Source organism: Streptomyces sp. HB132 (genome assembly GCF_016909575.1).
GTDB lineage: Bacteria > Actinomycetota > Actinomycetes > Streptomycetales > Streptomycetaceae > Streptomyces.
Map to the genome: position 1 here is coordinate 400,042 of NZ_JAFBGA010000002.1, position 55,851 is coordinate 455,892.

General features: G+C 69.4%; 53 protein-coding genes and 2 tRNA genes (1 of these 55 only partly in view). 25 read left to right on the forward strand and 30 right to left on the reverse strand.

Translation table 11 applies throughout. The features are described 5' to 3' along the window. Together JOC24_RS06075 and pdhA (JOC24_RS06080) are read right to left on the reverse strand one after the other, a co-directional pair. Positions 1 to 812: the 5' portion of an alpha-ketoacid dehydrogenase subunit beta gene (locus tag JOC24_RS06075; protein ID WP_205019070.1), read on the reverse strand. It extends 169 nt beyond the left edge of the window; the window shows 812 of its 981 coding nt (coding positions 1–812); its start codon is at positions 810 to 812; the stop codon falls past the left edge of the window. A 2-nt stretch (positions 813 to 814) separates the two neighbouring features. Continuing rightward, a complete protein-coding gene (gene pdhA, locus JOC24_RS06080; RefSeq protein WP_205019071.1) occupies positions 815 to 1,975 on the reverse strand; it encodes a pyruvate dehydrogenase (acetyl-transferring) E1 component subunit alpha in 1,161 nt (386 codons plus the stop codon). A gap of 347 nt (positions 1,976 to 2,322) precedes the next feature. Here pdhA (JOC24_RS06080) and JOC24_RS06085 point away from each other — a divergent pair, with 347 nt between their 5' ends. The 3 genes from JOC24_RS06085 (at position 2,323) to JOC24_RS06095 (ending at position 4,672) form a co-directional block, all read left to right on the forward strand. Continuing rightward, on the forward strand, positions 2,323 to 2,982 hold the full coding sequence (locus JOC24_RS06085; protein WP_205019072.1) for a response regulator: 660 nt from the start codon (positions 2,323 to 2,325) through the stop codon (positions 2,980 to 2,982). A 114-nt stretch (positions 2,983 to 3,096) separates the two neighbouring features. Next, positions 3,097 to 3,591 carry a pyridoxamine 5'-phosphate oxidase family protein gene (locus JOC24_RS06090; RefSeq protein WP_205019073.1) on the forward strand — a complete coding sequence of 165 codons (495 nt, stop codon included), beginning with the start codon at positions 3,097 to 3,099 and terminating at the stop codon, positions 3,589 to 3,591. 82 nt (positions 3,592 to 3,673) lie between these two features. Then, on the forward strand, positions 3,674 to 4,672 hold the full coding sequence (locus JOC24_RS06095; protein ID WP_205019333.1) for a phosphotransferase: 999 nt from the start codon (positions 3,674 to 3,676) through the stop codon (positions 4,670 to 4,672). 59 nt (positions 4,673 to 4,731) lie between these two features. On the opposite strand, the gene JOC24_RS06100 is transcribed toward JOC24_RS06095, so the two are convergent. Then, a complete protein-coding gene (locus JOC24_RS06100; protein WP_205019074.1) occupies positions 4,732 to 6,336 on the reverse strand; it encodes a protein kinase domain-containing protein in 1,605 nt (534 codons plus the stop codon). 293 nt (positions 6,337 to 6,629) lie between these two features. Here JOC24_RS06100 and JOC24_RS06105 point away from each other — a divergent pair, with 293 nt between their 5' ends. The 3 genes from JOC24_RS06105 (at position 6,630) to JOC24_RS06115 (ending at position 9,736) form a co-directional block, all read left to right on the forward strand. Then, positions 6,630 to 8,252 (forward strand): protein kinase domain-containing protein, encoded by a 1,623-nt coding sequence (locus JOC24_RS06105; RefSeq protein WP_205019075.1) that lies wholly within the window; start codon positions 6,630 to 6,632, stop codon positions 8,250 to 8,252. 299 nt (positions 8,253 to 8,551) lie between these two features. After that, positions 8,552 to 9,022, forward strand: coding sequence for a hypothetical protein (locus JOC24_RS33075; RefSeq protein WP_307792641.1), 471 nt, complete (start codon positions 8,552 to 8,554; stop codon positions 9,020 to 9,022). Positions 9,023 to 9,187: 165 nt separating this feature from the next. Next, entirely contained in the window at positions 9,188 to 9,736 is a 549-nt protein-coding gene (locus JOC24_RS06115) for a bacterial proteasome activator family protein (protein ID WP_078850494.1), read from the forward strand. A gap of 266 nt (positions 9,737 to 10,002) precedes the next feature. Here the strand turns inward: JOC24_RS06115 and JOC24_RS06120 are convergent, their stop codons facing one another. The 7 genes from JOC24_RS06120 to pdhA (JOC24_RS06150) form a co-directional block, all read right to left on the reverse strand. Beyond that, positions 10,003 to 10,989, reverse strand: coding sequence for an NAD(P)H-quinone oxidoreductase (locus JOC24_RS06120; protein WP_205019076.1), 987 nt, complete (start codon positions 10,987 to 10,989; stop codon positions 10,003 to 10,005). Positions 10,990 to 11,078: 89 nt separating this feature from the next. Continuing rightward, positions 11,079 to 12,221 (reverse strand): potassium channel family protein, encoded by a 1,143-nt coding sequence (locus JOC24_RS06125; RefSeq protein ID WP_307792642.1) that lies wholly within the window; start codon positions 12,219 to 12,221, stop codon positions 11,079 to 11,081. Beyond that, complete coding sequence (locus JOC24_RS06130; RefSeq protein WP_239579790.1) at positions 12,179 to 13,816, reverse strand: molybdopterin molybdotransferase MoeA; 1,638 nt, start codon at positions 13,814 to 13,816, stop codon at positions 12,179 to 12,181. The genes JOC24_RS06125 and JOC24_RS06130 overlap by 43 nt, the downstream gene beginning before the upstream one ends. Next, the gene (locus JOC24_RS06135) at positions 13,813 to 14,688 is read right to left on the reverse strand and encodes an NTP transferase domain-containing protein (RefSeq protein WP_205019078.1); all 876 of its coding nucleotides are present in this window, start codon (positions 14,686 to 14,688) and stop codon (positions 13,813 to 13,815) included. Before JOC24_RS06135 ends, JOC24_RS06130 begins: the two co-directional genes overlap by 4 nt. Positions 14,689 to 14,780: 92 nt before the next feature. Next, positions 14,781 to 16,238: a dihydrolipoamide acetyltransferase family protein gene (locus JOC24_RS06140; RefSeq protein WP_205019079.1), complete on the reverse strand. Its 1,458-nt coding sequence runs from the start codon at positions 16,236 to 16,238 to the stop codon at positions 14,781 to 14,783. Continuing rightward, the gene (locus tag JOC24_RS06145) at positions 16,238 to 17,269 is read right to left on the reverse strand and encodes an alpha-ketoacid dehydrogenase subunit beta (RefSeq protein ID WP_205019080.1); all 1,032 of its coding nucleotides are present in this window, start codon (positions 17,267 to 17,269) and stop codon (positions 16,238 to 16,240) included. Before JOC24_RS06145 ends, JOC24_RS06140 begins: the two co-directional genes overlap by 1 nt. After that, positions 17,266 to 18,429, reverse strand: coding sequence for a pyruvate dehydrogenase (acetyl-transferring) E1 component subunit alpha (gene pdhA, locus JOC24_RS06150; RefSeq protein WP_205019081.1), 1,164 nt, complete (start codon positions 18,427 to 18,429; stop codon positions 17,266 to 17,268). Before pdhA (JOC24_RS06150) ends, JOC24_RS06145 begins: the two co-directional genes overlap by 4 nt. Before the next feature lie 210 nt (positions 18,430 to 18,639). On the opposite strand from pdhA (JOC24_RS06150), the gene JOC24_RS06155 reads away from it, so the two are divergent. Beyond that, positions 18,640 to 19,161, forward strand: a complete 522-nt coding sequence (locus JOC24_RS06155; RefSeq protein ID WP_205019082.1) for an Lrp/AsnC family transcriptional regulator — start codon at positions 18,640 to 18,642, stop codon at positions 19,159 to 19,161. Between the two features lie 25 nt (positions 19,162 to 19,186). Here JOC24_RS06155 and JOC24_RS06160 read toward each other — a convergent pair whose 3' ends face one another. Next, on the reverse strand, positions 19,187 to 19,777 hold the full coding sequence (locus tag JOC24_RS06160; protein WP_205019083.1) for a TetR/AcrR family transcriptional regulator: 591 nt from the start codon (positions 19,775 to 19,777) through the stop codon (positions 19,187 to 19,189). A gap of 122 nt (positions 19,778 to 19,899) precedes the next feature. Here JOC24_RS06160 and paaN point away from each other — a divergent pair, with 122 nt between their 5' ends. Further along, positions 19,900 to 21,600 carry a phenylacetic acid degradation protein PaaN gene (paaN, locus tag JOC24_RS06165; protein ID WP_205019084.1) on the forward strand — a complete coding sequence of 567 codons (1,701 nt, stop codon included), beginning with the start codon at positions 19,900 to 19,902 and terminating at the stop codon, positions 21,598 to 21,600. Between the two features lie 73 nt (positions 21,601 to 21,673). Here the strand turns inward: paaN and JOC24_RS06170 are convergent, their stop codons facing one another. Genes JOC24_RS06170 through JOC24_RS06180 form a run of 3 tightly spaced genes read right to left on the reverse strand, consistent with a single transcriptional unit; the run spans position 21,674 to position 24,521 of the window. Continuing rightward, positions 21,674 to 22,384, reverse strand: a complete 711-nt coding sequence (locus JOC24_RS06170) for a TrmH family RNA methyltransferase (protein WP_205019085.1) — start codon at positions 22,382 to 22,384, stop codon at positions 21,674 to 21,676. After that, positions 22,381 to 23,652, reverse strand: a complete 1,272-nt coding sequence (locus tag JOC24_RS06175; RefSeq protein ID WP_205019086.1) for an HTTM domain-containing protein — start codon at positions 23,650 to 23,652, stop codon at positions 22,381 to 22,383. Before JOC24_RS06175 ends, JOC24_RS06170 begins: the two co-directional genes overlap by 4 nt. Continuing rightward, positions 23,649 to 24,521 (reverse strand): DUF5819 family protein, encoded by an 873-nt coding sequence (locus tag JOC24_RS06180; protein WP_239579930.1) that lies wholly within the window; start codon positions 24,519 to 24,521, stop codon positions 23,649 to 23,651. Before JOC24_RS06180 ends, JOC24_RS06175 begins: the two co-directional genes overlap by 4 nt. Before the next feature lie 115 nt (positions 24,522 to 24,636). On the opposite strand from JOC24_RS06180, the gene paaA reads away from it, so the two are divergent. Genes paaA through JOC24_RS06205 form a run of 5 tightly spaced genes read left to right on the forward strand, consistent with a single transcriptional unit; the run spans position 24,637 to position 28,206 of the window. Continuing rightward, positions 24,637 to 25,665, forward strand: coding sequence for a 1,2-phenylacetyl-CoA epoxidase subunit PaaA (gene paaA, locus JOC24_RS06185; protein WP_205019088.1), 1,029 nt, complete (start codon positions 24,637 to 24,639; stop codon positions 25,663 to 25,665). Next, the gene (paaB, locus tag JOC24_RS06190) at positions 25,662 to 25,952 is read left to right on the forward strand and encodes a 1,2-phenylacetyl-CoA epoxidase subunit PaaB (protein WP_055553366.1); all 291 of its coding nucleotides are present in this window, start codon (positions 25,662 to 25,664) and stop codon (positions 25,950 to 25,952) included. The genes paaA and paaB overlap by 4 nt, the downstream gene beginning before the upstream one ends. Beyond that, positions 25,949 to 26,650, forward strand: a complete 702-nt coding sequence (paaC, locus tag JOC24_RS06195) for a 1,2-phenylacetyl-CoA epoxidase subunit PaaC (RefSeq protein WP_205019089.1) — start codon at positions 25,949 to 25,951, stop codon at positions 26,648 to 26,650. Before paaB ends, paaC begins: the two co-directional genes overlap by 4 nt. Beyond that, entirely contained in the window at positions 26,644 to 27,144 is a 501-nt protein-coding gene (paaD, locus tag JOC24_RS06200) for a 1,2-phenylacetyl-CoA epoxidase subunit PaaD (RefSeq protein WP_239579794.1), read from the forward strand. Before paaC ends, paaD begins: the two co-directional genes overlap by 7 nt. Beyond that, positions 27,145 to 28,206: a 2Fe-2S iron-sulfur cluster-binding protein gene (locus JOC24_RS06205; protein ID WP_205019090.1), complete on the forward strand. Its 1,062-nt coding sequence runs from the start codon at positions 27,145 to 27,147 to the stop codon at positions 28,204 to 28,206. Between the two features lie 342 nt (positions 28,207 to 28,548). Here the strand turns inward: JOC24_RS06205 and JOC24_RS06210 are convergent, their stop codons facing one another. From JOC24_RS06210 to JOC24_RS06225, 4 genes are all read right to left on the reverse strand, one after another. Continuing rightward, positions 28,549 to 28,893, reverse strand: a complete 345-nt coding sequence (locus JOC24_RS06210) for a rhodanese-like domain-containing protein (RefSeq protein WP_205019091.1) — start codon at positions 28,891 to 28,893, stop codon at positions 28,549 to 28,551. Between the two features lie 45 nt (positions 28,894 to 28,938). Continuing rightward, positions 28,939 to 29,946: a J domain-containing protein gene (locus JOC24_RS06215; protein WP_205019092.1), complete on the reverse strand. Its 1,008-nt coding sequence runs from the start codon at positions 29,944 to 29,946 to the stop codon at positions 28,939 to 28,941. Between the two features lie 59 nt (positions 29,947 to 30,005). Further along, the gene (locus JOC24_RS06220) at positions 30,006 to 31,472 is read right to left on the reverse strand and encodes a DUF2252 domain-containing protein (protein ID WP_205019337.1); all 1,467 of its coding nucleotides are present in this window, start codon (positions 31,470 to 31,472) and stop codon (positions 30,006 to 30,008) included. Positions 31,473 to 31,845: 373 nt separating this feature from the next. Continuing rightward, positions 31,846 to 32,919: an ABC-2 transporter permease gene (locus tag JOC24_RS06225; RefSeq protein ID WP_205019093.1), complete on the reverse strand. Its 1,074-nt coding sequence runs from the start codon at positions 32,917 to 32,919 to the stop codon at positions 31,846 to 31,848. Positions 32,920 to 32,999: 80 nt separating this feature from the next. Here JOC24_RS06225 and JOC24_RS06230 point away from each other — a divergent pair, with 80 nt between their 5' ends. Next, entirely contained in the window at positions 33,000 to 33,452 is a 453-nt protein-coding gene (locus tag JOC24_RS06230; RefSeq protein ID WP_205019094.1) for a MarR family winged helix-turn-helix transcriptional regulator, read from the forward strand. Positions 33,453 to 33,537: 85 nt separating this feature from the next. Here the strand turns inward: JOC24_RS06230 and JOC24_RS06235 are convergent, their stop codons facing one another. Continuing rightward, positions 33,538 to 33,882: a winged helix-turn-helix transcriptional regulator gene (locus tag JOC24_RS06235; protein ID WP_205019095.1), complete on the reverse strand. Its 345-nt coding sequence runs from the start codon at positions 33,880 to 33,882 to the stop codon at positions 33,538 to 33,540. Between the two features lie 161 nt (positions 33,883 to 34,043). Between JOC24_RS06235 and JOC24_RS06240 the strand changes: the two genes are divergently transcribed. Next, on the forward strand, positions 34,044 to 34,655 hold the full coding sequence (locus JOC24_RS06240) for an FMN-dependent NADH-azoreductase (RefSeq protein WP_205019096.1): 612 nt from the start codon (positions 34,044 to 34,046) through the stop codon (positions 34,653 to 34,655). Positions 34,656 to 35,012: 357 nt separating this feature from the next. Here JOC24_RS06240 and JOC24_RS06245 read toward each other — a convergent pair. Beyond that, positions 35,013 to 35,095 (reverse strand) — tRNA-Leu (locus tag JOC24_RS06245). A gap of 315 nt (positions 35,096 to 35,410) precedes the next feature. Between JOC24_RS06245 and JOC24_RS06250 the strand changes: the two genes are divergently transcribed. The 6 genes from JOC24_RS06250 (at position 35,411) to pknB (ending at position 43,450) form a co-directional block, all read left to right on the forward strand. Next, the gene (locus JOC24_RS06250) at positions 35,411 to 36,259 is read left to right on the forward strand and encodes an FhaA domain-containing protein (RefSeq protein ID WP_205019097.1); all 849 of its coding nucleotides are present in this window, start codon (positions 35,411 to 35,413) and stop codon (positions 36,257 to 36,259) included. A gap of 10 nt (positions 36,260 to 36,269) precedes the next feature. Further along, positions 36,270 to 36,785, forward strand: a complete 516-nt coding sequence (locus JOC24_RS06255) for an FHA domain-containing protein FhaB/FipA (RefSeq protein WP_205019098.1) — start codon at positions 36,270 to 36,272, stop codon at positions 36,783 to 36,785. 129 nt (positions 36,786 to 36,914) lie between these two features. Then, positions 36,915 to 38,420, forward strand: coding sequence for a Stp1/IreP family PP2C-type Ser/Thr phosphatase (locus JOC24_RS06260; RefSeq protein WP_205019099.1), 1,506 nt, complete (start codon positions 36,915 to 36,917; stop codon positions 38,418 to 38,420). Between the two features lie 21 nt (positions 38,421 to 38,441). Continuing rightward, complete coding sequence (locus JOC24_RS06265) at positions 38,442 to 39,842, forward strand: FtsW/RodA/SpoVE family cell cycle protein (protein ID WP_205019100.1); 1,401 nt, start codon at positions 38,442 to 38,444, stop codon at positions 39,840 to 39,842. After that, positions 39,839 to 41,293: a peptidoglycan D,D-transpeptidase FtsI family protein gene (locus tag JOC24_RS06270; RefSeq protein WP_205019101.1), complete on the forward strand. Its 1,455-nt coding sequence runs from the start codon at positions 39,839 to 39,841 to the stop codon at positions 41,291 to 41,293. Before JOC24_RS06265 ends, JOC24_RS06270 begins: the two co-directional genes overlap by 4 nt. A 171-nt stretch (positions 41,294 to 41,464) precedes the next feature. Continuing rightward, positions 41,465 to 43,450, forward strand: coding sequence for a Stk1 family PASTA domain-containing Ser/Thr kinase (pknB, locus tag JOC24_RS06275; RefSeq protein WP_205019102.1), 1,986 nt, complete (start codon positions 41,465 to 41,467; stop codon positions 43,448 to 43,450). Positions 43,451 to 43,528: 78 nt separating this feature from the next. On the opposite strand, the gene JOC24_RS06280 is transcribed toward pknB, so the two are convergent. From JOC24_RS06280 to JOC24_RS06300, 5 genes are all read right to left on the reverse strand, one after another. Further along, positions 43,529 to 44,257 carry a class E sortase gene (locus JOC24_RS06280; RefSeq protein ID WP_205019103.1) on the reverse strand — a complete coding sequence of 243 codons (729 nt, stop codon included), beginning with the start codon at positions 44,255 to 44,257 and terminating at the stop codon, positions 43,529 to 43,531. A 27-nt stretch (positions 44,258 to 44,284) separates the two neighbouring features. Beyond that, a complete protein-coding gene (locus tag JOC24_RS06285) occupies positions 44,285 to 45,640 on the reverse strand; it encodes a class E sortase (protein WP_205019104.1) in 1,356 nt (451 codons plus the stop codon). Continuing rightward, positions 45,637 to 46,275, reverse strand: a complete 639-nt coding sequence (locus tag JOC24_RS06290) for an aminodeoxychorismate/anthranilate synthase component II (protein WP_205019105.1) — start codon at positions 46,273 to 46,275, stop codon at positions 45,637 to 45,639. The genes JOC24_RS06285 and JOC24_RS06290 overlap by 4 nt, the downstream gene beginning before the upstream one ends. Next, on the reverse strand, positions 46,272 to 46,460 hold the full coding sequence (locus JOC24_RS06295) for a hypothetical protein (protein ID WP_205019106.1): 189 nt from the start codon (positions 46,458 to 46,460) through the stop codon (positions 46,272 to 46,274). The genes JOC24_RS06290 and JOC24_RS06295 overlap by 4 nt, the downstream gene beginning before the upstream one ends. A gap of 141 nt (positions 46,461 to 46,601) precedes the next feature. Next, positions 46,602 to 47,327: a DUF881 domain-containing protein gene (locus tag JOC24_RS06300; RefSeq protein ID WP_205019107.1), complete on the reverse strand. Its 726-nt coding sequence runs from the start codon at positions 47,325 to 47,327 to the stop codon at positions 46,602 to 46,604. Between the two features lie 178 nt (positions 47,328 to 47,505). Between JOC24_RS06300 and crgA the strand changes: the two genes are divergently transcribed. After that, the gene (gene crgA, locus JOC24_RS06305; RefSeq protein ID WP_031090433.1) at positions 47,506 to 47,760 is read left to right on the forward strand and encodes a cell division protein CrgA; all 255 of its coding nucleotides are present in this window, start codon (positions 47,506 to 47,508) and stop codon (positions 47,758 to 47,760) included. A gap of 243 nt (positions 47,761 to 48,003) precedes the next feature. On the opposite strand, the gene JOC24_RS06310 is transcribed toward crgA, so the two are convergent. After that, the gene (locus tag JOC24_RS06310) at positions 48,004 to 48,930 is read right to left on the reverse strand and encodes a rhomboid family intramembrane serine protease (RefSeq protein WP_205019108.1); all 927 of its coding nucleotides are present in this window, start codon (positions 48,928 to 48,930) and stop codon (positions 48,004 to 48,006) included. A gap of 229 nt (positions 48,931 to 49,159) precedes the next feature. Continuing rightward, on the reverse strand, positions 49,160 to 49,687 hold the full coding sequence (locus tag JOC24_RS06315; protein WP_205019109.1) for a peptidylprolyl isomerase: 528 nt from the start codon (positions 49,685 to 49,687) through the stop codon (positions 49,160 to 49,162). A 348-nt stretch (positions 49,688 to 50,035) separates the two neighbouring features. Here JOC24_RS06315 and JOC24_RS06320 point away from each other — a divergent pair, with 348 nt between their 5' ends. After that, positions 50,036 to 50,758: a DUF5324 family protein gene (locus tag JOC24_RS06320; RefSeq protein ID WP_205019110.1), complete on the forward strand. Its 723-nt coding sequence runs from the start codon at positions 50,036 to 50,038 to the stop codon at positions 50,756 to 50,758. A gap of 146 nt (positions 50,759 to 50,904) precedes the next feature. On the opposite strand, the gene bla is transcribed toward JOC24_RS06320, so the two are convergent. Beyond that, positions 50,905 to 51,852: a class A beta-lactamase gene (gene bla, locus JOC24_RS06325; protein WP_205019111.1), complete on the reverse strand. Its 948-nt coding sequence runs from the start codon at positions 51,850 to 51,852 to the stop codon at positions 50,905 to 50,907. Positions 51,853 to 51,906: 54 nt separating this feature from the next. Then, entirely contained in the window at positions 51,907 to 53,505 is a 1,599-nt protein-coding gene (locus JOC24_RS06330; RefSeq protein WP_205019112.1) for a penicillin-binding transpeptidase domain-containing protein, read from the reverse strand. A 277-nt stretch (positions 53,506 to 53,782) separates the two neighbouring features. On the opposite strand from JOC24_RS06330, the gene JOC24_RS06335 reads away from it, so the two are divergent. Continuing rightward, the gene (locus JOC24_RS06335; protein ID WP_205019113.1) at positions 53,783 to 54,655 is read left to right on the forward strand and encodes a LysR family transcriptional regulator; all 873 of its coding nucleotides are present in this window, start codon (positions 53,783 to 53,785) and stop codon (positions 54,653 to 54,655) included. After that, complete coding sequence (locus JOC24_RS06340; protein WP_307792643.1) at positions 54,652 to 55,566, forward strand: serine hydrolase; 915 nt, start codon at positions 54,652 to 54,654, stop codon at positions 55,564 to 55,566. Before JOC24_RS06335 ends, JOC24_RS06340 begins: the two co-directional genes overlap by 4 nt. Positions 55,567 to 55,667: 101 nt before the next feature. Here the strand turns inward: JOC24_RS06340 and JOC24_RS06345 are convergent. Further along, positions 55,668 to 55,740: transfer RNA gene (locus tag JOC24_RS06345), tRNA-Ala, on the reverse strand. Positions 55,741 to 55,851: the final 111 nt, after the last annotated feature.

A 55,851-nucleotide genomic window follows, 5' to 3' on the forward strand; every position in this document is an offset into this window, starting at 1 on the left:
CCCGAGCCGTAGAACACGGGCGCCTCGTGGACCACCACGAGCCGGCCCGTCTTCTCGACCGACGCCTGCACGGCGTCGAAGTCGATCGGGGACATCGACCGCAGGTCCAGGACCTCGATCGACTTGCCCTCCTCCTGCGCCGCGGCGGCGGCCTCCAGACAGACCTTCACCATCGGGCCGTACGCGACCAGCGTGAGGTCGCCGCCCTCACGGGCCACGGCGGCCTTGTGGAGCGGGCCGGGGATGGACTCGGTGTCGAGCTCCCCCTTGTCCCAGTAACGCCGCTTGGGCTCGAAGAAGATGATCGGATCGTCGCTCTGGACGGCCTGCTGCATCATCCAGTAGGCATCGCTCGCGTTGGACGGCGAGACGACCTTCAGGCCGGCCACGTGCGCGAACAGCGCCTCGGGCGACTCGCTGTGGTGCTCGACGGCACCGATGCCGCCGCCGTACGGGATCCGGACGACGACCGGCAGTTTGATCTTGCCGAGCGAACGGGCGTGCATCTTGGCGAGCTGCGTGACGATCTGGTCGTACGCGGGGAAGACGAAGCCGTCGAACTGGATCTCGACCACCGGGCGGTAGCCGCGCAGGGCGAGGCCGATCGCCGTGCCGACGATGCCGGACTCGGCGAGCGGGGTGTCGATGACCCGGTCCTCGCCGAAGTCCTTCTGCAGCCCGTCCGTGATCCGGAAGACCCCGCCGAGCTTGCCGACGTCCTCACCCATGATCAGGACCTTGGGGTCGGTCTCCAGAGCCTTGCGCAGCGACTCGTTGAGCGCCTTCGCGATGGACATCTTCTCAGCGGCCATGGCTAGTTGCCCTCCTCGGCGAACGATGCCTGGTAGGCGGCGAACTGGGCGCGCTCCTCGTCGACGAGCGGATTGCCGTCGGCGTAGGCGTGGTCGAAGATCGCCAGCCGGTCCGGTTCGGGCATGGCCCGCACGACTTCACGCACCCGCTTGCCGAGGGTCTCGCTCTCCTCCTCCAGCGCGGTGAAGTACGCCGCGTCGGCGAGGCCCTGCTTCTCCAGATAGGCGCGCAGCCGCAGGATCGGGTCCTTGGCCTCCCAGGCGGCCCGCTCCTCGTCGGCCCGGTACTTGGTCGGGTCGTCCGAGGTGGTGTGGGCACCCATCCGGTACGTGAACGCCTCGACGAGGGTGGGCCCCTCGCCCCGGCGCGCACGCTCCAGTGCCGACCTGGTGACGGCCAGGCAGGCAAGTACGTCGTTGCCGTCGACCCTGACGCCTGGGAAACCGAAGCCCTGTGCGCGCTGGTAGAGCGGCACACGCGTCTGCTTCTCGGTCGGCTCGGAGATCGCCCACTGGTTGTTCTGGCAGAAGAAGACGACGGGGGCGTTGTAGACGGCGGAGAAGGTGAACGCCTCGGCGACATCGCCCTGGCTGGAGGCACCGTCACCGAAGTACGCGATCACGGCGGAGTCCGCGCCGTCCTTGGCGACGCCCATGGCGTAGCCGGTGGCGTGCAGCGTCTGCGATCCGATGACGATCGTGTACAGGTGGAAGTTGTTGGTGTTCGGGTCCCAGCCACCGTGGTTCACACCGCGGAACATCCCGAGCAGATTGGTCGGGTCGACACCCCGGCACCAGGCGACGCCGTGCTCCCGGTAGGTCGGGAAGACGTAGTCGTCGTCGCGCAGCGCCCGGCCGGAGCCGATCTGCGCGGCCTCCTGGCCCAGCAGCGAGGCCCAGAGGCCCAGCTCGCCCTGGCGCTGCAGCGCCGTGGCCTCGGCGTCGAAGCGCCGGGTCAGGACCATGTCCCGGTAGAGGCCGCGGAGCTCGTCCGGGCTCAGGTCGATCTCGAAGTCCGGGTGCTCGACGCGCTCGCCCTCGGGCGTCAGCAGCTGTACCAGCTCGGGGCCGGAACCCTCCTGCGTCTTCGCGGGCGTCTTCGCGGCGCTGGTCCGCTTGCTGCTGCGTCGCGGTTTGCGCGCGGCAGTGCTCTCCACGGTCACGTGCGTGCTCCTCCGTCGGTCCGGCCCCCGGGATGGCCGGGAAGCCAGTGCGGCTCGCCTGTGTCCGGACCCGTGCACGGGGTGGGTGCCGCTCGGCCGGGAACAGGCGTGACAGGTGCCCCGGCGAGCGTCCTGTCATAAGCACGTTACCCAGTGCATCGCACAACTGCGAAACACCTTGTGACCTGCAATTTTGCTTGGATTTCCAAGTAAATCGCGAAAAACGCGAACTCCCGCTGGTCACAGCACTGGTAACAGCCTGGCAGGCGGCCGGAACAACGGCACGTTATCCCGGCCGGCAGCCGCAGGGAAGGGCAGAGGACCAGGGAGTGTGTGAGACTGCGAATGTGCGCGAAGAAGGAAAAATCACGGTATTCCTACTCGATGATCACGAAGTCGTCCGGCGTGGGGTTCACGAACTGCTGGCCGCGGAGGAGGGCATCGAGGTCGTCGGCGAGGCCGGCACCGCCGCGGACGCGCTCGCACGGATCCCGGCGACCAGGCCCGACGTCGCCGTCCTTGACGTGCGGCTGCCGGACGGCAGCGGGGTGGAGGTCTGCCGCGAGGTCCGTTCCCGGGACGAGAGCATCAAGTGCCTGATGCTCACTTCGTACGCCGATGACGAGGCCCTCTTCGACGCGATCATGGCGGGCGCCTCGGGCTACGTACTGAAGGCCATCCGCGGCAACGAGCTGCTCAGCGCGGTGCGCGACGTGGCGGCCGGCAAATCCCTGCTGGACCCCGCAGCCACCGCCCGCGTGCTGGAACGGCTGCGCGAGGGCAAGGACGGCAAGTCCGACGACCGGCTCTCGGGGCTGACCGACCAGGAGCGCAGGATCCTCGATCTGATCGGCGAGGGGCTGACCAACCGGGTGATCGGTGAGCGGCTGCACCTCGCCGAGAAGACCATCAAGAACTACGTCTCCAGCCTGCTCTCCAAGCTGGGCATGGAACGGCGCTCCCAGGCGGCCGCGTACGTGGCGAGACTCCAGGCCGAGAAGCGCTGAGCGGGCGGGGCGGGCCCCGGGTCCGCCCGACGGCGGCCCCGGGGGACTTAGGTCCTGACCCGCCGGGGGCTGCGGACCCTTACACCGCCCCTACCCGTGCCGGAGAGTGGTGGCATGTTTTCTTCCCGCCCCTCCGACACCGGAACCGCGACGGGGTCCGGCTCCTCCGGCCCTTCGGGTCCTGCGGGTTCTCCCGGTTCCGTCACGGACAGGCTCCGCGCCGTCGAGCTGCTCGGCAGCGTCCGGTACGGCCGCATGGCCATGAGCATGCGAGCCCTGCCGTTCCTGGCGGTGGCCCGGCACCTGGTGATCGAGGGCCGGGTCGTCCTGCGGATGCACAGGGGGCTCGGCTTCCACGAGTCCTGCGACGGGAGCGTCGTCGCCTACGGGGCGGACAACTTCAGCACCCCCGCGTCAGGGGGCGTGGAAGACCTCTGGTCGGTGCAGTTCACCGGTCCGGTCGAGATCGTGCATCCGGCCCCCGACCACCGGGAACGCTTCGGAACCGGCCCGGCTGAGGTGAACGGCGAACACTTCGACCCCGTGTATCTGAGGCTCGATCCACGCATCGCCCATATGCACACTCTGGCCTTCGACGCAAGCCCGTAAGGGCAGACACGTAGCGTCACCTAACATGTGGCGAGTGCTGCGCTCATCTGTGACCCTCCCACCTGTCCCTCCGGTCGGCGAGGTGCTGCGCCGCTACCCTGACGCCGGTGTGCCCCTAGCCTGCGAACCGCTCAACAAGGGCCTGCTCAACCACGGTTATCGCGTGTCGACCACCCGCGGTTCGTACTTCCTCAAGCACCACCTCGACAAGCACCACCTCGACGATGCCAGCGGCGACCACGCCACGATCGTCCGGCAGCACCGGGCGACCCAGCAGTTGCACTCGCTCGGTGTGCCGGTCGCCCCTCCCCTCGCGGACACACAGGGTGACACGGTCACGGTGATCGACGGGCAGCACTACGCCCTGCACCGCTGGGTGGACGGCCTCCATCGGGACGGCGCCCAGCTGACGACCGCCCAGTCGCGTCGGCTCGGCGCCCTCCTCGGTACCGTGCACATGGGTCTGGAGCAGGTGATGGAGTCGGATCCGCCGCCTCCGGTCCGAGGCCGGAGCCCGGATCCCGCCGATACGTTCACGCTGATCGACGAGTTGCTGACGGAGGCCCGGCGGCTGGGCCCGCGCGACGCGTTCGACGAGCTCGCCGTGCACCGTCTCGTCGAGCGCCGCGCCCTGCTGGAACAGCACGCGCACCGCCGTCCGCCCACGCCCGAGGGCTCGGCGAGAGGATGGGTGCACGGCGACTTCCACCCGCTCAATCTGCTCTACCGGGGCGCCGACCCTGTCGCGATCGTGGACTGGGACAGGCTCGGCGTGCAGCCGCGCGCGGAGGAGGCCGTACGGGCCGCGGCGATCTTCTTCGTCCGGCCGGACGGGGAGCTGGCGCTGGAGAAGGTGCGGGCGTACGCCCGCGCCTACCGCCGGTCGGCGGGCGCCGGGGCGGCCGAGCTGGCGGCGGCGGTGCACCGGGTCTGGTGGGAGCGCCTCAACGACTTCTGGATACTGCGCTGGCGCTACCGCCTGCACGACCGCAGGGCCGACCCGCAGTTCCCTGCGGTGTCGGCCCTGGCGGTGTGGTGGACGCGCCGTTACGAGGCGGTCGGCGAGGCCTTCACGGGGTGAGGCCCTCGCCCGCACCGCCGTAGTGACGCCGAGCGTCCCACGGGAGTGGTCCGGCGTACCTAGCCGGCGGTGGTGCCCGTCGCTCCCGCGGCGGCGCCCGCCGCGGTGCCTGCGGGGGTGCCGCCGGCCGTGGTGCCGTCCGTCGTCCCTCCCGAGTCTTCACCGGTGGTGCCCTCGTCGGTGGCTCCGTCGGTGGTTCCACCGTCGGCACCGGTTCCGCCGTCCGTCGTCGTACCGCCGTCGGACGTTCCTCCCGTGGCCGGGTCCGTCGACGAGGGCGTCTCCGAGGGTTCCTTCGTCGGCTCGGTCGGGTCGTCCGACGGCGTGTACGTGGGCTCGTCGGTGGGCCACGTCTGGCCGCCCGTGGAATCGCCCGGGTCCTCCGTCTCCTCCGTCTCCTCGTCCGTCGGCTCCGAAGTGGACGGGGTCGACGACGGGGAGGAGGAGGTGGAGGGCTTGGCCGGGGGCTTCTTGGTCTCGTCGCCGCCCGACGCCTGGATGGCGAAGGCGACGCCCACCCCGATCGCGATCAGAGCGAGCAGGACGAACAGCCACATCTTGCCGCGGCCGCCGCCGTTGTGATGACCGCCGGCGTACGCGCCGTCGTCCGGGTTCATGGGCGGCAGGATCGGGCCCTGCGAAGTGTCCCCGTGCATGGGGCGCCCCATGGCAGCCGTACTGCCGCCGACGTTCATCGCCGCCGTGCCGCCGTCGTGCGCGTCGACCGGGCCGGTGTTCCACGTACCCGTGTGACCGCCCTGGACCTGCAGCATCTGAAGGCTGTACTGGACGAGGCCGCGCATCTCCTCGGCGCTCTGGAACCGGTCGTCCGGATCCTTCGCGAGGGAGCGCATGACGAGCCCGTCCAGCTCCGGCGGGACACCGCCGGAGGTCTGGGAGGGCGGGACCGGCATGTCCTGGACGTGCTGGTAGACGACGGAGAGGGGGGTCTCTCCCGTGAACGGAGGCCGCAGGGCGAGCAGCTCGTAGAGCAGACAGCCGGTGGCGTACAGGTCGGAGCGGTGGTCGACCGCCTTCCCGAGCGCCTGCTCGGGGGAGAGGTACTGCGGCGTCCCCATGACCATGCCGGTCTGGGTCATCGTCGACTGGGCGCCGTGCAGCGCGCGGGCGATACCGAAGTCCATCACCTTCACCGCGCCGGAGTGCGTGATGATCACGTTCGCCGGCTTGATGTCGCGGTGCACGATGCCGTGCTGGTGGGAGTACGCCAGGGCTTCCAGGACCCCCGAGACGATGATGAGCGCCTGCTCGGGCGGCGGGGCCTCGGCCTCGAGCAGCAGGTCACGGATGGTGTTGCCCTCGACGAGCTCCATGACGATGTAGGGCACGGTGGCGCCGCCCACGACGTCCTCGCCCGAGTCGTACACGGCGACGATCGCGTGGTGGTTGAGCCCTGCGACCGACTGCGCCTCACGCGTGAAGCGGGCCTTGGAGACCGGGTCCTCGGCAAGATCGGAACGGAGCAGCTTCACTGCCACCGTGCGTCCCAGACGGACGTCCTCCGCGGCGTAGACCTCGGCCATGCCGCCGCGGCCGAGCCGGTGGGTCATGCGGTAACGGCCGTCTCCGACCACACCGCCGACACCCCAGGAGTCGGTGCCATCCGAGACTCCGCCGCCGTTTGCTTCGGAATCGGGTGCCATCAGTCCTCGCCGTCGTTTCTGTCCGCGCGTCCGCGGGTTCTCACGGTGCTTTGCTGCATTGCCACGTCACGCTACAGCCTCTGTGGGACACACCGGTTTTCAGAGTGACGGGCCATCCAATCGGCTCGCGCGCCGTACACGCAAATTGCATGCGCTTCCTGTAACGCTTCCGAGACGCTTCTTGTGCGTAGGGTCACGGAACGGGCACCTGGCTTGACGTGTCGTACCCCTCGGGCAGACTGGCCGATAACAGGGATGATCGCGTCCGTCGGGCGCCGAGGGGGATGCAAGTCATGAGCCACGACGGCGCACAGGGGCGCTACGCGGGCGGTTCCGTGGCCGGCGGCCGCTACCAGCTGCGCGACCTGCTCGGCGAAGGCGGCATGGCGTCCGTCTACCTCGCGTACGACTCCGCCCTGGACCGGCAGGTCGCCATCAAGACGCTGCACACGGAGCTGGGGCGTGAGCAGTCCTTCCGCGAGCGGTTCCGGCGCGAGGCACAGGCCGTCGCCAAGCTGCAGCACACCAACATCGTCTCGGTGTTCGACACGGGCGAGGACGAGCTCGGCGGCGCGCTGATGCCGTACATCGTCATGGAGTACGTCGAGGGGCAGCCGCTCGGCTCCGTGCTCCAGTCGGACATCCAGCAGCACGGCGCGATGCCGGCGGACAAGGCACTCAAGGTGACGGCCGATGTGCTGGCCGCCCTGGAGACCAGCCACGAGATGGGCCTGGTCCACCGCGACATCAAGCCCGGCAACGTGATGATGACCAAGCGCGGCGTCGTCAAGGTGATGGACTTCGGCATCGCCCGGGCCATGCAGTCGGGCGTGACGTCGATGACGCAGACCGGCATGGTCGTCGGCACCCCGCAGTACCTCTCCCCCGAGCAGGCGCTCGGCCGCGGCGTCGACGCGCGCTCCGACCTGTACTCGGTCGGCATCATGCTCTTCCAGCTGCTCACGGGCCGCATCCCGTTCGATGCGGACTCGCCGCTCGCCATCGCGTACGCGCATGTGCAGGAGGAGCCTGTCGCCCCGTCGAGCATCAACCGCTCGGTCACGCCCGCGATGGACGCCCTGGTCGCCCGGGCGCTGAAGAAGAACCCGAACGAGCGCTTCCCGAGCGCCGCAGCGATGCAGGACGAGATCGCGCGCGTGCTGAGCGCGAACGGCCCCGCAGGCGCTCCCGTGATCATCGGCGGCGGCACTCCGGCGAACAGCGGCTCGGGCGTCGGCTCGGCGGTCTTCCCGCCCGTCGACCAGGCCACCGCGCCACCGCACAGCGTGCAGACGCCGTACCAGCCGCAGCACCACCAGCCGGGCCCCTACGGCGCCCCGGCCCCGACTCCCACGCCGGGCTACGGCTACCCGCAGGCCTCTCAGCCGTACGGGACTCCTGCGCACCTGGGGCAGCAGTCCCCCCAGCCGTACACGATGTCCCCGCAGACGGCGGCCGGCTCCGGTGGCAACGGCGGCTCCAAGCGCAACATGCCGGTCGTCGTGGGGTCGATCGTGGTCGCCCTGGTCGCGATCGGTGGTCTGGTCGCCTTCCTGAACATGGACGGCAACTCGGAGAACGGCAAGGGCGGCGACCCGGGCTCCAGCGAGTCCTCCGCCGCCGACGAGCACAAGCCCCCGGAGCGGAACCGGACGATGGACGAGGACGAGTGCACCGATCCCACGGAGGACTCGAACGACCCGGCCAAGGTCCAGGCCCCGAACTTCGTCTACAAGGACATCATCTCCGCAAAGTCCTGTGCGGACGCGGCAGGCTGGACGGTCAAGGTCATCGAGGTGGAGGGCAACACCTACGCCGAGGACCAGGTCATCGATCAGTTCCCGACCACGGGCACAGCCGTGCCCGAGCGGGGCGCCCACTTCGAACTGCGGATCGCGACGGGGGACCCGGCCTGATCGGCCGCTCCTTCAGCTGTCCGCTTGCGGTGTCCGCTTCCGTCGTTCGATCGCGTCGTTCGCTTCCATGGTTCGCTTTCGCTTTCGCTTGCGGTGTCCGCTTCCATGGTTCGCTTTCGCTTGCGTTGTCCGCGTCTGCTGTTTTCGACAGGACTGATCCGGCACACGGATGAGATACGGCTCGCGAGCGCCTTCGGGATGCCGGACATATCTGGGCGTGTGACGCTGATCTCATGCCTCCAGGACTCCTGGCTCCACGGTCGTCACGGTGCGTCGCCTGCCTGGTGATGGTGGTCGGCGTGGCATTCGGACCCACCACGTGGGCACACGGAGACGGCGGAGCGACGACGTCCGCCCAGCCGGGCCACCTCGTAGCAGCGGAACCCGCGGGCTCTCCCACCCCCACCGCGAGCTCGTCCTCCGAGGAGTCGCCCCTGGCCGGGCGGCAGGCCGGGGAGGGCAGGGCGCGGCCCGGACGGTCGCTCGCCCCGCTGAAGGTCTCCGACTCCGAAACGGCGGGAGCCGACACCGCGGCGGACGAGACCGCGGCGGACCAGATGCCGCCGGATCCGGATCCTGTCGAGGTACCCGCGTTCACACCGCCACCCGAGGCGTTTCCGGAGCCGGGTGAGGCGGCACGGCAACGGCAGCGGCAGGCGCTTGACGAGCCCGCTCTGCGGCATGTGCGAGACGCTTCGCTGGGCAGCGGCATCGCCCTGGTCGGGCTGGGGCTGGCGTTTCTGGCGTTCCGCATGCGCCGGGCGCACTGACCTGGCCGACTTCGCGTCCCCTGGTGGCCGGTGCCCTCGGTGCTCGGCCCTCGGTGCCGCGTCCTCGGTGCCGCGCCCTGACATCCCGGCGCTCGGGACGGGGGTGATCATCCTTTTCCGGGGGCACCACCATGTGGTGAGGGCTGTGTGCGAGACAATGGCGTCATGGAGATGCCGAGGAATGAACGGTCGCAGGAGCACCCCCAAGTCCTCGTGGTGGGGCAGGACGGAATGGCCATCGGCGGTGGTGGCGGTGACGACGAGTCGCGCGAGGTCCCGGTGACGGAGATGGTCGAGCAGCCCGCGAAGGTCATGCGCATCGGCAGCATGATCAAACAGCTTCTGGAAGAGGTCAGGGCGGCTCCTCTCGACGAGGCGAGCCGGGTCAGGCTGAAGGAGATCCACGCGAGCTCGGTGAAGGAGCTCGAGGACGGTCTGGCGCCGGAACTCGTGGAGGAGCTGGAGCGACTCTCGCTGCCCTTCACCGAGGAGTCCGTCCCCTCCGAAGCTGAGCTGCGGATCGCGCAGGCCCAGCTGGTCGGCTGGCTGGAGGGCCTCTTCCACGGCATTCAGACGGCGCTGTTCGCGCAGCAGATGGCGGCCCGTGCGCAGCTCGAGTCCATGCGCCGCGCCCTTCCTCCGGGCGTCGGCCATGAGGACGAGGAAGGTGGCGTCGATCCGCACGGCCCGGCGCGTTCCGGCCCGTATCTGTAGCACCCGTCCTCCACCGACCGCGGTACGCACCGGGGCCCGGCACACGCGATGTCGCGATGTGTGCCGGGCCCGCAGCGTTTGTCCGTGGTCGTTGAACGCGGCCCACGCCTCAGGCCGTCTCGACGTGGCGCCGACTCGTGTCTGCCCGCCGACGCGCGGCGCCTGCTCGCGTCAGGCCTGCTCCGACGTGTGACACGTACTCGAGACAGCCCTGCCGGCGTGCGGCGCCGGCTCGCATCGCTGCTCGACGTGCGGCGCCGGCAACGTCAGCCCGTCTGCGCCGCCAGGAGGATCTTGCCGATGTGGCTGCTGGACTCCATCAGCCGGTGGGCCTCGGCCGCCTCCGCCATCGGCATCGTTCGGTCCACGACGGGCCGGACGACGCCGTCGGCGAGCAGCGGCCACACGTGCTCACGCACCGCCGCGATGATCGCGGCCTTCTCCGCGAGTGGCCGCGCGCGCAGCGAGGTCGCCGTGACTGCGGCCCGCTTGCTCAGCAGGGCACCCAGGTTCAGCTCTCCCTTGGCTCCGCCCTGGAGGCCGATGATGGCGAGACGGCCGTTCACCGCCAGTGCCCGTACGTTCCGGTCCAGGTACTTCGCCCCGACGATGTCGAGGATCACGTCCGCCCCCGCACCGTCCGTCGCCTTGCGGAGCTCTTCGACGAAGTCCTGCTCGCGGTAGTCGATGAGGAAGTCGGCGCCGAGTTCCTGACAACGCGCCAGCTTCTCGGGGCCTCCCGCGGTCACCGCGACGCGCGCGCCGACGGCCTTGGCGAGCTGGATCGCCATCGTGCCGATCCCGCTGGACCCGCCGTGGACCAGAAGGGTCTCACCGGGGCGCAGGTGGGCAACCATGAAGACGTTGGACCAGACCGTCGCGGTCACTTCGGGCAGCGCTGCGGCCTGCGTCAGGTCCACGCCGTCGGGCACGGGCAGCAACTGCCCGGCCGGCACAGCGACCTTCTCGGCGTATCCGCCGCCCGCGAGCAGTCCGCACACCTCGTCGCCCACGGACCACCCGGTCACCCCGGGGCCGAGTGCCGCGACGCGGCCGGCGCACTCCAGACCGGGGTAGGGGGAGGCACCGGGGGGAGGGTTGTAGAAGCCCTGCCGCTGGAGGACATCGGCCCTGTTGACAGCGCTGGACACGACCTCGACGAGAACTTCGCCCTCGCCTGGTACGGGATCGGGGACCTCGGCCCATACGAGCGCTTCGGGGCCGCCGGGTTCGGGGATCGTGATCGCATACATGGCCGCGAGGCTACTCCGTACACCGTCCCGGACGCGGGCTGACCTGGCTGCGCCGCGCCCGGTTGCTGCGCTGAGCCCTGGTCCTGTCCTCAGGACCGCTGGTTGGGCTGCTGGGGATGGCTCGTCGGCGAGGTGTGCAGCGGTGAGGCCCGCACGATCGTGATCACCCGGTCAGTCAGTTGCAGGGGACTGGCCGCCGGATCGTCGTAACCGAGGAGCCGGTGGCCACGCAGAACACTGACCACCAGGTCGTCGGTCTCCCGGACGTTCCTGCCCACCTCGGCCTTTATCACCGGCCGTTCGACCAGGTCGAGTCCGCTGCCCTGCTGGATCAGGTCCTCCATCACCGTGCCGGCACTGGGACTGAGGACGGACAGCCCGAGCAGACGGCCCGCAGCGCTCGCACTGGTGATCACGGCATCGGCGCCGGACTGCCGCAGCAGTGGCGCGTTCTCCTCCTCGCGCACGGCCGCCACGATCTTCGCGCCCCGATTGAGCTGACGCGCGGTCAAGGCGACAAGTACGGCGGTGTCATCGCGCTGGGTGGCGATGATGATCTGACGAGCCTTCTGAAGTTCGGCTCGCAACAGCACATCGCTGCGCGTCGCGTCACCCAGCACACCGACGAATCCTTCGGCGTTGGCGGCTTCGATCACCTTGCCGGCCGGGTCGACGATGACGATCTGGTCCTTCTTCAGGCCGGTGGCACAGAGCGTCTGGATCGCCGATCGGCCCTTCGTGCCGAACCCGACGACCACGGTGTGTTCACGCAAGTTGCTTCTCCAACGGTTCAGCCGAAAGTCCTCCCGGGTCCGTTCCGTCAGGACCTCAAGGGTGGTACCGACCAGGATGATCAGGAAGAGCACGCGCAGCGGGGTCACCAGCACCACGTTCACGAGCCGGGCAGGGTCGCTGTACGGGACGATGTCGCCGTAGCCGGTCGTCGACAGCGTGACTGTGGCGTAGTAGACGGCGTCGAGGAAGTCGACCTTGTTGTCGGCGTTGTCGTGGTACCCGCTCCGGTCGGCCCAGACGATGAACACCGTGGCGGCCAGCACCGTGAGAGCCATCGCCAATCGCTTGGCGACCTGACGCAGCGGCCTGTCGACCACCCGACGGGGCAGAAGTACCCGGGTCGGGACGACATGTTCGTCCGCACGCCTGGCCATTGCGTCGTGGCCGGGAAGTTTCACGTGAAACACCCTTCCGTCCACGGCGATGCCGAGGCCCACGGTAGATCGAGGATCTCCACCTCGGTGCCGGACCGTACCCCGCCGGGCGGCACCACGGCCAGCCCGTCCGCGGCGGCCATCCCCCGGAGCATGGCGGGGCCGTTGTAATGGAGGGGCACGACGCCTTCCTCGCGATGGACCACGGGGATCAGCCGGGTGTCATGCGGGTGCCCGTGCACCTCTTCGTGGACGGGTGCGCCGTAGCGGTCCTGGGCGGGCCTGCCTGCGAGTCCCCGCAGCAGGGGCTCGGCCAGCGTCAGCAGCCCGGACACCGCAGCGAGGGGGTTGCCGGGCAGGCCCACGAGGCAAGGGCCACCCGCGGCGAGTCGCGCCAGCAGCATCGGATGACCGGGACGCACAGCCACCCCGTCGACCAGCAGCTCGGCTCCGATGCCGGCGAGGACCGGGTGGACATGGTCCACCGGGCCGGATGCCGTCCCACCCGTGGTGAGGATGAGATCGGCATCGGACGAGATGAGAGCTTGACGGAGCGCCTCGGCGTCATCGCCGAGGCGCCTGGGCTCGGCGACCTCAGCCCCCAGAGCGCGGAGCCAAGGGGCCAGCATGGGGCCGAGCGCGTCCCTGATCAGCCCTTCCCGTGGGAGCCCCGCGGTGAGGAGCTCGTCACCGAGGACGAAGACGTCCACGCGGGGGCGCGGTGCGGCCACGAGGGCGTCGTAACCCGCGGCAGCCGCCAGTCCGAGAACGGGCGGAGTCACCACGGTTCCCACGGGGAGGAGTTCGTCACCGGACCGGCATTCCTGGCCCCGGGGCCGAATGTCCTGGCCGGGGAGGACTTCACGGGTGGCGTGCAGCAGACCCTTGGCCTCGTCGTAGCGTGCGTGCTCGCTGCGGATGACGGCGGTGGCATCCGCCGGTAGGCGTGCGCCGGTTGCGATCCGGAGGGCTTGACCGTCCGGCAGCGGTTCCGACGCACCGCGCCCGGCGAGCAGCCCTTCGCCCTCCCGCACTGCCCAGGGGCCCGGCCCCGCGACAGCCCAGCCGTCCATCGCCGAGGTGTCGAACGGCGGCAGATCGGTGAGCGCGACAACGGCCTCGACCAGGACATGCCCGAGAGCCCGGTCCAGAGGGAGCCGGTGGGCGCCCAGCGGAGCAGCACGACCGAGACGCTCGGCCAGGGCATGTGCGTCCGCCCAGGCGGTGGCCCTTACCCGGTGGGCGCCCGAAGAGGAGGGGTCACGTCGAGCCGACGAGGCACCGTGTCGGCTGGAAGGGCCCGCAGGTGCCGGGCCGCCCGGCCCACCCGAGGCCGGGTCAGGGGAACCCGGTGGCGGGGAGCCTGGAGTGCGGGAGCCGGGGGTGGGGAAACCCGATGGCGGGGAGCCTGGAGTGCGGGAGCCGGGGGTGGGGGTGGTGTGCGTGTCCGGCTCTGTCGGCGTCGGCGAGGAAGCCGAAGTCGCCATGCCGGACGGATCCCGCGGGGCATGCCCCGCCGGCGGCTGACGTCCGACGAGGGCCAGTGCCTGTTCGACGGCCCGTTCCTCCTCGGCCGCCCGTTCCTCCTCGGCCGCCCGCGCCTCTTCGGCCGCCCGTTTCTCTTCGGCCGCCCGCGCTTCGCCTCGGGGCGCGGTCATGGCGCACCGGGACCGCTGCCCGCCTCCGTTTCCTCCTCCCACCGGAGCGCGAGGGCAGTGGCCTTGCGAGAGACTTCGGCCACCGCCTCAGCCGCGGCCTCCGGGCTCTTGCCGCTGCTGGCCATCGCCGCCGCGTACCCCACCAGGAAGGTGGTCAGCGGCGCGGCCGGCCGGGCGACACCGTGCGCGGCATCACGGGCGAGGTCGAGCAGGACGTCGGTGTCGACGTCGAGTTCGATGCCCAGTTCGTTCTTGACTGCGGTGATCCATTCGTCCAGCACGGTCCCATGCTCCCTGATCCGCGTCCTGGCGGCAGCAATGTCTTCCCAGGTGTCGCAGTCGAACGAGGCGAGCGGACCGGCCTGCACGCGTGCAAGATCCAGCTCGGCCGTCAGCAACCGCAGCGGGAGACCGGCGAGGCTGCCGTACTCGGTGGCGAGAAGGGCGAGCTCACGGCGCAGGGGCTCGGCACGGTAGACGGCGACCAGCGGCTGGTCCCGGCCGTCCGGATCCGTACACAGAGCGCCCTCGCGGGCGTCCGAATCCGCTGCGGCGAGCAACGCGCGCACGGTCTCCTCCCCCAGGAACGGCAGATCCGCTGAGAGCACCAGGACGCTCTCCGCATCCGTGTGACGTACGCCCGCCCCGAGCGCGGCCAAGGGGCCTCCGCCCGCAGGCACTTCCCGCGCCCAGGTGACGGGGCGCACGGTGGGTCTGCGCCCGCCCACCACCACGGTGTGCCCGGCTTCGGCGCAGACGGCGAGCACCCTGTCGAGCAGTGCACGGCCGCCCACGCGAAGCCCTGGCTTGTCGGCTCCCCCGAGGCGTTTCGCAGCCCCTCCGGCAAGAACGATGGCGTCATACGCGGTCATGCCCCCGAGTATGCGGGCCACCCGCCCAGGACGGTCCCCCGGGGACCGAAGTCACGAGAACCACGGGACGGGGCCGATCCAGGACGATCCCACTACAGCGTGCGCAGCAGCATCACCGGCTGTTCCACACAGTCGGCCACGAACCTCAGGAAGCCTCCCGCCGTGCCGCCGTCGCAGACCCGGTGATCGAAGGTGAGCGAGAGCTGTACGACGTGGCGGACCGCCAGCTCACCCTCGTGCACCCAGGGCTTGGGCATGATCCGTCCGACTCCGAGCATGGCCGCTTCCGGATGGTTGATGATCGGAGTCGACCCGTCGACACCGAACACGCCGTAGTTGTTCAGGGTGAACGTCCCCCCGGTGAGCTGCGCCGGGGTCAGCTTCCCGTCGCGGGCCGCCTCCGTCAGCCGGGCGATCTCCGCCCCGATCGACTCCGCGTTCCGCGTATGGGCGTCCCGGACCACCGGAACGACCAGGCCACGCTCCGTCTGTGCGGCGAAGCCCAGGTGGACTCCGGGCAGCCGAACGATCTCCCGCGCGTCGGCGTCCACGGTCGAGTTGAGCTCGGGGAACCGCGCCAGAGCCGCCGTGCAGATTCGAGCCAGCAGGGCGAGCACCGACACCTTCGGCCCCGCGGCAGGACCGCCGGCCGCGTTCATCGCGGACCGCGCCGCCATCAGCTCGGTGGCGTCGGCATCGACCCAGCAGGTGGCATCCGGGATCTCACGCCGACTGCGCGACAGCTTCTCGGCGACCGCGCCCCGGACCCCGCGCAGCGGGATCCGCTCGGCAGACGGGACGGGCTCCGGCCCGGCCTGCGGGACTGCGTCCGCGGGCGCCTCGTCCGCGGCCTTGATCGCGTACTCCACATCGGTACGCAGGATCAGTCCGTCCCGCCCTGTACCGACGACGTGCCGGAGGTCCAGCCCGTGCTGCCGCGCCAGTTTCCGGACCAGTGGGGAGATGACGGCGACAGGTCCCTGCGGCTCCTCCACGCCGAGCGCCGATGCCCTGGCCGACGTCTTGGCCGAGACCGGTGCCGCAGCCGAGTCCGGAACGGCGCTCGTGGCCCGTGCCGCAGTCGCGACCGATGCCACGGTCGCGCCCGGATCCGGATCCGAGACCGGATTCGCGGCTGAGACCGGTGCCGCGGTGGTGGCCGAGACAGGAGCGGGCCTGACCCGGCGTCTGCGCGCCGCCGGTGCGCCCGTGCCGTAACCGACCAGCACGTTGCCGGACGACTCGTCCTCCGCGCCGCCGCCCGCGGACCCGCCGGAAGCCGCGTGCCCCGTCACCGGCTCCGCCGATCCGACAGCAACGGTCAACAGCGGTGCGCCGACCGGAAGCTCCAGGCCTTCCTCGCCGTATCGCGCCGTCACCACACCCCCGTACGGGCAGGGGACCTCAACCATGGCCTTGGCCGTCTCGACCTCGACGACGGGCTGGTCGACTGCCACGACGTCGCCGACCTCAACCAGCCAGCGCACGATCTCGGCCTCGGTCAGCCCCTCGCCCAGGTCCGGCAGCTTGAATTCGAGCACCTTCGCCATCAGCTCTCGGCCTCCCACTGAAGACGGGCGACCGCGTCGAGCACACGGTCCACACCCGGCAGATGGTGCCGCTCCTGCATCGGCGGCGGATAGGGAATGTCGAACCCGGCGACGCGCAGGACCGGTGCCTCCAGATGATGGAAGCACCGCTCCGTGACGCGAGCCGCGATCTCACCGCCCGGGCCGCCGAAACCGGACGACTCGTGGACGACCACCGCGCGGCCCGTGCGGCGGACCGACGCGGCGACGGTCTCGTCGTCGAAGGGAACCAGCGAGCGCAGGTCGACCACTTCGAGGTCCCATCCCTCGGCCGTCGCCGCCTCGGCCGCCTCCAGGCACACCGGAAGCGACGGTCCGTAGGTGATCAAGGTTGCGCTGCGCCCGGAGCGCCGGACCACGGCACGCCCGATGGGCTCGACCGGGGCCGGCGCATCCGGTGACCAGTCGGCCTTGGACCAGTAGAGCCTCTTCGGTTCCAGGAAGACCACCGGATCGTCTGAGGCGATCGACTCCCTCAACAGCCCGTACGCGTCGTCGACCGTGGCGGGCATGACCACGTGCAGGCCGGGCGTCGCCATGTAGTAAGCCTCCGAGGAGTCGCTGTGGTGCTCGACCCCTCCGATCCCACCGCCGTACGGCACGCGCACCGTGATCGGGAGCGGCATGGCGCCCCCCGTTCGGTTCCGCATCTTGGCGACGTGGCTGACCAGCTGCTCGAACGCTGGATACGCGAAGGCGTCGAACTGCATCTCCACCACGGGCCGCAGCCCGTACATCGCCATGCCCACGGCCGCGCCGAGGATCCCCGCCTCGGCCAGTGGCGTGTCCGTGCAGCGCTCGTCGCCGAACTCCTTCGCCAAGCCGTCGGTGACGCGGAAGACGCCACCGAGTGTCCCGACGTCCTCACCGAGGACGTGCACCGTCGGGTCCTCGGCCATCGAGTCGCGCAACGCCCGCCCCAGGGCCTGTGCCATCGTGGCCGGCTTGGCCCGGCCGGTCCTCCCACCGGCCGTCGCCGTGACGGTGCTCATCGCCCCTCCTCCGCGCCGCTCTCGTCGTGCGGGCCGTGCTCGGCGTCCAGCTCGCCCCGCAGCCGTGCCGCCTGCTCCCGCAACTGCCCGGTCTGCTCCTCGTAGACATGGGCGAAGAGGTCCATGGGGTCGAGCACCGGATCGGCGTTCATCTGCTCCCGCAGCCTCTCCGCCATACGTTCCGCCGCCTCCCGCACCGTCTTGATGCCGTCCTCGTCCAGCAGCCCGCGCCCGGTCAGCTCCCGCTCGAGAAGCACGATCGGGTCGTGCGCGCGCCACGCCTCCACCTCGCTGTCGCCGCGGTATCGGGTGGCGTCGTCGGCGTTGGTGTGGGCGTCCATCCGGTAGGTGACCGCCTCGACGAGCGTCGGCCCCTCCCCCCGCCTGGCCCGGGCCACAGCTTCGCTCAGCACCTGGTGCACCGCGGCCGCGTCGTTACCGTCGACCAGGCGACCTGGCATCCCGTATCCGACGGCCTTGTGGGCGAGGGACGGCGCCGCGGTCTGCTTGGCCAGAGGCACCGAGATCGCGAAGCCGTTGTTCTGGACGAGGAACACGACCGGCGCCCGCCAGACGGCAGCGAAGTTCAACGCCTCGTGGAAGTCGCCCTCACTCGTCCCGCCGTCGCCGACCATCGCGAGGGCGACCACGTCGTCCCCCTTGAGCCGGGCCGCGTGCGCAAGGCCCACGGCATGCGGCAACTGGGTGGCCAGCGGCGTGCACAGCGGGGCGATGCGGTGCTCACGCGGGTCGTAACCGGTGTGCCGGTCCCCTCGCAGCAGCGTCAGCGCCTCCACGGGGTCCAGGCCACGGGCCACCGCGGCGAGGGTGTCGCGATAGCTGGGAAAGAGCCAGTCACGGTCCTCCAGCACGAGCGCCGCCGCGATCTCACAGGCCTCCTGACCGGTGCTCGACGGATACACCGCGAGCCTGCCCTGCTTGGTCAGTGCGGTGGCCTGAGCGTTGTACCGGCGACCGCGAACCAGCTCGGCGTAGAGCCTCAACAGCAGCTCGGGATCGGCACCGGCCGCCGCGTCCGTACCGAGCACGCGGAGCGGCTCCGGATCCGGGAGCAGCGGCGCGGGATCGGTGAGCGGCTTCCAGGCCGGGGGCGGCGTGGGCCTGTAGGCGGCTGCGCCGGGCAGCTCCTGGACCGTCATGACAAGCACCTCCTGGCATCGAGATACATCGAGGGGTGTCGAAATCCGCAGGAATGGCGGGGCGTGGGCAGGGCACGGTGTGGTGTGCCTCACCTACCGATTGTTCGGTCGTCGGCGCAATTTGGCTACAGGCACCTCCAGCCTGTGGACAAACGGTTCTCCACAGCCTGGGATAGGGGCAGGTCGTCCACAACAGGGAGGCGCGGGCAGATGACAGCTGAACAAATGGCCGACGAGGGCGGAGACCCGGGCCGCATTCCGCCCGCACGGCCGCTGGATTCCACGGACCGTGCCATCCTGCGCATCCTCCGCACGGACGGCCGCGCCTCGATACGGGCCGTCGCTGAACGCGTCCACGTCTCGCGAGCCAACGCGTACGCCCGCATCAACAGACTCGTCGAGGACGGCGTGATCCGCGGCTTCAGCGCACGCGTGAATCACGAGAGGGCGGGTCAGGCGGCCTCCGCGTACATCACGCTCAAGATCGTCCAGAACTCGTGGCGCACTGTCCGCGAACAGCTCCAAGCGCTTCCGGGCGCCACCCACATCGCACTGGTCAGCGGCGACTTCGACGTCCTGCTCCTCGTGCACACGCCGGACAACCAGGCTCTGCGCGAGCTGGTCCTGACCCGCATCCAGGCAATACCCGAGGTGCTGTCCACCCGCACCCTGCTGGTGTTCGAGGAGACGGACCTCGGCCCGCGCCCGGACCGCCCGGCCGAGATCGCCTAGGTCCCTCGATCGGGACCAGGCCCGGTCAGCCGGCCCGCATGCCCTCGAAGGCCAGCTGGACGACGGTGTCGGCGAGCTGCTCCGTCTCGGGGGACCCTCCCGGCTGCGGGCGGTACCACTCGACCAGCGAGTTCACCATGCCGAACAGCAGCCGGGTCGCCAGGCGTATGTCCACGTCCGCCCGGAGGTCTCCCTCCGCCACGGCGGCCTTCAGCAGCTCGGACACCCGCTGATCGAATTCCCGTCGGCGCTCCAGAGCCCAGCGCTCCGTTGTCGTGTTGCCTCGCACGCGCAGCAGCAGCGTCACGTACGGCAACTCCTCCATGAGCACCTCGACCGTACGGCGCGTGACGTACTCGACCCTGCCGATCGCGCGCCCGTGTATCGCCCCGGTCTCGTCGAGAATGCCGAAGAGTCCGTCGAGCGCCCGGCTCACCGCTCGCCTGAGAAGCTCCTCCTTGCCCGCCACGTGGTGGTAGATGGATGACTTGGAGATGCCGGCCGCCCTGGACAGGTGCTCCATCGACGTGCCGTCGTAGCCGCGCTCGTTGAAGACACGGACGGCAACCGTCAGGAGTGTCTCCGGGGTGTACGTGTCCCGCTTGGCCGTGGTCATGACCGCGATCCTCCCCCATGACTTGTCCACAGGTTTCCGGGACCCCTTGTCCCGACCGATCGTTCGGTTACTCTAACTCCGTCAGCACATCCCTGCCCGGCTCGACGAGGAGTTGGTCCGTCATGGCCGCCGAGCTTTCCCCCGAGAAGCTGTCCGAGATCCACCGCCCGACGCTCGACCAGGCCCTCGACGCGATCCGTACGCGCGCCTACTGGTCACCGCATCCCGAGCACCCGAAGGCCTACGGCGAGGGAGGCCTCCCCGGCAGCCTCGGCGCGGCCGAGGGCAAGGCGGCGTTCGACGCCGTGCTCAACACCCGGCTGGAGCTCGGCCAGCCCGGCACCGACGGCTGGACGGGCGGAGAAGTCTCGCCCTACGGGCCGGAGCTCGGCGTCGAGTATCCGCACGCGGACCCGGACGTCCTGCTTCCCGTCATGGGCGCAGCAATGGCCTCCTGGCGGGCGGCGGGGCCCGAGGCGCGGGCTCTTGTCTGTCTGGAGATCCTCGCCCGGATCAGCGCCCGTACGCACGAGCTGGCCCACGCCGTGATGCACACCAGCGGACAGGCTTTCGTGATGGCCTTCCAGGCGGGCGGACCGCACGCCCAGGACCGCGGCCTGGAGGCCGTGGCCTACGCGTACGCGGAGCAGACGCGCACGCCGCACAGCGCCGACTGGTCGAAGCCCCAGGGCAAGCGTGACCCGCTGCGGCTGCACAAGTCGTTCACGGCGGCAGGACGCGGCGTCTCCCTGCTGATCGGCTGCAACACCTTCCCCACGTGGAACGGCTATCCGGGTCTCTTCGCCTCCCTGGCGACCGGCAACGCCGTTCTGGTCAAGCCGCACCCGCGGGCCGTTCTCCCCCTGGCGCTCACCGTTCAGCTGGCGCGCGAGGTGCTGGCCGAGGCGGGCTTCGACCCGAACCTCGTCGCCCTGGCGACGGAGCGGCCCGGCGAGGGCATCGCCAAGGACCTCGCGGTACGGCCCGAAATCAAGATCATCGACTACACGGGTTCCACCGCCTTCGGTGACTGGCTGGAGGCCAACGCCCGTCAGGCACAGGTCTACACGGAGAAAGCCGGGGTCAACACGATCGTCCTGGACTCCACCGACGACTACCGGGGCATGCTCTCCAACCTGGCCTTCTCGCTCTCCCTCTACAGCGGTCAGATGTGCACCACTCCTCAGAATCTGCTCATCCCGCGCGACGGCATCACGACCGACGCGGGCGCCAAGTCCTACGAGGACGTGGTGGCGGATCTCGCCGAGGCGGTGAAGGGGCTCCTCGGTGACGACGCCCGGGCCAACGGACTGCTCGGCGCCCTGGTGAACCCGGACGTGAAGGCACGGCTGGAAGGAGCCGCGGCCCTGGGCGACGTCGCGCTCGCCTCCCGACCGGTGGCCAACCCCGACTTCCCCGACGCCGTGGTCCGCACCCCGGTCCTCGTGAAGCTCGACGGGACGAAGCCCGACGACGGGGCGGCCTATCTTTCGGAGTGCTTCGGCCCGGTCTCGTTCGCGGTCGCCGTCGACTCGACCGATGACGCATTGGACCTGCTGCGCCGCACGATCCGCGAGAAGGGCGCCATGACCGTCGGTGCGTACACCACCTCCCCCGAGGTGGAACGCGCGGTGGAGGACGTCTGTTTCGACGAATCGGCTCAGCTCTCGCTGAATCTCACCGGCGGTGTGTTCGTCAACCAGACGGCGGCCTTCTCGGACTTCCACGGTTCGGGAGGCAATCCGGCGGCCAACGCGGCACTCTGCGACGGGGCTTTCGTGTCCAACCGTTTCCGGGTGGTGGAGGTCCGCCGCCAGGCCTGAACGCGCTTCACGCGCAAGGCCCGGGGTCGGGTGGTCCGTGGGCGTCCGGTGGAGCGGAGATCCGCTCCACCGGTCAGCCGCCGCGTGGGTCCGGGATATCCGCGTACCGCTGCACCCAGGCGTGCATGGCGATGGCCGCCGCCGCGCCGGCGTTGATCGAGCGCGTCGAGCCGAACTGAGCGATCGAGCACACCGTCGAAGCGTGCCTGCGCGCCTCCTCCGTCAGTCCCGGGCCCTCCTGCCCGAACAGCAGCACGCACCGCCGTGGCAGCTCCGTCCGCTCCAGCGGCACGGCCCCCGGAAGATTGTCGATCCCGATGATCGGCAGCCCCTCGGCCGCGGCCCAGGCGGTCAGGTCCGCCGTGTCAGGGTGGTGCCGCACGTGCTGGTAGCGGTCGGTGACCATGGCACCCCGCCGGTTCCAGCGCCGCCGCCCCACGATGTGGATCTCCTTCGCGAGGAAGGCGTTGGCGGTGCGTACCACCGAACCGATGTTGAAGTCATGGCCCCAGTTCTCCACCGCCACATGGAAGTCGTGGCGCCGGAGGTCGAGATCGGCGACGATCGCCTCCCTCGTCCAGTACCTGTAGGCGTCACCCACATTGCGCCGGTCACCGTGGGCGAGGAGCTCCGGGTCGTAGCGCTCCCCCTCGGGCCAGGGCAGCGGGTGCGGCCCGACGCCGATCACGGCGCCGTACCCGTCGTCGTACTGGATCGGTTCCGCGGACGGATCGGGCGCCGCTTCCACCTGGGGCTCTTCTGTACTTCCGGTCTCGCTGGTCACCCGACGAGCGTATGGCCACTGCCACCGCCGCCGCGCGGGGCCTCCTCGTCGTCCGGCACCGCCCGACGCTGCCCGGGGAGCCGCAGTCCGCCCGCCGCCCGGGAGATCAGGCGCTGCCGGACGAGCCAGCCCTTCTGTCCCAGCCACACCAGGAAGACCGTCGGAAGGAAGACGGCGTCCGCGGCGATCATCGCCATGGAGAAGAAGGGCAGCCCCAGCAGCACGGCGATCCCGGCGTGCTCACCGATCATGAGAACCAGCAGGACGTTCTTGACCCGCCGGTTGAACAGCGTGAACGGGAAGGCGACCTGCACGATGACCGTGGCGTACGTCAACACCATGACCGCCAGGGCGCTGGAGGCCAGCAGCCCTGAGAGGCCCGGCCACGGGGCGAAGTAATCCAGCTTGAGCGGGTAGTAGATCGCGGTGCCGTCCTGCCAGCGGGAGCCCTGGATCTTGTACCAGCCTGCGGTCGCGTAGACGAGACACACCTCGGCCATGATCACGAGAAGAGCGGCGTTGTGGGCCAGGTTGGCCAGGACATCGAAGAGTGCGCGCAGCTCGTGATCCGGCGCGTACCGGTTCAGGGCCCACCAGGCGCCGTTCCCCAGCCACAGCACCCACAGGAGGGACGGCAGCCACCATGTGCCGCCGAGGCCTCCCATGAGGGTGGCGGGCAGCAGAACACAGCCGAGCACCGCCCACAGGACCGGCCCGACGACGTCACGGGGTGGCCGGTCTCCCTCCGCACGGCACAGGGCGCTCCGCGACAGACGGCGCGCGTCCAGCGACCAGACCCGCGCGCAGCGCGTCAGCACCAGATAGACGGCCATCAGGTGGATGACGTTGTCGCCGCCGTCGCCCATGAAGATGCTGCGGTTCTGCAGGGAGAGCACACCGGCCATGAACAGAACGGATGAGGCCCTGGTCCGCCAGCCGGTCATCAGCAGCGCGGCCGATAGCAGGGTGATCACGTACACGGTCTCGAACCAGACCGTGCCGTCCGACCACATCAGGACGGTGAAGGAGTCGTTGTTGCTGATGAGGCGGCGCGCCATGTCCCAGCTCCACGGGCCGTCGGGCCCGTACAGCTCGTGGCGGTGCGGCAACTCCCGCAGCAGGAACAGGAGGTAGGTGGCGGACACACCGATCCGGACGACGGCGCTCTGGTAGGCACCGAGGGGGGAGGCGGTGACGCGCCGCCCGGCGCGGCCGAGCGAGCGGCCGACGGTACCGGCGCGCTCCTGAATCGGGGCCGGGGCGCTCACTTCTCCGCCTTCCGGAGCTGCGAAGCCTGGTCCGCCGACGCCGTCCCGGGGAGGTCGGAGGGCGTCACGGTCCACCATGGGAGTTCCCTGTACTCCGCCTTCGTGCTGATCTTCTCGTTGCTCCACTCCGGGGCCGCGACGGAACGCACGGCGGACCGGACCTGGATCCGCTCGACGGCTCCGCCGTAACCGTGCTCGGCGAGGCGCAGCATGACGATGCGGCGGATGTAGCGCTCGGACAGCTCGCCCCTCAGGCCGTTGGGGCGGTTCTCGCTGTCGTGGGAGCCGGTGTAGAAGTCCCAGGCACGGCGAAGCTCGTTCTGGTCGACGTGACTGGGGAGGACGTTTCCGCGTATCGCCTCGCCGTCCTCACGCGAGAGATTGATCCAGCGGGTGATGCTGCTGCCGTCCGCACCGTTGTCCTCCAACTCCGCCCGTACGTGTACGGAGATGTTCTGCTGGAGCGGATTGGGCGCGAAGAGCTTCCAGTTCTGCTCGAACTCCGGGAAGACCCAGTCGTCAACCACCTCGCCGTGCTGCTTCGTCAGCGTGTTGGACGGCGCGACGTGCAGAAAGATCATGGCCACGTGTGCGCAGGCCAGCAGCCCTATGAGGGACGCCGCGATCGCCGCCACGATCTGATATGGAAGAGAGAGCGCGGCCACACCGCCGTCCGGACCGCGTCCGGCCGGCGCGGAGCCATGGTCCGAACACTCCGCGGCGACCGGTTCTCGGGAGTGTTCCGCCTCGGCCCCCGGTATCCCCGCAGGTGCGGACTCCGGGCCCTCGTCCGCTTCCGGGCGGTCAGTCACACCGGGCCAGGCGAGCTTCGTCTCGGTTCCCCTGCGCCCACCGTGGTCCGCGTCCATCCTGCCCCGATCACCGTCGATCACCACTCAGTTATCCACAGGGTTGACACCCTACGGGCCTCCGGCTCACCATTGAAGTCCATGGACCGAACGATCGGTCGGTAGGGAGCCCGGGATGGCGGCAGTGACTGCGGACCAGACGACGCAGGGGACAGCAGGCACGGCGGAGGAAGCGGAAGCGGCGCACCTCGCGGCATTCGACGCCGCGGTGGCGGCGGACGACCGGATCGAGCCCCGTGACTGGATGCCGGAGGCGTACCGGGCCTCGCTGGTCCGCCAGATGGCCCAGCACGCCCATTCCGAGATCATCGGCATGCAGCCGGAGGCCAACTGGATCTCCAGGGCGCCCTCGCTGCGCCGCAAGGCCATCCTGATGGCGAAGGTGCAGGACGAGGCCGGGCACGGCCTCTATCTCTACAGCGCCGCGGAGACGCTCGGCACCAGCCGCGAGGAACTGCTCGACAAACTGCACGCAGGTCGCCAGCGCTATTCCTCCATCTTCAACTACCCGACGCTGACCTGGGCGGACGTGGGCGCGATCGGCTGGCTCGTCGACGGCGCCGCGATCACCAACCAGGTGCCTCTCTGCCGTTGCTCCTACGGCCCGTACGCGCGTGCGATGGTCCGCATCTGCAAGGAGGAGTCCTTCCACCAGCGACAGGGTTACGAGCTGCTGCTCGCCCTCAGCCACGGCACCCCCGCCCAGCACGAGATGGCGCAGGACGCGGTGAACCGCTGGTGGTGGCCCTCCCTGATGATGTTCGGTCCGCCCGACGACGCCTCGGCGCACTCGGCGCAGTCGATGGCCTGGAAGATCAAACGGCACTCCAACGACGAGCTGCGCCGGCGTTTCGTCGACATCTGCGTCCCTCAGGCACAGGCGCTGGGCCTCACCCTCCCCGACCCCGACATCCGGTGGAACGAGGAGCTCGGGCAGCACGACTACGGGGAGATCGACTGGACGGAGTTCCAGGAGGTCCTCAAGGGCAACGGCCCTTGCAACGAACAGCGGCTCACCCAGCGCCGGAAGGCACACGAAGAGGGCGCCTGGGTCCGCGACGCGGCAGCAGCATACGCAGACAAGCACTCGGCACGGTCCGGCACCGCCGGAGCAACCGCCCAGCCCGTGGAGGCGACCGCATGAGCAGCTCGACCGACTGGCCCCTGTGGGAGGTGTTCGTGCGTTCCCGGCGCGGGCTGTCCCACACCCACGCGGGCAGCCTGCACGCACCGGACGCCGAAATGGCCCTGCGTAACGCGCGCGATCTGTACACGCGCCGCTCGGAAGGCGTATCCCTCTGGGTGGTCCCCTCGACGGAGATCACGGCCTCCTCGCCTGACGAGAAGGACTCGTTCTTCGAACCCGCAGGCGACAAGCCCTACCGCCACCCCACGTTCTACGACATCCCGGAAGGGGTGAAGCACCTGTGACCGCGGCTCTCGCCCTGGGCGACGACGCGCTGGTGCTCTCGCACCGGCTGGGGGAGTGGGCGGGCCACGCCCCCGTGCTGGAGGAGGATGTGGCTCTGGCCAACATCGCCCTGGACCTGCTGGGGCAGGCCAGGATGCTGCTCTCGTTCGTGGGGGACGAGGACCAGCTGGCCTACCTCCGCGAGGAGCGGGCCTTCCGCAACGTCCAACTGGTCGAGCAGCCGAACGGCGACTTCGCCCACACCATGGCCCGTCAGCTGTACTTCTCCGTCTACCAGCATCTGCTGTACGAGGAGCTGGCCGCGGGCGAGGGTGAGTTCGCGGATCTCGCGGCCAAGGCCGTCAAGGAAGTCGCCTATCACCGGGATCATGCAGAGCAGTGGGTCCTGCGACTCGGTGACGGCACCACGGAAAGCCATGAGCGCATGCAGCTCGCACTGGACGCGCTGTGGCGGTTCACCGGAGAGCTGTTCGAGCCCGTCGAAGGAATCGACATCGACCGGCCAGCCCTGCGCGACGGCTGGCTCGCAGCAGTCACCTCCGTGGTGGAGCGGGCCACCCTGGCGGTCCCGTCAGGGCCGCAGTCCGGGGCGTGGGCTGCCGGAGCGGGCCGGCAGGGCCTGCACACGGAACCGTTCGGGCGGATGCTCGCAGAGATGCAGCACCTGCACCGCAGCCACCCGGGGGCATCATGGTGACCACCGAGACCCAGCTGGAAGCGGAGCTCCACCGGCTGGCGGGCTCCGTGCCCGACCCGGAACTGCCGGTGCTCACCCTGGACGAGCTCGGGGTGCTCCGGGGAGTACGGGTGGACGGGCCGGACAAGGTCACGGTGCGTCTCACTCCGACCTACACAGGATGCCCCGCCATCGAAACGATGTCGGCCGACATCGAGCGTGTGCTGCTCGACCACGGCGTCGCCGAGGTGTCCGTGGTCACGGTCCTGGCCCCGGCCTGGTCGACGGACGACATCAGCGACGAAGGGCGCCGCAAGCTCGCCGAGTTCGGCATAGCACCACCACGTCCGCGAACCGATCCGGGCGGGCCGGTGCCCCTGACACTCTCGGTGCGCTGTCCGCACTGCGGATCGACGGACACGGAGTTGCTGAGCCGGTTCTCCTCCACGGCGTGCAAGGCGCTGCGTCGATGTGTGACCTGCCGCGAACCGTTCGACCACTTCAAGGAGTTGTAGATGTTCCATCTGCTCCGGGTCAGCATGATCGAGCGGATCACGGACGACGCGGTGGCCGTCACCTTCGCCGTGCCGTCCGAACTACGCGAGACCTTCCGCCACACTCCCGGCCAGCACCTGAATGTGCGCTACAGCGTCGGTGGCGAGGAGATCCGGCGGTCGTACTCGATTTGCGCACCTGCCGCCGAGCAACCGGGTGACCCTGTGCTGCGGGTCGGCATCCGCATGGTCGACGGAGGGGCGTTCTCGACATACGCCCTCAAGGAGCTGGCCGTCGGGGACCAGGTGGAGGCGATGGCTCCGATGGGCCGGTTCGTCCTCGCCCCGCGCCCCGGCCATTTCGCGGCGATCGTCGGTGGCAGCGGCATCACGCCGGTGCTGTCGATGGCGTCGACACTGCTGGCGCGAGAACCCTTGGCGCGCTTCTGTCTGATCCGCAGCGACCGGACGGCCTCGTCGACGATGTTCCTCGACGAGGTGGCGGACCTCAAGGACCGCTATCCGGACCGCTTCCAGCTGGTGACGGCGCTGTCCCGGGAGGAACAGGCCGCCGGTCTCCCCTCGGGTCGGCTGGACCACGAGCGGCTCACCGGGCTGCTGCCCGCGTTGTTGCCGGTAGCCGACGTGGACGGCTGGTTCCTCTGCGGGCCGCTCGGCCTGGTGCGGGCGGCGGAAGGCGCGCTGCGCGCACTCGGCGCCGACCGGTCACGCGTCCACCAGGAAATCTTCCACGTAGCCGACGAGGGGACAGCCACGCCGACGGCGACCCGGGTCGCCGCACCGTCGGAGAGCCGGCTCACGGCGACCCTCGACGGGCGGTCGGGGAGCTGGCCGGTCCAGGACGGCGAATCACTGCTGGACACGGTGCTGCGAAGCCGCTCGGACGCTCCGTATGCCTGCAAGGGAGGAGTGTGCGGGACCTGCCGGGCCTTCCTCGTCTCCGGCGAAGTCCGGATGGACCGCAATTTCGCACTCGAACCGGAGGAGACCGGGGCCGGTTTCGTCCTGGCCTGCCAGTCCCACGCCGTCACCCCCGAAGTCGAAATCGACTTCGACCGCTGACGACCGCAAGGCGCCCGCCCCGCCAGAAGAACCACTCGTGCCCGGCGCACGGGCACCCGTCGGTGCCTGTGCGCCGGGCACGACACACGTACGCCGGTGCCGGCCTGTCCGCGTAGGTGAACGGACAGGAGAAGCGCGCAGCAGGCCGCTGGCTCAAGCCGGTCCGACAGGCGCCGGCAGAGACACACGGCAGCTGTGGAGGCATCCCTGAGGCAGCTGCGGGGCGAGGCCGCCCGCTGCCGAAGAACCCCTCATGGGAACGACGTCGCGTCGGTTCCGTGCGGCGGCGGTTGCGATGGAGCCGGCCCCGCACGGCGGCGAGGACGGCTCCGAAGAGGCCCGTCAGAGGACGAAGGCCGCGCTCCCGTTGTCCGTGACCATCGGACGCTCGGCGCCGTCCCAGGCCAGCATGCCGCCCTCGACGTTCACGGCGTCGATGCCCTGCTGCACCAGGTACTGGGTGACCTGAGCGGACCGGCCCCCGACGCGGCACATCACATGCACGCGCCGACCGTCGTCGGCCGCTTCGGTCAGTTCACCGAAGCGGCCCACGAAGTCACTCATGGGAATGTGCAGCGCGCCCTCGACGTGCCCGGCTGCCCACTCGTCGTCCTCGCGGACGTCCAGCACGAATCCGTCCGACGGAACCGCGACAGCGTCCACCGAGGGCAGCGGAGCGAAATTCATGGGAATGCCTTCTCTCGTACGTACGCGCCAGGGTCATCCGGAACGCTACTGCACCAGCCCAGCGAGCTCGTCCTCACGCTGGGACACCTCCGCGAGGAGCTTCTCGCCGATGTCGTCGAGAAGCCGGTCGGGGTCCTCCGGCGCCATCCTCAGCATCGAACCGATCGCACTCTCCTCCAGCTCCTGAGCAAGAACCGTCAGCAGTTCTTTACGGCGGCTGAGCCACTCCAGCCGCGCGTAGAGCTCCTCGCTCTCGCTGAGTCGCAGCTCCGGCGCCACAGGCCCCGACTCCCACTCGGCGGCCAGCTCCTTCAGCAACGCGACGTCGCCGCGTCCGTAGGCCGCGTTCACCCGCGCGATGAATTCATCGCGTCGTGCCCGCTCGTTCTCGTCCGGTGCCAGATCCGGATGAGCCTTTCGGGCCAGCTCCCGGTAGAGCTTGCGCGCCTCCTCGCCCGGCCTGACCCGCTTCGGCGGCCGGACGGGCTGCTCGGTCAGCATCGCCGAGGCCTCCGGTGAGAGCCCGTCCGAGTCCATCCAGTCGTGGAAGAGCTCGTCGACTCCAGGCATCGGCATCACAATGGCCCGCGCCTCCTGGGCCTTGCGGAGATCCTCCGGATCGCCCGTCTTCGCGGCCCGAGCCTCCGCGATCTGCGCATCGAGCTCGTCAAGGCGTGCGTACATGGGGCCGAGCTTCTGGTGGTGGAGCCGGGAGAAGTTCTCCACCTCGACCCGGAACGTCTCCACCGCGATCTCGAACTCGATCAGCGCCTGCTCAGCCACCCTTACGGCCTTCGCGAGCCGCTCCTCCGGCCGGGGAGCGCCGCCCTCACCCGCCTTCGCGTCGGCACCCGCCGCACCGCCCGTACTGTCGGCAGGATCACCAGCCGTGTCGCCGGTGGCGGGTTCCGCCACCGGCGGCACGTCCGGATCGGCTCGCGGATCGTCACCCTGCGACGCGTCCTGCGCGTGCTGCGGCTCGTCCTGCCGGTCCTGGTTCTGCCGGTCTTCGTCGTTCCGGGTGGTCGGCACCCCGGCGGCTTCGTGGGTCACCCGTCCAGCGTATGGCCACGGCCCGTGCCCCGAACACACACGGTGGCCGCAGGACGCGCTCAGACGCCTGGCTCGGCGGCTATTCGCCCGGCCCGGACAGCCCGCACGAGTTCAGCGTGATCCGCCTCCGTGCGGTCCGCGTACGTCACGGCGAAATCGGCCACAGCATCGTCGAGCTCGGCGTTCTTCCCGCAGTAGCCCGCGAGCAGCCGGGGGTCCGCGCTGTGCGCATGGGCTCGGGCCAGCAGGGCCCCGGTCATCCGCCCGTAGTCGTCCACCTGATCCGCCGCGAGCGCGGCCGGATCCACGCTGCCCTTGCGATTCCTGAACTGACGCACCTGGTAGGACCTGCCGTCGACCTCGGCCCAACCGAGCAATATGTCGCTGACGACCTGCATCCGTTTCTGCCCGAGAACCACCCGGCGCCCCTCGTGCTCCACGCCAGGTACCTCGAACCCGGCCTGTGGGAGGTAGGGGGAGAGCACGGAGGGACGGGCCTCCTTCACCTGCAGGACCAGCGGCTCGCCACGGTGGTCGAGCAGGAGCACCACGTACGACCGGGTTCCCACGCTTCCCGTGCCGACCACCCGGAACGCCACATCGTGGATCGCGTAGCGGGCCAGCAGCGGAACCCTGTCCTCCGAGATCGTCCCCAGATAGCCCTCGAGTCCCGCCGCCACGGCCGCCGCCTCCGCGTCAGGCACCCGGCGGAGCACAGGCGATGCGTCGACGAAGCGGCGACCGCCGTCCTCGCACTCCTCCGTGGACCTGGCGGCGAATCGGGCACTCGTGTTGTTACGGGCCTTGGCGGAGACCCGCTCCAGCGTGCCGAGCAGATCCCGGGCGTCGGTGTGCGAGACGAGCTCCTCGTCGGCGATGGCGTTCCACGCGTCGAGTGCGGGCAACCGGGCCAGAAGACGCATCGTGCGCCGGTACGCGCCCACGGTGTCGTACGCGCCCTGCCGGCAGGTGTCCTCGTCCGCGCCGGCCTCCCGGCCCGCGAGCACCAGCGACGTGGTGAGCCGCTTGAGATCCCACTCCCACGGCCCGAACACCGTCTCGTCGAAGTCGTTGAGATCGATGACCAGGTTTCCCCGAGCATCGCCGTACAAGCCGAAGTTGGCCGCGTGCGCGTCACCACATAGCTGGGCCCCGATGCCCGTGACCGGCGTTCCCGTCAGGTCGTGTGCCATCAGTCCTGCCGAGCCGCGGAGAAACGCGAACGGGGTTGCCGACATCCGCCCGACCCGTATGGGCGTCAGGCCAGGCACTCGATCCCGGTTCGACTCCTCGACCGCCTGTATCGCGTCCGGCCGTCCGGCGGGCAGCGCCAGGGAACTGTGCGCGGAACGGGGCACGTCGAGCCGCAGTGCTTTGCCGGCCGCCTTCGGGGACACGGTCCCTGATCCGGACGTGCGCACCCCGCCTGCCGTCCGGCGCGCGAACCCGGGAACAACCGGAATGCGCGCGTCTCCCGCAGACCGCTGTACCGGCACCGCAGCCTCGGTCTCCTCGACTTCGCCCATGGAGTCGCCCCCGTCCTCGCTCACAACCGGTCCGTCCGACCAACATCAACTGCGGACGACGGTACAACCGTTGCGTGACAGCCGTCTGCCCCTGTGGACAGCCCGGAAGCCGGCCTGTGGACACCCCCTGCCGGATCGGGGTCCCACGCCGGACCAGCCAGGCGGATCCACCAGCCGGAGCGCACCACACGGCCGAGCCCCGGCACACCGCCACGGACCGAAACCCACGTACAGGCACCGCACGGACAGGCACAGCCGCGCCACCCGGCACGCACGCCCCCGGAACCGCGCGGGCCACCATGCCCTCCGGCTCTCCTCGAAGCCGGAGAGGTGCCCATGCTCGGCACCATGGCCCGCGGGCACCTGTTGGAGGTCACACCCCGACGGCCTCTTCCATCTCCTCCTCGGCGCCGGCCGCAGCCCGCGCGGCCGCCACCTCACGCGCCTTCTCCTCGGACGCCCGACGCCGCCCCGCCTCGGCCAGTCCCGCCACACCCAAGACGACCAGTCCGGCCACGAACCACAGAGCCAGCACCAGAAGGTGCCCGCTCAGGGCATGACCGCCGAAGTACACGTGGCTGCGAACGCCTTCGACGAAGCCCGCGCCGTTCCAGAAGGAGTGCAGCGATCCGAAGAAGCCGGGCTGGAGTTCAGGCCGGAAGATGCCTCCGGAACTCGTGAAGTTGAGCATCACGAAGAGCAGCATCACCCCGAGCGTGGTCCACCGCTTGAGGAAGGTGTGCAGGCCCACCCCGATCAGCAGGATGCCCGCCGAATAGAGCCACGCCATCGCCCAGAGCCCGCCGAGCCCATGGTCCACCAGCCCGAACACCGGCCCGGCGAAGGCGGCGCCGATCACGCTCACCACCAACGACGTGCCGATCGCGAGCCCGGCCCTGAGGCGCAGCGCCAGCACCGCACCCGCACCACCGATCACCGCGACCGACGCGTAGGACCCGATACTGACCGCCACCAGCAGGAAGAAGATCCCCTGTCCGGTCGGATCGCCGTCCGCGGTGGGCGCCACGTCCGTCACCTGGAGGGGTGCGCCCTGCTCGGCGGCGACCTCGGTGAAGACCCTCTGGACGACCGTCGCGCTGGTGTCCGACGAGGCCTTGGCCACGATGAGCTCGGGGCGGCTGCCCGGCACATAGGCACCGTAACTCTGCTGCGTCCGCAGATGGTTCACCGCGATGTCCCGGTCCGCTACCGTACGCACACTCAATGCACCGTCCCCCTTGTCCTGCAAGGACTGTGCAAGCACCTGCGCGCTCGCTCCCGAGCCGACGACGTCCACCCTCAGGTCGTGCGGCTCCGGAGCGTGGAAGGCCCCCAGATAGGCGAGCCCCATGCCGATACACATCAGCAACGGCGTAACGAGATGACTGAGCACATGGCGCAGCGCGCCGGCGGTCGGGCCGGGGGCGGAGATCGGACCTGCGGACATTCGGCCACTCCTCCAGTGGTTGGCTTTTACAACTTTCACTCTCGTTGTAGCATACAACTAAGTTCGAGAAGGTGAATCACGTGGCAGACGCCCCCCGGGAACGCGAGGAGTCGCTGGACGTCATCCAGCGCGAGCTCACCGCTTTCGCACGCCGCGCGCGCTCGGCAGCGGCCCGGCTCCACCCGGACCTACCGCTGGTCTCGTACACACTGCTCGCCCACATCGACTACCGGCACGGCTGCCGCGCGACCGATCTGGCGGCTCACTACATGCTGGACAAGTCGACGGTCAGCCGACAGATCGCGACACTGGAGAAGCTGGGCCTGGTCGAGCGCCATCCGGACCCTGAAGACCAGCGCATCCAGGTGCTGCACCCCACGGCCGCCGGCACCCAGGCTCTCGCCTCGACGCAGGCCAGTCGACGAGCCGCCTACCGGGAACGCCTCGGCACATGGACCTCGAACGACCTCGAGCGGTTCGCGGAGTACCTCCTGCGCTACAACTCGGCAGGCGAAGGAACCCCGCCGCTGTAGGCACTCACACACCCGCACCCTGGGGGGCCACACACCCGGGCCAGGGACGACTGCCCCCGCGGGGGCCGCCCCGGGCGACCGCCGGTCAGCAGTTCCCCGGGCCCGCCAGGTAGGTATCCGCCCACTGTCCGAGTTCCTTGAGCGCGGGCTCCATGGCGGCGCCGGCGGCCGTCAGCCGGTACGCCACCCGCAGCGGGGGGCCTTCGTCGACCTCACGCACCACGAGCCCAGCCGCCCCCAGCTCGGAAAGCCGGTCCGAGAGCATTCGCTCACTGATCCCAGGGACCGCCCGGCGCAGATCCGCGAAGTGCACCGGCTGCCGCATCAGCACGGAGACGATCGGGCCCGTCCAGCGCTTCCCGAGCAGCTCGAAGACGCGGCTGATACTCGCATCAACCCGCCGACAGGCCTGCTCACCGTGATCCGCCATGACCCCAGCGTACTGCGTCGACGTTGGGTACTTATTAAAAGTAAGCGACTATGTTAGTAATAGCTACGTACGGAAAACCACCTCGTGGCTCCGGACTCCGTGCCCGCTGCTTCCGTGGGCCCGAGCCGAGCCGCCGCGACTCGCCCTTCACGGAGATCCCCATGGCCACGCTCCTCCACCTCGACTCCGCCGTCTTTCCCCAGAACTCCACATCCCGTGCCGTCACCGCCGCCTTCGTCGCGTCCTGGCGCGAGCAGCACCCCGACGGCAAAGTCGTCTACCGAGACCTCGCAGCCGACCCCCTGCCCCACCTGGACGCCTCGGCCGCGGCAGCCGGCGCGGAGGACACGCTGCGCGGGCACCTGGCCGCCGAACTGGCCGCAGCGGACGCCGTACTCATCGGCGCCCCGATGTACAACTTCTCCATCCCGTCCACCCTGAAGGCGTGGCTGGACCAAGTGATCATCGTCGGCCACAACGCGGGCCCTGACGGTCCCGTGTCCGGCACCCCCATCACCGTCGTGGCCAGCCGCGGCGGTTCGTACGCCCCCGGCACGCCACGCGAGGGCTTCGAGTTCGTCCAGAACTACCTGGATAAGGTGCTGTCAGGCATGCTCGGGGCGGAAGTCGACTTCATCGTCCCGGAGTTGACCCTGGCCCACTCGAAGCCCGAGATGGCCGAGCTGATTCCCCTCGCGGACGCGTCCCGGACTCAGGCGTTCACCGACGCGGCGGAGAAGGCCAAGGCCCTGGCGGCGCGCCTCGCCACCTGAGCGACGCAGCAGTCCCCAGCGGGGACCGCACGAAACACCCCTTCGGTACGGATCCGACGTTTCACGTGAAACAGCAGTCCCCCTCCGGCCACAGTTCTGCATCAGTACGTTCTGCATCACAGCGCCCGCCCGACTCGTCCCGCGCCTTTCGGGAACGGGCCCGAGCCAGCCGGCCCGGGCCCGTTCCCGAAAGGCCGGACGGGACCAGGCGGGACCGGACAGGACCAGGCGGGACCGGAAGAGCCACGCCACCCACCCACCCACAGGGATCAACAACACGAAGAACCCCCGCACCGAATCTCTCCGGTGCGGGGGTTCTGTCGAACCAACCCGACAGTCGCAAGCGACTGTCCGTTGTGCGCGAGGGGGGATTTGAACCCCCACGTCCCTAAGGACACTGGCACCTGAAGCCAGCGCGTCTGCCGTTCCGCCACTCGCGCATGAGTGGTGTTTTCAGACTCTCTCACCGTGTGGTGTGAGCGCCTGGCGACATCCGGAAGATTAGCACGCTGGACAGGGTGGATTCACATCCGTTGTTTCCCCGGACCCACGGGGGGAACCGGGAACGCGGAAAGCGCGGCCCCACTCCTCCTGAGTGCACCCGGAGTGCGGGACACTGTCAGGAGGCCACCTCTACGATCCGTGTGAGAGGTGACACTCATCCACTCTGCAGACAAGGGGAACCAGCCGATTTCCCCACGCGTGGATACGATCAGTAGGCAGTACAGGGATGACGACGACGGAGGAGGTGCCCCATGGGAGTCATGAAGCGTTTCGAGCAGCGTCTCGAAGGTCTGGTCAACGGCACCTTCGCCAAGGTGTTCAAGTCCGAGGTGCAGCCGGTCGAGATCGCGGGAGCACTCCAGCGTGAGTGCGACAACAACGCCTCGATCTGGAACCGCGAGCGGACGGTCGTGCCCAACGACTTCATCGTCGAGCTCAGCACACCGGACTACGAACGGCTCAGCCCGTACTCCGGCCAGCTCGGCGACGAGCTGTCCGGCCTCGTACGTGACTACGCCAAGCAGCAGCGGTACACCTTCATGGGACCGATCAAGGTCCACCTGGAGAAGGCGGACGACCTGGACACGGGTCTCTACCGCGTACGCAGCAGGACCTTGGCGTCGAGTTCGTCACAGCAGGGCCAGCAGGGCCCTGCTTCCCAGCCGAACCGGCCCGCCCCCCAGGGGCAGGGTGGTTACGGCTACCCGCCTGCTTCCGCCCCGCCCATGCCCGCGGCCCCGCCGCCGGGTGCCGGGCGCTCCGGAGGCCCCTCCAGCGACTGGCGTCCGCCGACCGCGTCCGGCCCCGCGCCCGACGCCCGGGTGAGGCGCTGGATCGAGATCAACGGCACCCGCCATCAGATCTCCCGCCCGACGTTGGTGATGGGACGAAGCACCGACGCCGACGTGCGGATCGACGACCCCGGCGTATCGCGCCGGCACTGTGAGATCCGGACCGGAACGCCCTCGACGATCCAGGATCTCGGGTCTACCAACGGCATCGTGGTAGACGGGCAGCACACAACCCGCGCTACGCTCCGCGACGGCTCGCGGATCGTCGTGGGCAGCACCACCATCGTTTACCGGCAAGCCGAAGGGTGAAGCGGGGGCAATGTCAGAGCTGACCCTGACGGTCATGCGGCTAGGTTTCCTGGCTGTTCTGTGGCTATTCGTAATCGTGGCCGTTCAGGTCATTCGCAGCGACCTGTTCGGTACGCGCGTCACGCAGCGCGGCTCACGCCGCACTGCCGGTGACACGCGCCCGCAGCAGGGGCGCCAACAGCAAGCGGCGCCGCCTCAGCAGCGCCAGCAGTCCGGGCGCCAGCGCCGTGGGGCTCCCACGAAGCTGGTCGTCTCCGAAGGCACGCTCACCGGCACCACCGTCGCCCTCCAGGGCCAGACCATCACCCTGGGCCGGGCACACGACTCAACGATCGTGCTGGATGACGACTACGCGTCCAGCAGGCATGCCAGGATCTATCCGGACCGTGACGGCCAGTGGATCGTCGAGGATCTCGGGTCCACCAACGGCACCTATCTCGACCGGACCCGGCTCACCACCCCGACACCTGTTTCGCTGGGCGCGCCGATCCGCATCGGCAAGACCGTCATCGAGCTGCGGAAGTAGTACGACAATGAGCGAGCGGAGCGAGCGAGCCGCGGCGGTCCTCACGACGGACCCGGCGCGGCTCCCGACCGGAGGGTGGGCAGTGTGGCTCGAGACCGGCTGTACCCCGAACCGACGGGCGAGGTGCGCATGAGCTTGTCCCTGCGCTTCGCCGCCGGATCGCACAAGGGCATGATCCGGGAAGGCAACGAGGACTCCGGCTACGCCGGTCCCCGCCTCCTCGCCATCGCCGACGGCATGGGCGGACAGGCGGCCGGCGAGGTCGCCAGCTCCGAGGTGATCTCCACCCTCGTCCAGCTCGATGACGACGTCCCGGGCTCCGACATCCTCACCTCGCTCGGTACGGCGGTGCAGCGGGCCAACGACCAGCTGCGCGTCATGGTCGAGGAGGACCCCCAGCTGGAGGGCATGGGCACCACGCTCACCGCCCTGCTCTGGACCGGTCAGCGTCTCGGGCTCGTCCACGTCGGGGACTCCCGCGCCTACCTCCTGCGTGACGGCGTCCTGACGCAGATCACGCAGGACCACACCTGGGTGCAGCGTCTCGTCGACGAGGGCAGGATCACCGAGGAAGAGGCCACCACCCACCCCCAGCGCTCCCTGCTGATGCGGGCGCTGGGCAGCGGCGACCACGTGGAGCCCGACCTCTCCGTGCGGGAGGTCCGAGCCGGTGACCGCTATCTGATCTGCTCGGACGGACTCTCGGGCGTCGTCTCCCACCAGACGATGGAGGAGACCCTGGCCAGCTACCAGGGCCCGCAGGAGACCATCCAGGACCTCATCCAGCTCGCTCTGCGCGGTGGCGGCCCGGACAACATCACCTGCATCGTCGCCGACGTCCTGGACGTCGACAGCAACGACACCCTGGCCGGCCAGCTCAACGACACCCCGGTCATCGTCGGCGCGGTCGCCGAGAACCAGGCCGCCCAAGCGAACGACGGCCGGGCCATGGAGACACCGGCAGGACGTGCGGCCGGCCTCGGCCGGTCCGTGCCGCCGCCGGCCGGCGGCTTCGGCCCCCCCGGCAGCGGCGACGACGTGGGATACGCCTCCGGTCCGGACAGCGCCTTCGACTCGTACTCCGACGAGGACTTCGTCAAGCCCCGCGGTCGCCGCAGGTGGTTGAAGCGGTCGTTCTACATCGTGCTCGCCCTGGCCGTGATCGGGGGTGGCGTCTACGGCGGATACCGTTGGACCCAGACCCAGTTCTACGTGGGCACGAAGGACGACAACGTCGCGCTGTACCGCGGGATCAGTCAGGATCTCGCCTGGGTGTCCCTCTCGAAGGTCGAGGAGGACACCAAGATCGAACTCAAGTACCTCCCGCCTTACTGGCGCAAGAAGGTCGAGGCGACCATCTCCCAGGGCAACCTCGCCGAAGCCCGCAAGAAGATCAGCGAGCTCGACGCGCAGGCCTCCGCCTGCAAGAAGGACGCGCAGCGCCGCGCCGCCGAGGCGGACATCAACGCCGCCGCGGACAGTAATGCCGCCAAGGACCAGGGCGAGGCCGGCACCGCCTCCGACAGCACGTCCGCCACGACTCCCCCCAAGGGGACCAAGACCGCGACTCCCACTCCCGGCCCCAGCCTCTCGGAGGAAGAGAAGAAGCTGGCCCTGCAGTGCGGTAAGCAGTAAGCCGTAGGGGGCCTTCAGCACATGAGCGTTGTCACCAACACGACCACCATCGGCGCGATCGACGCGCCGAGCCGCCGCAACACCGAGTTGGCGCTGGTTGCCTTCGCCGTACTCATCTCGGTGTTCGCGTACGCCAACGTGGGCCTTGCCCTCAACGGCGAACTGCCCGCCGGCATGCTCGGCTACGGCCTGGGCCTCGCCCTGCTCGGCGGAGTGGCACATCTCGCGGTGCGGAGATTCGCTCCGTACGCGGACCCGCTGCTGCTTCCGCTGGCAACCCTGCTGAACGGGCTGGGGCTGGCCATCATCTGGCGGCTCGACCAGTCGGAACGGTTCCAGGCCACCCGGGACTTCGTCGCCGCGGCTTCCAAGCAGCTGCTGTTCTCGGCTGTGGGTGTGGCGTTTCTGGTCATCGTCCTGATCGTCCTCAAGGACCACCGCATCCTGCAGCGCTACACCTACATCTCCATGCTGGTGGCGCTGGTCCTGCTGATCCTTCCGATGTTCTTCCCCGCTGTGAACGGCGCCAAGATCTGGATCAAGATCCCTGGCGTCGGAACGATCCAGCCCGGGGAGTTCGCGAAGATCATCATTGCGGTGTTCTTCGCCGGCTACCTCATGGTCAAACGCGATGCGTTGGCCCTGGCCAGTCGCCGGTTCATGGGCCTCTACCTGCCCCGCGGGCGCGACCTGGGCCCGATCCTCATGGTCTGGGCCTTCTCGATCCTGATCCTCGTCTTCGAGACCGACCTCGGATCCTCTCTGCTGTTCTTCGGCATGTTCGTCGTCATGCTGTATGTCGCCACCGAGCGCACCAGTTGGATCGTCTTCGGCCTGCTGATGTCCGCAGCCGGCGCCGTCGGTGTGGCCACCTTCGAGCCGCACGTCCAGGACCGCGTCACCGCCTGGCTCGACCCGTTCGCGGGCTGGGGCACGGAGATGGCCAGCGAGCAGATGGCCAAGTCGCTCATGGCCTTCGGTTCCGGAGGCACCCTCGGAACCGGTCTCGGGCAGGGCAACTCCGACCTGATCGGCTTCGCCGCCAACTCCGACTTCATCCTCGCCACCGTCGGCGAGGAGCTCGGGCTGGCCGGCATGATGGCCGTCCTGCTCATCTACGGTCTGATCGTCGAGCGCGGTGTCCGGACGGCGCTCGCCGCCCGGGACCCCTTCGGCAAGCTCCTCGCGATCGGCCTCTCCGGCTCCTTCGCCATCCAGGTCTTCGTCGTCGCCGGCGGTGTCATGGGGCTCATCCCCCTGACGGGTATGACCATGCCGTTCATGGCGGCCGGTGGTTCGTCCGTCATCGCCAACTGGGCGCTGATCGGCATCCTGATCAGAATCAGTGACACGGCCCGACGCCCCGCCCCGGCCCCCGCACCGTCCCCGGACGCCGAGATGACCCAGGTGGTCCGACCATGAACAAGCCTCTGCGCAGGATCGCGATGTTCTGCGGGATCCTCGTTCTGGCCCTGCTGATCCGCACCAACTACATCCAGTACGTCCGCGCCGACGAGCTCAACGCGAACGAGCACAACCGCCGCGTCCAGATCGAGCGCTACGCCCACGAGCGCGGCAACATCATCGTCGACGGCGAGCCCGTCACCGGCTCCGTCGAGACCACGGACGGCGACTACAAGTACAAGCGCGTCTGGAAGGACGGCCCCATGTGGGCGCCCGTCACCGGCTACTCCTCCCAGGCCTTCGACTCCTCGCAGCTGGAGAGCATCGAGGACGGCATCCTCACCGGCAACAGCGACCAGCTGTTCTTCGACCGCACCCTGTCGATGTTCACCGGTGAGAAGAAGACCGGCGGCAACATCGTGACCACCCTCAACAGCGCCGCCCAGAAGGCCGCCTTCAAGGGACTGGGCGCCAAGAAGGGTGCCGTCGCCGCCATCGACCCCCGAACCGGCGCCGTCCTGGCACTGGCCAGCACGCCCTCGTACGATCCCTCGGTCTTCGCGGGCAACTCCATGAAGGACTCCGACGCGCGGCAGAAGCTCCTGACCGACAAGGACAAGCCGATGCTCAACCGGGCCCTGCGGGAGACCTACCCGCCCGGCTCGACGTTCAAGGTCGTCACGGCCGCCGCGGCACTGGAGAACGGCCTGTACACCGACATCGACGAGGAGACGGAATCCCCGCTGCCCTGGCGGCTCCCCCTGTCGACCAACCTGCTGCAGAACGAGGGCGACATCCCCTGCGAGAACGCATCGCTCCGGGAAGCCCTGCGCTACTCCTGCAACACCGTCTTCGGCAAGATGAGCAACGACCTCGGCAACGAGAAGATGATCGAGCAGTCCGACAAGTTCGGCTTCAACAAGGAAGTCTTCACTCCGGTCCGGGCCGACGCCAGCATCTACCCGAAGGACAACCAGCCGCAGAACGCCATGGCGGGCATCGGCCAGGCCTCCAACCGCGCCACCCCGCTCCAGATGGCCATGGTGGCCTCCGCGATCGCCAACGACGGCAAGCTCATGCAGCCGTACATGGTCGCCCAGCGCCAGGCACCCAATCTGGACGTCATCTACACGCACGAGAAGGAGCAGCTCAGCCGGCCGCTCTCGGCGGAGAACGCCCAGAAGGTGCAGCAGATGATGGAGACCGTGGTCGAGGACGGCACGGGAACCAACGCGCAGATCGACGGCGTCACTGTCGGAGGTAAGACCGGCACCGCTCAGCACGGCCTCAACAATAGCGAGAAGCCGTACGCCTGGTTCATCTCGTACGCCAAGACCGACAGCGGCTCCCCGGTCGCCGTCGCCGTGGTGGTCGAGGACGGCAACGCCAACAGGGACGACATCTCCGGTGGCGGCCTGGCCGCCCCGATCGCCAAGAGCGTGATGAAGGCGGTACTCGACGGAAAGTAGTGACACCCTTCACAACTTCTGTCCACACCAGCACATTGGGATACCGGTCGGATATCGGCTGACGGGTGCGGGCCGATCACGCCGGGCGTGCCCGGTAGCGTATGCGCGAACAGCGCACCGCCGGACCACACACGGGTGCGGTCGGGACTGACGGAGAGGGCTGGATCAGTTATGGAAGAGCCGCGTCGCCTCGGCGGCCGGTACGAGCTGGGCTCGGTGCTCGGCCGTGGTGGCATGGCCGAGGTCTACCTCGCGCATGACACCCGGCTCGGCCGCACCGTCGCTGTGAAGACGCTGCGGGCCGACCTCGCCCGCGACCCGTCCTTCCAGGCACGGTTCCGCCGTGAAGCCCAGTCGGCCGCCTCGCTCAACCACCCCGCGATCGTCGCCGTCTACGACACCGGCGAGGACTACGTCGACGGGGTCTCCATCCCGTACATCGTGATGGAGTACGTGGACGGGTCGACCCTCAGGGAGCTCCTGCACTCCGGCCGCAAGCTGCTGCCTGAGCGGACCCTCGAGATGACGGTCGGGATCCTCCAGGCCCTGGAGTACTCGCACCGCGCCCAGATCGTCCACCGTGACATCAAGCCGGCGAACGTCATGCTGACGCGCACCGGCCAGGTCAAGGTCATGGACTTCGGTATCGCCCGCGCCATGGGTGACTCGGGCATGACGATGACGCAGACCGCCGCGGTCATCGGCACCGCCCAGTACCTCTCCCCGGAACAGGCCAAGGGCGAGCAGGTCGACGCGCGCTCCGACCTGTACTCCACCGGCTGCCTGCTCTACGAGCTGCTCGCGGTCCGCCCGCCGTTCGTGGGCGACTCGCCCGTCGCCGTCGCGTACCAGCACGTGCGCGAGGAGCCGCAGCCTCCGAGCAACTTCGACTCCGAGATCACGCCCGAGATGGACGCCATCGTCCTGAAGGCCCTGACCAAGGACCCCGACTACCGCTATCAGTCGGCCGACGAGATGCGCGCCGACATCGAGGCCTGCCTCGACGGTCAACCGGTCGCAGCCACGGCGGCCATGGGCGCGGCGGGCTACGGCGGCTACAACGCCTACAACAACGACCAGCCCACGACGGCACTGCGCGCGGCCGACTCGAACGGTGCCCAGACGTCGATGCTGCCCCCGGTCAACCCGGACGACGGCGGCTACGGCTACGACGACCGCCCCGACCGCCGGCGTCAGAAGAAGAACAACACCTCGACGATCCTTCTGGTCGTGGCGGGCATCCTGGTGCTCATCGGCGCGATCCTGATCGGCCGTGCGGTCTTCACCGACACGGAGAGCGGCGACGGCAAGTTCGACGTGCCGAACATGATCGGTTCGACGGTCGACCAGGCGCAGAAGCTCGCGGACAACTCCGAGGTCGTCCTGAAGGTCGGTTCCAAGGAGCCCTGCGAGGCCCAGGAGAAGGGCCAGATCTGCAGCCAGAAGCCCTCCGAGGACGCGCAGATGGAGAAGGGCGAGACCGTGACCGTGGTCGTCTCCACCGGCGCCCCCAAGGTCGAGGTCCCGGACGTCCTGGAGAAGTCCGAGGACAGCGCCCGCAAGAAGCTGGAGGACGAGGGCTTCACGGTCAAGGTCGTCGCGGTGGAGTCCGACGCGACCCCGGGCCGAGTCACCAAGCAGGATCCCGAGGCCGGTTCGAAGGCCGAGAAGGACTCCGAGGTCACGATCACCGTGGCCAAGGAGGCGACCCAGAACGTGCCGGGTGTGGTCGGCAGGTCCTACGCGGACGCCGAAGCCCAGCTGAAGGGCGTCGGCTTCGAGAACGTCTCCAGGACGGACGTCGACTCGGATCAGCCCGCCGACACCGTGGTCGAACAGACCCCGGCGCCGAACAGCAAGCAGTCCAAGGACACCCAGATCGTTCTGAAGGTCTCCAAGGGTCCGGCCCAGCCGGAGCAGGTCACCATCCCGGGTGACATCATCGGAAAGCGGTACCAGGACGTGAAGGGCACGCTCGAGGGCCTGGGTCTCGTGGTCGCACTCGCGCCGAACTCGTCGGACAAGCCGAACGCCCCGGTGATGCAGGCCGACCCCGGGGCCAACTCCCAGGTCGACAAGGGGAGCACGGTCACTCTCACCACTCTCGGCGGCATGGACGGCAACCTCTTCGGCGGCCGTAACGGCTCGGACGGCTGACCCGGCGCCGCAGGGAAGGCGAAGGGCCCCGGTCACCTCAGCGGTGACCGGGGCCCTTCGCCTTTCCGTCGTCCGTGCCTAGCGAAGCTCAGCCGGCTTGGTGCGGTCCCTGTCCACCTTCTCGGTCCGCACCAGCTCACCCCACACGATGTAGCGGTACTTCGACGTGTACACGGGGGTGCACGTGGTCAGCGTGATGTACCGGCCGGCCTTCTTCACGCCCGACTCCTTGGGAACCGGAGCGATCGCGTCGACGTTGAACTTCGACGTCTCGGGCAGTTCCGCGTAGACCTTGTAGACGTACCAGGTGTCCTTGGTCTCGAAGACGACCGCGTCGCCCTTCCTCACCTTGTCGATGTTGTGGAACTTGGCGCCGTGCCCGTCCCGGTGCGCGGCGAGCGCGAAGTTGCCCTGCGCGTCCGAGGGGAGGGCCGACTTCACGGGGTCCGTGTAGTAGCCGGCGATGCCGTTGTTGAGCGTCCCGGTGTCGGTGCCCTTCTTGACGAGCACCTCACCGTTCTTCATGGCAGGGACGTGGAGGAAGCCGATGCCGTCCCTGGTGTCCAGGACTCCGGGGCCGCCCGCCCAGCGGTCACGGACGGTGTTGCCCTGCTTGTCCGACTCACGGTCGGCGAGCACGTTGGTCCACCACAGCGAATAGACGACGAACAGGCCCAGCACCAGCCCCGCGGTGATGAGCAGTTCGCCGAAGAGGCTCACCGCCGTCGCGACGGGATGGCGGCTCCTGCGTCGCACCGGGGCAACCGGCTCGTCGGTGCGCTCATCGTGCTCGGTCCTCGCTGCCACCGCACCCGTCCCTGTCGTGATGATGGTTCAGCCGACGAGCGCGTCGGGCTTCCCCTTGCTGCGCGGCCGTTCGTCGACCATTTTGCCCCACACGATCATTCGGTACGTACTCGTGAACTCGGGGGTGCACGTGGTCAGCGTGATGTACCGTCCCGGACCGGTGAAGCCGGACCCCGGCGGGACCTCGTCGATCACCGCCACGTTGGACGGTGACGTCTGCGGAAGGATGCTGGCCATCTCGTACGTGTAGTAGGCGTCCTGCGTCTCGACGACGATCGGGTCGCCCGGCTTCAGCTTGTTGACGTAGCGGAAGGGCTCGCCGTGGGTGTTGCGGTGCCCGGCCACCGCGAAGTTCCCCTGCTCCGCCGAAGGCATCGCGGTCTTCAGTTTGCCCTCGCCGTAGTGACCGATCATGCCGCGGTCGAGGACCTTCTCCTTGCTGATGCCCTCGGCGATCGGCGCGACCACGTCCAGCTTGGGGATGTGCATGATGGCGAATCCCTGACCCGGTTCGAAGACACCCGGGCTGCGCTCTCCGTTCGCCCAGTCGTCCTGGATCTTGCTCGTCTCCCGGCCGGCGATCTGGTCGGCACGGACGTTGGTCCACCACAGCTGGTACGTGACGAACAGGAGCATCAGCACGCCGAAGGTGATGAACACTTCACCGACGACCCGGCTGGCCACGACGGCGGGGCTGTCCTTTGCGGCACGGGCCGCACGCCGGGCCTCCAGGCGGGACATCGGCGCCGCCGGTCCCGCCGGATCGGCACCGCCGGTGCGCCGGGGCTCACCCCGCCGGCCTCCGCGCCCTTTGGCCGCACGCCTGCGCTCGGCCCGGCCTCCTGTCGGAGGCGTTTCGGCGGCAGGATCGGAGGATCCGGTTGCGGAAAGCCGCGCCGCACGCCTCGTATCGGTGGTCCGCAGTGCCACGGTCTCGTCGTGCAGCACCGGACCGGCCTCGTCGGCCTGCGGCACGCGAACCGGTTCAGGTGGTGCGGGAACCGGCTCGGGCCCGGGCACGGCCGGCACCGGGGCGGGCGTGGCCGGACCGGGTATCACCGCGGTCCCCTGGACGGTGTTCGCGGCGGGAGCCGATTCCGGCCCCTGGTGCCCGTACCAGTCCCTCTGGTACCCCTCCGGGTCGTACCACTCGCCCGGGGGCTCCACGGGCCCCTGAGCCGCCGCCTGGGGCATCTGCGGCGCCTCGCCGTCGGCTTCCTGCGCGTGCTCCGCCCGGAGCCAGGGCGAGGTGTGCTGCCCCGGCAGCGGATCGTTCAACGGATCCGCGAGCTGCTCCACCGCCGCCTCGAACGTGCCGTCGGGCTCGTACGCTCCCTGCGCGTACGAGCCGTCCTGCCCGGCCTGGTGGCGGAGTGAGGTCACGCGGCGGCCTTGCCCACCACCGGGGCGAGCCCCGCCGATCTCCCGACGGCGCCCCGGTCACCGCAGTGCTCGAGCCAGTTGGCGAGCATCAGGTGACCGTGCTCCGTCAGCACCGACTCCGGGTGGAACTGCACGCCCTCCACGGCGTGTTCACGGTGGCGGAGCCCCATGATGATGCCGTCGGCCGTACGTGCGGTGACCTCGAGCTCGGGCGGGACCGTCGTCGGCTCGGCGGCGAGCGAGTGGTAGCGCGTCGCCGTGAACGGGGAGGGCAGACCGGCGAACACGCCCTTGCCCTCGTGCTGCACGGGGGAGGTCTTGCCGTGCAGCAGCTCCGGCGCCCTGTCCACGACACCGCCGTACGCCACGGCCATCGACTGCATCCCCAGACAGACGCCGAAGACAGGAACTCCGCTCCGCGCGCAGCGGTGCACCATCTCGATGCAGACACCGGCCTGTTCGGGGGTGCCCGGTCCGGGCGACAGCAGGACCCCGTCGAAGCCGTCGTCGGCATGCGCCGTGGTCACCGCGTCGTTCCGAACCACTTCGCACTCGGCGCCGAGTTGGTAGAGGTACTGGACGAGGTTGAACACAAAGCTGTCGTAGTTGTCGACGACGAGAATGCGTGCGCTCACTGACCGGCTCCCGCTCCGCTGGTGCTCTCGCCGTCCACCGTCACGTCACCGAACGGGAGCAGCGGCTCCGCCCAGGGGAAGACGTACTGGAAGAGCGCGTAGACAACGGCCAGGGCCAGCACGAGCGAGATGAAGCCCCGCACCCACACGTTGCCCGGCAGATGCCGCCAGATCCAGCCGTACATGCTGTCGCCTCCATTCGGTACGGCACCAGACTAAACGGCCGGGGCACAGACGTGTGTCAGCTGTGGAAAGCCGCCCGCCGGGTGGCTCTCACCGTCCTGCGCGTGCCTCACGAGGGCTCACGGCCCGGGACCTCACGAGAGCTACTCCACAGGCTGTGCGTAGTGGAGGTCCACGGTGCCCGAATAGCCGGGAAGCGTCAGCTCGTCGTCCTCTTCGACCTTCCATCCCAGCCCGTACGCCTTCACGTACAGCTGGTAGTTCTGGATCGCCGTGGAGCCGTCGAGCGCCTGCCTCAGCCGCCCCCGGTCGCCGACGGCGGTGACCTTGTACGGAGGGGAGTAGACGCGGCCCTGCAGGATCAGCGTGTTGCCCACGCAGCGCACCGCGCTCGTGGAGATCAACCGCTGGTCCATGACCCGGATGCCGCGGGCGCCGCCCTCCCAGAGGGCGTTGACGACGGCCTGCAGATCCTGCTGGTGGATGACCAGGTCGTTGGGCTGCGGCTCGGGGTATCCCGGGTTGGCTGTGGCGTTCGGCGGTGCGTCGTTCAGCGTGACGGAGAGCGCCTCGCCGGTGACCTCCGTGGTGCCTGCCGCCTTCTCCAGCGCGTCCAGCTCGGCGTCCTCGGCGCGGGTGCTCCCGTCGTCACGCCGGGCGAGTGTGTCGATGTCCGCGCGTACGGCAGCGGTCGACTCGTCCAGCTCCGCGTTGTTCTCGCTGCGCTGCTGAATGAGGTCGGAGAGCTTCAGCAGAGAGGAGTCCGTACGGATATCGGTCCCCTTGGCCGTGTTGGCACTGGTGACGAAGATCAGCCCGGCCAGCGCGAAAACGGCAGCGGTGAGGCCCTGGACCGGCCATCGGGACATGCGCCCGGCCCGGCCTCGGGGAGAGTCGGCAGAATTGCTCAACGTACCCTTATCTCCTTAGGCGCCACGGAAGCACTACGCTAACGGACGCCCCGGGGAGGCAGCATTCCCCCTCGCGCCCCGGCGCCAGCCACAGATCCCTGCGCGGTCACGCAGCGCATCGACAGGAGAGTCCCTCGTGCCGAAGTCACGTATCCGCAAGAAGGCAGACTTCACGCCTCCGCCGGCGAAGCAGTCGACGAGCATAAAGCTGACCAACCGCAGTTGGGTGGCGCCGGTGATGCTGGCGCTCTTCCTCATCGGCCTGGCCTGGATCGTGGTCTTCTACGTCACCGAGGGCGACCTGCCGATCGACGCCCTCGGCAACTGGAACATCGTGGTGGGCTTCGGCTTCATCGCCGGCGGCTTCGGCGTCTCCACACAGTGGAAGTAGCTCTGCCCTGAAGTTACCCACAGAGTTATCCACAGGCAGGGGAAAAGGTCAGACGATCTGTGGATAACCTCTCTCGAAGTTGACGCCGGTGTGACTACACACTTACGCATCGCGAGAAGGCAAGCCCCTTGTCCTGGCTGGTAGAACCCGGTTCAGCGACAAGGGGCACACCTGTTCCCCACGTCATGCACAAGATCCGGCACACTCTGTGGACAACTGGCCGCCTTGAGCGATCAAGCCCGCTCAGGTGAGGGCAGCCGTCCTGAGAACGACGGCCAGGACGACCACTACGAGGACCAGCGCACAGGCGCCGTACTGCACGAGATTCCGGTGCTCGCGCGGCGCGTGGACCATGGCGATCGCCATCAGCGCACCGGCGACCAAGCCACCGACATGCGCCTGCCAGGCGATCGCACCCCAGGGGTTGAACGTGAAGATCAGGTTCACCACGAGGAGCGCGATCACCGGCCGCATGTCGTAGTTCATCCGGCGCATCAGCACGGCAGTGGCACCCAGCAGGCCGAAGACGGCGCCCGAGGCGCCGAGCGAGCCCTGCGCGGGGTCGGCGATCCAGTAGGTGAGCGCGCTGCCCGCCAGCCCGGAGAGCAGATAGAGCGCCAGGTAGCGGCCCCGGCCCAGCGCGGCTTCCAGGGGCCCACCGAGCCACCACAGCCCCAGCATGTTGAAAGCGATGTGCCACACCTCCTGGTGCAGGAACATCGATGTCACCAGCCGGTACCACTGGCCCTCCGCTACGCCTTCGAGACCGCCCGACGGATCGCCCGACGGATCGCCCGAGTAGGCACGGCCGAACAGCAGCAGGTCGTCGAGCAGCGGATACCCGGACTGCTTGGCGATCAGGACAGCGACGAAGACGGCGAGATTGATGCCGAGCAGGATCTTGGTGACCAGCCTGGGGTCGGCGGCGACACTGCCGCCCGCCAGGGTCCGCGGCCGATTCGCCACCCGGTGGTGGCCCGTGCCGGACCCCTCACGGACGCATTCCGGGCAGTGGAAGCCCACCGAGGCTTCGATCATGCAGTCCGTACAGATCGGCCGCTCGCACCGCGTGCAGCGGATACCCGTCTCCCTGCCCGGATGCCGGTAACACGTGAGCGAACCGTCCGCGGCCGCGGACCTTTCCTGCTCTGCCGGCGGCTGCTGGTCCATCGGTCACGGCCCTTCGGTCCTCGTCCGTGGAGGCAGCACACATGCGGCCGCCCCGCTCGCCCGTTATGTAACAGTACGGACGAGCAGGGCGGTTGGTTCCCGTAGGGACAGCGGGCCGGCGGGGACTGCGGGCCGTACGCGGCAGCGGCCCGTCAGGTCCGGCGCCCGGCCGGGTGACCGGCCTCGGACGCCGACGGCCCGGAGCCCGGCCGCCCGGGGTGACAACGGGTCAGCGGGTCTCGATGACGACCGACTCGATCACCACGTCCTGCAGAGGACGGTCGGTACGGGGGTTGGCCGGGGCTCCGGCGATGGCGTCCACGACCTTCTTACCCGCCTCGTCGACGACCTCGCCGAAGATCGTGTGCTTCCCGGTCAGCCAAGCGGTGGGCGACACGGTGACGAAGAACTGCGATCCGTTGGTGCCCGGGCCTGCGTTGGCCATGGCAAGCAGGTACGGCTTGTTGAACGCGAGGTCGGGGTGGAACTCGTCAGCGAACTCGTATCCGGGGCCGCCCGTGCCGTTGCCCAGCGGGTCGCCTCCCTGGATCATGAAACCCTCGATGACGCGGTGGAAGACAGTTCCGTCGTACAGCTTGTCCGTGGACTTCCTGCCGGTCTCGGGGTTGGTCCACTCACGCTCGCCCTTGGCGAGCTCCACGAAGTTCTTGACCGTCTTGGGCGCGTGGTTCGGCAGAAGCCGGATCTCGATGTCGCCCTGGTTGGTCTTCAAAGTGGCGTAAAGCTGCTCGGCCACGATCTGCCTTCCTTAAGTCTTCGCTGATGACCACCGATCCTTGCATGCAGCGCCTCCTCCTCCGCCCGGCCATCGCCCGGTCACATGCGGCGCTCACCTTGTTGCCCGCCTTCCTGCACCTTCCCCACACTTCCTTCGGGATAAATGCGGCCAGGTGCCCGACGGCACGGAGCGCTCCGACACGAAGCGTGGCATCGTCGTCGACACGCTCCCCTTGCACAACATTGCCCGAGAATGACGTTCATGACCCGGATGCCCGTCCCGCATGGCACTCATGGCCTCAGCGGGCATGATTTCGAATTGGGTGGATAGGCGGAGTACCTACCCGCCACCAAGGAGGAGGATCCCGTGACCCGCATCGACAGCGTGCGCGCCGCAACCTACTCGGCGAAGGACAGCGCGCAGCACGCCGCGGAAGTGGTGGCGCCATACGCCGACACGGCCAAGGAACAGGCCGCGCACTACGCGCAGGAGGCCCGCGCACTGCTCGCGCCCAAGATGTCGAAGGCAGCCGCGCAGGCCCGCGTCCAGTACGGCGCGCACCTCGCCCCACGTATCGAACAGGCGCTGACCCATGTGCCTCCCAAGGTCGACGAGGCCGCGCACAGGGCCGCCACTCGGACGCGCAGCGCCGCCCGTACCGCGGCGGACTACACCGTGCCGCGTGTCGAGTACGCGGTGGCGGCGAGCCGGCCCGTCGCCGAGGAGGCCACGGCCCGCAGCACTGCCGCACTGGCTGCGCTCCGTGGCCAGGTGACGGCCAAGGAGATCCAGAAGCTCGTCAGAAAGCACGAGCGGCGGGCCAAGGCCGGGCGAGCGGCCAAGGGACTCCTCGTGCTCGGCCTCGTGACAGGTGGGGCTCTCGCCGCCTGGAAGTGGTGGGACAAGCAGGCCAACCCGGACTGGCTGGTCGAGCCGCCGGCACCCACCGAGGTGGGGGACGACCGCGCGCCCCTGACATCGGTCGACGGCAGCGGTCAGGACGTGCTCGATCCGGAGGTCCGTGCCAAGCAGGACGACGCCGAAGGCCGATCGGACCGGGCGCAGGGCGACAACGACGGGCGCGCCTGAGAGAACCTTTGCCGTCCCGGTCCCGACGGGGACGGCAGGAAGGGGCGCCGGAGAGACCTCACGGTCTCTCCGGCGCCCCTTCCCTGTTTCACGTGAAACAGGGAAGGGGCCTGCGGAGACACCGGCGACGCGGCGAGGCAGCCACATCACCGCGTGTTTCGCTCGGACAGCGCCTCGAAAGCGACCTCGGCCGCGCGGGCGAGGAGTGCGTCATCGGGCTCGGCGTCCTTGCTGTCGCGGCGGGAGAGGACGGCGAGGGCAAGGGGAGCGGCGTCGGGCGGCCAGACAACCGCGATGTCGTTACGGGTGCCGTAGCCGCCCGTGCCGGTCTTGTCCCCCACCTGCCAGCCGTCGGGGGTGCCGGCGCGAATCGTGTGGTCGCCCGTCGTGTTTCGCTTGAGCCAATCGGTCAGCACGGCGCGCTTGTCCGTGGGAAGCGTGCTGCCGAGGACGTAGGCGCGGAGGTTGTCGACGAGAGCGCGCGGTGTGCTGGTGTCACGGACATCACCGGGCACCGCGTCGCTGAGCGCGACCTCGTAGCGGTCGCAGCGGGTGACATCGTCACCGAGCCCGCGCAGGGCCTCCTGCAGCCCGCGAGGGCCTCCGATCTCGCGGAAGAGGAGGTTGGCCGCAGCGTTGTCGCTGTAGCGGACGGCGGCATCACACAGTTCGCGGAGGCTCAGTCCGGTGGCGACGTGCCGCTCGGTGATCGGCGAGTTGCTGATGAGGTCGTCACGGCTGTAGCGCACGAGCCGGTCCAGCTGGCGGAGCGAGTTCTTGTCCAGCATGACGCCGGCGAGCAGTGCCTTGCACGTGGAGGCGTAGGCGAAGCGTTCGTCGGCCCGGTGGGCGACGGTCCGGCCACTGCCGGTGTCGAGTGCGTAGACGCCGAGCCTCGCGTCGTACTTCCGCTCCAGCGCCACGAACGCGCGCTCGGCACGGGGCTCGGCAGGCGTCGGGCCCGAAGGCGTGGAAGTGGACGGCGGCGGGCCGGATGTGGCCGGGGAGTTGCCGCTGCACCCGGGGAGCAGGGTGGCGATGCCCGCCAGCGTGAGGAATGTGGCACGGCGGGAGACAGGGGTTCGGGTGCTCATGGAGGTACGGGTTTTCCCTTCCGAGGTCGGCGTGCTGGCCCGGCCGGCCGTTGTTCAACGGGCCAGGTTGCTGAGAAACCGCTGGGCGACCGGACCGGCGTCGGCGCCGCCGGAACCACCGTCCTCGAGGAGAACCGCCCAAGCGAGGTCGGAGTCACCCTGGAACCCGATCATCCAGGCGTGGGTACGAGGCGGTGTACCGCTGCCGAACTCGGCGGTCCCGGTCTTCGCGTGAGGCCGACCGGACAGGTTCTTGAGCGCGTGGGCGGACCCGGAGGTCACGGTGGCGCGCATCAGTTCACGAAGTTCACGGGCGACACCGGCGTCCAGTTCCGACGGGGCCCGGTGTCTCTCCTTCACAGCGTCCGGCACCAGCACGGGCTGGTTGAACGTCCCACTTTTGACGGTGGCCGCGACAGACGCCATCACGAGCGGAGACGCCTGGACGCGTGCCTGGCCGATGGTGGCGGCGGCTTTGTCGTTGTCGCTCGTCGTGACGGGGACGCTGCCGTCGTACGTGGTCGTGCCCACGTCCCATTTGCCTCCGATCCCGAAGGCCTGGGCGGTGTCGCGCAGGTCGGTGTCGGAGAGCCGGTCCCGGGCGTCGACGAAGTAGGTGTTGCAGGACTGTGTGAAGGCGTCGGCGAAGGTCGACCCGGTCGGCAGCTCGAACTGCTTCTGGTTCTCGAAACGCTGTCCGTCGACCCGAGCGAACTTCGGGCAGGGTGCGGGTGTCCCCGCAGTCATGCCACCTTCCAGGAGCGCCGCCGCGGTGACGACCTTGAAGACGGAGCCGGGCGGATAGCGCCCCTCGAGGGCCCGGTTGAAACCGCCGGGCCGGTTGGCCGCCGCAAGAACGTGGCCGTTCCGCGGATCGATGGCGACGATGGCCGCGTGTACGTCGGACCCGGTCAGAGCATCTGCTGCGGCCTTCTGGACGCGCGGGTCGATGGTGGTGTGCACCGGTCGGCCTTCGGCCGCCGCTGTCTCGGCGAGATCCTTGACCGCGCGGCCGCTCTGCCGGTCGGCGACCACCAGTGACCTGCTCGCCTTCCTGCCCCCGGACAGGACGTCGTCGTAGCGAGCCTCCAGGCCTGACGCGCCCTTGCCGCTGACCGGGTCGACGGTTCCGACGAGGCTTTCCGCTCGGAGCGGGTCTCCCTCGGCATCGAGGACCTGTGCCCTGCTGCCGGCGCTCTTGAGTGCGAGTGTCTGCCCCGACGACAGTTCCGGATGGATCATCGGCGAAGTGAACTCGACCTTCCACGTCCCCGAGGTGTCGCTCACCTGTGCGTGGGAGCGCCAGGTGACGGCGCCCGCACCCGGTATCTGCATGGTCACGGTGAAGGGAAAGCGCGCTTTCCCCTCCCCCTGTCTCCGGCCCTCACCGTCGTCGATGGTGGTCTTGGACGGCTTGAGGTTGGTCAGTACGGACGTGAGGAGCGATTGCGCCCCGTCAGGTGTGTCGGTGTAGCCGGCCGCCGCCGCGGCGTCGTGCTTCGCCCACGCGGCGAGGAAGGCCGTCAAGGGCTCCCGGGCCGACGCGACTTCCGCGTCTTCTTCGTGACCGTCGCCGCCCACGAGGCCGAAGGCGGCATAGCCTCCTCCCGCCAGCAGGAGGAGGGCCACCGCGATGCCGAGCGGTCGCCGCATGCGTCGCGGCCGTGCCCGCGACGAGGTGGAACTGTTCCGGCTGTAGGTACGCGCCACAGTGATCTCCGTTCCGGGCCGGGCCCGGTCAGCTCGCCGGAAGCGGTCCCCCGGCGTCATCGGGGGTGCATACGCTCGACGTGCGCCTGGCTACGGCCCCAAGAAGCCGGCCGGAATCCCCACCCCGTTGGGAGTCAAGCCCGCACACCTTCCTCATGTCGAATACGCTCTCGGCATCACGCTGATTCGCAAGCTGTATCGCCGCACTACAGGAGGAAAAGTGCTGACGGAACGGCATCTGGAAATCTTCATCGCGCTGGCGGAGGAGGAGCACTTCGGGACCGCCGCTCAGCGAGTGGGCATCACCCAGCCGCCACTGTCGCAGGGCCTGCGTCGGCTGGAGGGCCTGCTCGGAGTCCGCCTGTTCGACCGCGAGAGGGGCGTCTCCCTCACCGTGGAGGGGACGCTGCTCCTGCCGCACGCCCGCAGAGCGCTGGCCGCACTCGCGGAACTTCGCGAGACCGGCGCCCGCGAGCACGCGGACGGCAGACGCCTGCGGCTCGGGCTGACTCCGGAGGTCCCGACGAACTTCGCGGCCGACGTGGCGGCCTCGCCGGTCCGCGCCGGCGGGCACGCACGGATCGACGTCGTGACGGCGTCGTCCGCGGCGCTTCTCAAGGATCTCGTGGCCGGCCGGCTCGACATCGCCGTGATCCGCCATCCCTCCGTGCTGCACGGTCTTTCCGCGGGTCGGGTGATCCTGCTGCCGACCTGGATCCTCACCCCCGCCGGGCGTGGCAACGCCGGGGACGCCCTCACGTCACGTCTGCCCGTCGCCGTGCGGCCCCGCGCCGAGGCGCCCGCGGCCCACGACCTCTTCGTCGACACCCTGGCCGGCCGGGGCCGCAGGGTGGAGACCGTGACGGTGTCCGACGAACGCGCCGGACTCGCTCTGGTGGCTGCAGGTCAGGCGGTGCTGATCACGGCGGACTCCACGCTGACGGCGACGGAGGTCGAGCGGCGGACGCCGACGGACCCCCCGCTCCCCCTGCGCCTCCGAGTGGCCTGGGACCCTCGGCGTCCTGGTTCGAAGGAGACCGCTGAGACCGTGCGACTGATCGAGGACGCCCTGACCGGGATGGTGGCGAAGTGAGCGAGAACAGGAACGGCGGCAGTGCTGAGCGGGTCATCCGGGGCATGTTCGACGACGCGGGCGTCCGAGGCTGGCTGCACGTGGCGGAACTGGGCCGCCCGTCGGCCCGGGTGACCATCGATCCCGACGAGCGTGTGCCCATGGCGTCGGTCTACAAGGTGCCTGTGATGGTCGCCTTCTGCCGCCTCGTGGACGCGGGGCTGATCGACCCGAGTCGCAGGCTGACGCTGACACCCGACGAGCGTGTGCCGGGACCGACCGGCATCTCGGTCCTGCACGATCCCGTCACCCTGTCGCTGCGCGACATGGTGGTCCTGATGATGACGATCTCCGACAACACCTCGGCCGACGCCGTTCTCCGGGTTGTAGGCCCGGACGTGGTCGACGCCATGTGCAGGGACCTGGGCATGCCCGACACCCATGTCCACGGGGGAGTCGTCACCACGTTCAGCCGACTGGTCGCCGAAACGGGCGCCGCCTCCTTGGACGCCGCCCTGGCACACGTGGCGGACAACGACACCGTCGTGCCCCCGGGGGTGTACGACCCGGCGTTCAAGGCCTCCACCACACCGTCGGACATGGCCCTGCTTCTGCGAGCGATCTGGACCGGACAGGCCGCGTCCGACGAGCGCTGCGCCTTCATGCGCGACGTGATGCGCAGGCAGCCGTGGACGCACCGGCTCGCCTCCGGCTTCCCCTACGACGGCGTCACCGTCTACGGGAAGACGGGCAGCTTCGGTTCCATGCGCCACGAGGCGGGCGTCATCGAACTCGCCGACGGCAGCACCTACACCGCCGTGGTCTTCACCCAGGCCGCCCGGTCCGACGCCAAGCTGCCGCGCGCCGACGCGGTGATCGGCGCTGCGGCCCGGACCGCCGTGGAGGAACTGCGGGGTCGCCAGGACACCTGACCCCCGGGACCGCACGGCCCCCGAGCCCGTAGGCGCGAATCCCACGTGGACATGAAAAACGCCCCCCGCCCCGCGTACTGCGGTTCGGAGGGCACTGGAAGTGGAGCCTAGGAGATTCGAACTCCTGACATCTGCCTTGCAAAGGCAGCGCTCTACCAACTGAGCTAAGGCCCCGAAAAGCGGACACCTCGGGCATAACTACGCCGCGACGTCCGTCGCAGAACAGAGTACCGGGTGACCCCCCGAATCCTGCAAAAGGATTGGGGCTCCCGGCCCGCAACGGCT

Coding starts and splice junctions, on each gene's coding strand:
- JOC24_RS06090 (WP_205019073.1), top strand. CDS start 3,097: ATGTTTTCTTCCCGCCCCTCCGACACCGGAACCGCGACGGGGTCCGGC.
- JOC24_RS06100 (WP_205019074.1), bottom strand. CDS start 6,336: ATGGCACCCGATTCCGAAGCAAACGGCGGCGGAGTCTCGGATGGCACC.
- JOC24_RS06105 (WP_205019075.1), top strand. CDS start 6,630: ATGAGCCACGACGGCGCACAGGGGCGCTACGCGGGCGGTTCCGTGGCC.
- JOC24_RS06115 (WP_078850494.1), top strand. CDS start 9,188: ATGGAGATGCCGAGGAATGAACGGTCGCAGGAGCACCCCCAAGTCCTC.
- JOC24_RS06120 (WP_205019076.1), bottom strand. CDS start 10,989: ATGTATGCGATCACGATCCCCGAACCCGGCGGCCCCGAAGCGCTCGTA.
- JOC24_RS06130 (WP_239579790.1), bottom strand. CDS start 13,816: ATGACCGCGCCCCGAGGCGAAGCGCGGGCGGCCGAAGAGAAACGGGCG.
- JOC24_RS06135 (WP_205019078.1), bottom strand. CDS start 14,688: ATGACCGCGTATGACGCCATCGTTCTTGCCGGAGGGGCTGCGAAACGC.
- JOC24_RS06140 (WP_205019079.1), bottom strand. CDS start 16,238: ATGGCGAAGGTGCTCGAATTCAAGCTGCCGGACCTGGGCGAGGGGCTG.
- JOC24_RS06145 (WP_205019080.1), bottom strand. CDS start 17,269: ATGAGCACCGTCACGGCGACGGCCGGTGGGAGGACCGGCCGGGCCAAG.
- pdhA (WP_205019081.1), bottom strand. CDS start 18,429: ATGACGGTCCAGGAGCTGCCCGGCGCAGCCGCCTACAGGCCCACGCCG.
- JOC24_RS06155 (WP_205019082.1), top strand. CDS start 18,640: ATGACAGCTGAACAAATGGCCGACGAGGGCGGAGACCCGGGCCGCATT.
- JOC24_RS06160 (WP_205019083.1), bottom strand. CDS start 19,777: ATGACCACGGCCAAGCGGGACACGTACACCCCGGAGACACTCCTGACG.
- paaN (WP_205019084.1), top strand. CDS start 19,900: ATGGCCGCCGAGCTTTCCCCCGAGAAGCTGTCCGAGATCCACCGCCCG.
- JOC24_RS06180 (WP_239579930.1), bottom strand. CDS start 24,521: ATGGACGCGGACCACGGTGGGCGCAGGGGAACCGAGACGAAGCTCGCC.
- paaA (WP_205019088.1), top strand. CDS start 24,637: ATGGCGGCAGTGACTGCGGACCAGACGACGCAGGGGACAGCAGGCACG.
- paaB (WP_055553366.1), top strand. CDS start 25,662: ATGAGCAGCTCGACCGACTGGCCCCTGTGGGAGGTGTTCGTGCGTTCC.
- paaD (WP_239579794.1), top strand. CDS start 26,644: ATGGTGACCACCGAGACCCAGCTGGAAGCGGAGCTCCACCGGCTGGCG.
- JOC24_RS06205 (WP_205019090.1), top strand. CDS start 27,145: ATGTTCCATCTGCTCCGGGTCAGCATGATCGAGCGGATCACGGACGAC.
- JOC24_RS06210 (WP_205019091.1), bottom strand. CDS start 28,893: ATGAATTTCGCTCCGCTGCCCTCGGTGGACGCTGTCGCGGTTCCGTCG.
- JOC24_RS06220 (WP_205019337.1), bottom strand. CDS start 31,472: ATGGGCGAAGTCGAGGAGACCGAGGCTGCGGTGCCGGTACAGCGGTCT.
- JOC24_RS06225 (WP_205019093.1), bottom strand. CDS start 32,919: ATGTCCGCAGGTCCGATCTCCGCCCCCGGCCCGACCGCCGGCGCGCTG.
- JOC24_RS06235 (WP_205019095.1), bottom strand. CDS start 33,882: ATGGCGGATCACGGTGAGCAGGCCTGTCGGCGGGTTGATGCGAGTATC.
- JOC24_RS06240 (WP_205019096.1), top strand. CDS start 34,044: ATGGCCACGCTCCTCCACCTCGACTCCGCCGTCTTTCCCCAGAACTCC.
- JOC24_RS06250 (WP_205019097.1), top strand. CDS start 35,411: ATGGGAGTCATGAAGCGTTTCGAGCAGCGTCTCGAAGGTCTGGTCAAC.
- JOC24_RS06255 (WP_205019098.1), top strand. CDS start 36,270: ATGTCAGAGCTGACCCTGACGGTCATGCGGCTAGGTTTCCTGGCTGTT.
- JOC24_RS06260 (WP_205019099.1), top strand. CDS start 36,915: ATGAGCTTGTCCCTGCGCTTCGCCGCCGGATCGCACAAGGGCATGATC.
- JOC24_RS06265 (WP_205019100.1), top strand. CDS start 38,442: ATGAGCGTTGTCACCAACACGACCACCATCGGCGCGATCGACGCGCCG.
- JOC24_RS06270 (WP_205019101.1), top strand. CDS start 39,839: ATGAACAAGCCTCTGCGCAGGATCGCGATGTTCTGCGGGATCCTCGTT.
- pknB (WP_205019102.1), top strand. CDS start 41,465: ATGGAAGAGCCGCGTCGCCTCGGCGGCCGGTACGAGCTGGGCTCGGTG.
- JOC24_RS06295 (WP_205019106.1), bottom strand. CDS start 46,460: ATGTACGGCTGGATCTGGCGGCATCTGCCGGGCAACGTGTGGGTGCGG.
- JOC24_RS06300 (WP_205019107.1), bottom strand. CDS start 47,327: ATGTCCCGATGGCCGGTCCAGGGCCTCACCGCTGCCGTTTTCGCGCTG.
- JOC24_RS06310 (WP_205019108.1), bottom strand. CDS start 48,930: ATGGACCAGCAGCCGCCGGCAGAGCAGGAAAGGTCCGCGGCCGCGGAC.
- bla (WP_205019111.1), bottom strand. CDS start 51,852: ATGAGCACCCGAACCCCTGTCTCCCGCCGTGCCACATTCCTCACGCTG.
- JOC24_RS06330 (WP_205019112.1), bottom strand. CDS start 53,505: ATGCGGCGACCGCTCGGCATCGCGGTGGCCCTCCTCCTGCTGGCGGGA.